Origin of the sequence: Aeromicrobium erythreum (assembly GCF_001509405.1) — a bacterium.
Classification (GTDB): domain Bacteria; phylum Actinomycetota; class Actinomycetes; order Propionibacteriales; family Nocardioidaceae; genus Aeromicrobium; species Aeromicrobium erythreum.
Genome location: NZ_CP011502.1, coordinates 616329 through 671831, shown reverse-complemented (window position 1 = coordinate 671831; position 55503 = coordinate 616329). Strand labels below are relative to the sequence as shown.

Genomic DNA, 55503 nt, shown 5'->3' with positions numbered 1-55503 from the left:
ACGGCCGACTCCGGCGTCTGGCGGTCGAGAAACTCCCAGTTGACCGTGAGCACCGGCGCGTAGTCGCAGGCGGCGTTGCACTCGATCCGCTCGAGGGTGACCTGGCCGTCGGCGGTCGTCTCGTCGTTCCCGACGTCGAGGTGGTCGCTCAACCGCTCGAAGATCGCGTCGCCGCCCATCACCGCGCACAGCGTGTTGGTGCAGACGCCGACGTGGTGCGTGCCCATCGTGCGCCGCTTGTACATCGTGTAGAAGGTGGCGACGCCCGACACCTCCGCCGTGGTCAGGCCGAGGAGCTCAGCGCAGGTCTCGACGCCCTCGCTGGTGACGCTGCCCTGCACCGACTGGACGAGGTGCAGCATCGGCAGCAGCGCCGACCGCGCCTGCGGGTAGCGGCCCATCAGCTCGCGCAGCTCCGCGGTCGTGGCCTCGTCGAGCGGAGGCGTGACGCCCTGGCTCATCGGTCCACCCCGCCCATGACCGGGTCGATGCTGGCGATGGCGACGATGACGTCGGACAACATGCCGCCCTCGCTCATGATCGACGTGCCCTGCAGGTTGACGAAGCTGGGGTCGCGGAAGTGCACCCGGTAGGGACGGGTGCCGCCGTCGGAGACGGCGTGGCAGCCGATCTCGCCGCGCGGGGCCTCGATCGCGGCGTAGGCCTGGCCGGGCGGGACCCGGAAGCCTTCGGTGACCAGCTTGAAGTGGTGGATGAGCGCCTCCATCGACTCGCCCATGATGTGGCGGATGTGCTCGGCGGAGTTGCCCTGCCCGTCGCTGCCGACGCTGAGCCGGGCCGGCCACGCGATCTTCGGGTCGTCGACCATGACGGGCGCACCGGCGGTGTCCTCGAGCCGGTCGATCGCCTGCTCGACGATGCGCAGCGACTGCCGCATCTCCTCCAGCCGCACGCGGAAGCGGCCGTAGGCGTCGGGCTCGTCCCAGGTGACGACGTCGAAGTCGTAGGTGTCGTAGCCCCAGTACGGCTGCGTGCGTCGCAGGTCCCAGTCGTAGCCGGTGGCGCGAAGCACGGGCCCGGTGAGGCCGAGGGCGAGGCAGCCGTCGAGCTCGAGGTGCCCGACGCCCTTGAGCCGGCCCTTGAAGATCGGGTTCGCGTTGCACAGCGCGGCGTACTCCGGCAGCCGCTTGCGCAGCAGGGCGACCGTGCCGCGCAGCTGCTCGACGACGCCGTCGGGCAGGTCCTGCGCGACGCCGCCCGGCCGGAGGTAGGCGTGGTTCATGCGCAGCCCCGAGATCGCCTCGAAGAGGTCGAGGATGAGCTCGCGGTCGCGGAAGCCGCAGGTCATGACGGTGAGGGCGCCGAGCTCCATGCCGCCGGTCGCGATGCAGACGAGGTGCGAGCTGATCCGGTTGAGCTCGAGCATGAGCACGCGGATGGTCCGGGCCCGCTCGGGCACGTCGTCCTCGACGCCGAGCAGCCGCTCGACGGCGGCGACGTAGGCGGCCTCGTTGCTGAACGGGGCCACGTAGTCCATGCGGGTGCAGAACGTCACGCCCTGCGTCCAGGTGCGGTACTCCATGTTCTTCTCGATGCCGGTGTGCAGGTAGCCGATCCCGGGTCGGGCGTCCTTCACCGTCTCGCCGTCGATCTCGAGGATGAGTCGCAGCACGCCGTGCGTCGACGGGTGCTGGGGCCCCATGTTGACGACGATCCGGTCGCCGTCGACGGCGGCCGCGTCGACGGTGTCCCAGTCCTGCCCGGTGACGGTGAAGACGGGCCCGGACGTGGTCTCGCTCGTGCCGGCGTAGGCGTCGTGGGTGGTGTCGGTCATCGCGTCCTCCCGAGCGCTGAGCCGTTGCCGAGTGGTCTCGGTACGGCCAGCCGAGCTCCTCCGTCGCCGACTGGCCTGCTCGACCAGCAGTCGTGCCGCTGGTCGAGTAGTCGGGACCGCGAGGTACGAGCAGGTCCCGACGTATCGAGACCACCTTGCAGCCGACTACGCATGCCACTCACGAGTAGCTCCTGCGCTGGTCGGGGCTCGGGACCGTGCCGCCCTTGTACTCCACGGGGATGCCGCCGAGGGGATAGTCCTTGCGCTGGGGGTGGCCCTGCCAGTCGTCGGGCATGAGGATGCGGGTGAGGGCCGGGTGGCCGTCGAAGACGATGCCGAACATGTCGTAGGCCTCCCGCTCCTGCCAGTCGGCGGTGGGATAGACGGCGACGACGCTCGGCACGTGCGGGTCGGCGTCGGGGCACGTGGTCTCGACGCGGATGCGGCGCCGGTGCGTCATGGAGAGCAGGTGGAGCACGACGTGCAGCTCGCGGCCGGTCTCGTGCGGGAAGTGCACGGCGGAAAGGCTGCTGCACAGCTCGTAGCGCAGCGCCGCGTCGTCGCGCAGGTGCCGGACGACGTCGAGCAGCGTCTCACGGCGGACGACGAAGGTGATCTCGCCGCGGTCCACCACGACGCGCTCGATGGCGTCGGTGCCGTCGGCGAGCTCGGCGAGGCGGTCGTGCACGTCGTCGAACCACCCGGGTCCGTCGCCGGGGCCGAAGGGCGGCTGGGAGGCGGGCGGCATCGCGACGGGGCGGGTGATGCCGCCGTAGCCGCTCGTGTCGCCGGTGCCGCGCACGCCGAACATGCCTTGGCGCACGTCGACGACCTCGAAGGTCTCGGTGCCTGCGGGGACGACGGGCGCGCCGCCGTCGGGGACGGGGTCGTGCGAGCGGTCCTGCGTGGTGGTGTGGTCGTCGACGGTGCGGGTCTTGTCGTCTGCCATCAGCGCATCAGGCCCTTCAGGGCCGACGTCGGCGCGGCGTCGAGGGCGGCGGCCTCGTCGGCGCGGATCTCCTCGAGTCGGTGCGCGCCGAGCTTGGTGTGCTGGATCTTGTCGTGCAGCTTGAGGATGGCGTCGATGAGCATCTCGGGGCGGGGCGGGCAGCCGGGGAGGTACATGTCGACGGGGACGACGTGGTCGACGCCCTGCACGATCGCGTAGTTGTTGAACATGCCGCCGGAGCTGGCGCAGACGCCCATGGCGAGCACGTACTTGGGCTCGGCCATCTGGTCGTAGATCTGGCGCAGGACGGGTGCCATCTTGTTGCTCACGCGGCCGGCGACGATCATCAGGTCGGCCTGGCGGGGGCTGGGGCGGAAGACCTCCATGCCGAACCGCGAGGAGTCGAACCGGGGGGCGCCGAACGTCATCATCTCGATGGCGCAGCAGGCCAGCCCGAACGTGGCGGGCCAGAACGACGCCTTGCGCATGTAGCCGGCGAGGCCCTCGACCGTCGAGAGCAGGACGCCGCTGGGCAGCTTCTCCTCGAGACCCATCAGGTCCACTCCATTCCACCGCGGCGCCACTCGTAGGCGTACGCGATCGTGACGTTGACGAGGAAGAGCAGGATCGCGAAGACGGCGAACCAGCTCATCTGGTCGAAGGCGACGGCGAAGGGGTAGAGGAAGACGATCTCGATGTCGAAGACGATGAACATCATCGCGGTGAAGAAGTACTTGACGCTGACCTTGCCGCCGCCGTCGGGGAGCGGGCTGGGCTCGATGCCGGACTCGTAGCGGTCGAGCTTGGCGCGGTTGTACCGCTTCGGCCCGGTGAGCGGCGCGATCGCGATGCTGAACACGGCGAACCCGGCCGCGAGGGCGCCCAGGACGAGGACCGGTGTGTACTCGTTCACCGTCACCTCCAGCATGTGTGGGCGTGGGGTCTTCCCGAGGTCGTGACCTTGTGAACTACTTCACAACGTGACCTGCGCCTCACTCTACGCCCGCCGAGGGGCGTGTGTAACTGAGGTCACACTAAGTCGAGGTGCGGAGTCCGGTGAGGTGGTGTTTGCGCAGGTCAGACGTGGTGTGGCTCGCCCGTGACGACGTGGTCGGCGTGTCCGAGAGCCTCGAGGAGGAGGCGACGCAGGTGTCCGCCGACGAGCGTGTACCGCACGCGGCGGCCCTCGCGGTGCGCCTCGACGAGTCCGGCCAGTCGCAGCTTCGCCAGGTGCTGGCTCACCGACGTCCGGCTCGCGCCGACCGTGTCGGCGAGCGTGGTGACGTCGGCGTCCTGACGGGCCAGCACCCACAGCAGGTGCAGGCGGGTGCGGTCGGAGAGCAGGCCGAACACCTCCGACGCCTCGGCCAGGCGCTCGGGCGTCGGCTCGACGTCGTGCCGCAGGCTGGGCGCAGGCTCGATCGCCCGCCCGCCCCTGCCGCCGTCGCTCACGTCGTCATTGTGTCGCAGCCAGGGTCGCGCAGGGGTCGGCGCGCCGGTCGCCCCGGTCAGGCGTGTCCCCCGTGCGCGTTTGCGTGGGGCCCCACGCAAACGTGCACTCACGCCGCATGTCTGCGGTGGGCGGAGCCTGTTTGCGTGGGGCCCCACGCAAACAGGCGGGAGCGGGAGGGGTGGGGGCGCAGCGCCCCGACGAGGGCGACGGCGGCGAGCCCACCCAGGACGGCGAGGGCCAGCCGTGGCGACGTCTGCACGGCCACGAGCCCGGCGAGCGGGTAGGTGAGCAGGTAGCAGGCGTGCGACCAGGCGAAGTGTCCGGCGAACAGGAGCGTCAGGCGTCGACCCTCGCCCTGCGCGCGCAGCACCTGCCCCGACGGCGTGAGGACGAGCGACGACCCCAGGCCAAGGACGGCCCACGTCGCGACGAGCCCAGCACCCCCGTCGCCCACTGCCGCGGCGACGAGCAGCGCGAGGGCCACGACGCCCCCACCCCAGCACATCGGGGTCCACGGCTCCCCCGTCCAACGCGAGACGAGCACCGCACCGACCACCGAGCCGGCCCCGAACACGGCGAGCACGACACCGACCTCGGACTCGCCCCAGCCGACGTCGGCCACCAGCGTCGCCGTGAGGACGAGGGCCGACGCGTAGGCGCAGGCCGCGACGAGGTCGAGCAGGAGCAGCCGGCGCAGGTCGGCCACCCGCACGAACGTCACGAACCCGCCGCTGCGCTCCTCCCGACCTCCGGCCGGCGTCGCGGCGGCGGGCGGTCGTGCGGCCAGCACCCAGACCAGCGAGCCGACGAAGCCGACGGCGGACAGCAGGAACAGCGAGCGGGCGTCGACCAGCACGAGCGCCAGCGCCGCGACGGCGGGACTCACCACCGCCTCGGCGTCGTAGGCGACCCGCGACAGCGACAGCGCCTGCCGGTAGTCGTCCTCCTCCGACAGCACCCGCGGCAGGAGGGCCTGGTAGGCAGGCGTGAACCCGGCCGACGCCGCCTGCAGCACCAGGACGAGCACGTAGACCTGCCAGGTGGCGTCCACGAGCGGCAGCGACGCCGCGACCGCGACGCGCACGACGTCGGCCCCGACGAGCACGCGCACCGGCGCCCACCCGGCGGTCAGCCGCGCGATCCAGGGCGACAGCGCGACGTAGGCGACGATCTTGACCGTCATCGCCGTCGCCAGCACCCCGGCCGCCTGCGGTCCCGCGAGGTCGGCGGCGAGCAGGGCGAGCGCGACGGTCAGCACGCCCGTGCCGAGCAGCCCGCTCAGCTGGGCGGCGAAGAGCCGGGCGTAGCGCGGGTGGCGGCGCAGCGTCGTGAGCACAGTTCATTGTGTGCACATCCGCGCACATGTGCAAGCGATAGGCGCCGTGCGTCGTGGACGGGGCGTCGCCGGCTGCGGTCGGTCTCGGCCTGCTGGTGCGCTGCCTCGGCTCGCGCTGGGGGTGGCCTCCGAGAAGGCCTCGACCGGCTGGCTGGGAGCGGCGTCTGGTCGGGTTCTCGGGGTGCGGGCTGGGTGGGCGGTAGGTGACGCGCGTGTCCCTGGGCTCGGAGGTAGGTGACGCGTGGAATGAGAGGCTCTTACCGCGCGTCACCTACCTCCGCCTCCGCAGGAAGCGCGCGCCACCTACCGCCCCCACGCCGCACCCGGCCGCAGCCCGGGGCCCCCGAGCATCGCGCCATCGGCCCGGTCGAGGCCTCTCGAAGACCACACCCAGCGCGGGCCGAGGCAGCGCACCGGCGGGTCGAGGACCGTCACAGGCGGCGCACCAACAGGCCGGGACGGACCGCGACCGGCGCATCGCCCGACGGGACCACCGCAGGCGACGCACCAGCAGGTCCGGACGGACGAACGTCAGGGGCGGAAGGAGTGGTGCAGCGCCACGATGCCGCCCGAGAGGTTGTGCCACTCCACGCGACCCCAGCCCGCCTCGACCATGCGCAGGGCAAGGCCCTTCTGGTCGGGCCAGGCGCGGATCGACTCCGCCAGGTAGACGTACGACTCCGGGTTCGACGACGTCCGACGCGCGATCGACGGCAGCGCCCGCATCAGGTAGTTCGAGTAGACCGCCGCGAACGGCTCCCACGTGGGCGTGGAGAACTCGCACACGACGATCCGACCGCCCGGCCGGGTCACGCGTCGCAGCTCGCGCAGACCCTGCAGCGGGTCGTGGATGTTGCGCAGGCCGAAGGAGATCGTCACCGCGTCGAAGGAGGCGTCGGCGAACGGCAGGCGCATGCCGTCACCGGCGACGAACGGCAGGTGCGCGAACCGGCGGCGGCCCTCCTGCAGCATGCCGAGGGAGAAGTCGCAGGGCACGACCGTGGCGCCCGCCTCGCGGAACGGTTCGCTGGAGGTCCCGGTGCCGGCGGCGAGGTCGAGGATGCGCTCGCCCGGCTTCGGGGCCACGAGGTCGACGACCTTGCGACGCCACCGGCGGTCCTGACCGAGGGACAGCACGTCGTTCGTCACGTCGTAGCGCTGGGCGACGGTGTCGAACATGCGCGCGACGTCGCGGGGCTCCTTGTCCAGTCCGGCTCGGCTCACCCCGCAAGCGTCCCACGAGTAGGCTCGATCGGGTGACGAGCCCTCCCCCCGTGGCCGCTGCGGCGAGCCCCCTGCCGTCGCCGCTCGTCGCCCGCACCGTCGAGGTCGACGACCCCGGACCGCTGCTCGCGCTGCTGCACCGCGACACCGACGCGGTCGCCTGGGTGCACCACGGCGACGGTCTGGTCGGCTGGGGTCGCGCGGCGTCGCTGTCCGTCGACGGACCCGACCGGTTCGACCGCGCGCACCGCTGGTGGCGCGAGGTCACGCGGCACAGCGTCACGCGCGACGAGGTGCACGTGCCCGGCAGCGGACTCGTGGCATTCGGCAGCTTCGCGTTCGCCGACGACGGCCGCGGCAGCAGCCTCGTCGTGCCCGAGGTGGTCGTGGGCCGCCGCGACGGACGCAGCTGGGTCACGGTCGTCGGCACGTCGATCTCCTCCCCGCCGTCGCTCACGCCCACCGACCCGCCGCAGCACCCGCACGGCGTGGAGCTCGTCGACGGGTCGGTCGACAGCGACGCCTGGCAGGACGTGGTGGCCGAGGCGGTGCGCCGCATCTCCGCCGGCCAGCTCGACAAGGTCGTGCTCGCCCGCGACCTGGTCGCCGAGCTCGACACGCCGCTCGACGTCCGCTCGCCGCTGCGCCGGCTGGCCCGCGACTACCCCGGATGCTGGACGTTCCACGTCGACGGCTTCTTCGGGTCCACGCCGGAGATGCTGGTGCGTCTCGAGCGCGGGCTGGTGACGTCGCGCGTCCTGGCCGGCACGATCCGCCGCACGGGCGACGACACCCGCGACCTCGCGCTCGCCGCGTCACTGGCCCGCTCGAGCAAGGACCTCGAGGAGCACGAGTACGCCGTCCGGTCGGTCGCCGAGGCGCTGGCACCGCACTGCTCGAGCACGAACGTGCCCGACGCGCCGTTCGTGCTGCACCTGCCCAACGTGATGCACCTGGCCACCGACGTGACGGCCGTGCTGCGGGGCGACGCGAGCGCGCTGAACCTCGTGGCCGCCCTGCACCCGTCGGCGGCGGTCGGCGGGACGCCCACCGACGCGGCCGTCGCGCTCATCGCCGAGATCGAGGGTCTCGACCGCGGACGCTACGCGGGTCCGGTCGGCTGGATCGGGGCCGAGGGCGACGGCGAGTGGGGCATCGGCCTGCGGTCGGCGCAGCTGGAGGACGAGGGCCGCCGCGTGCGCCTGTTCGCGGGCTGCGGCATCGTCGCCGACTCGGTGCCGGCCGACGAGCTGGCCGAGAGCCAGGCCAAGCTCGTCCCCGTGCGCGACGCCCTGGCCTGAACCTCTCCCGTTTCGGACACCTCCGGGGCGCTCTCGTGCCGAGAACGCCCCGGAAGCGTCCACCACTCAGGGCTTGAGCGTCTTCTTGCCGCCGTGCAGCAGCGTGACGATGAGGTTCAGACCCTTCTCGTCCTTCACGGTCCGCTTGAACGACGTGAGGTTCAGCGGCGGTGCGTAGCGCTGCCGGGTGATGGCCTTGGCGTACGTGAACTCCTTCAGGCCGTCGGGACCGTGGATGCGGCCGAAGCCCGACTCCCCGACACCGCCGAACGGCAGGCCGGGCACGCCGGCGAAGGTGATGATGCCGTTGACCGACGTCATGCCCGAGCGGATGCGTCGGGCGATCTCCACGCCATGGCGCTTGGAGAACACGGCGCCGGCGAGCCCGTACTTGCCGGCGTTCGTGAGTCGGACGGCCTCGTCCATGTCGCGCACCGGGTTGATCGCGAGCGTCGGGCCGAAGGTCTCCTCGGTGATCGCCGTCGACGTCTCGGGCACGTGGGTGAGGATCGTCGGCTGCACGAACCGCTCCCCGACCGCGTCGGCACCACCGACGACGGCCGTGGCGCCCCGGTCGAGCGCGTCCTGGACGTGACCGCGGATGACGTCGACCTGCGACGGCATGGTGATCGGCCCGATCTTGGCGCCCGCGTCGGTCCCGGCGCGCAGCCCCTTGGCCTGCTCGGTGATCTCGGCGACGAACGCGTCGAAGACCTTCTCGTGCACGTAGACGCGCTCGGTGCCGATGCACGTCTGGCCCGCGTTGGACATGCCGCCCCACAGCGCGGCCTCGGCGGCCTTGGCGATGTTGGCGTCCTCGTCGACGATGAGCGAGTCCTTGCCGCCCGCCTCGATGACGACGGGGGTGAGCCGCTCGGCGCACGCCGCCATGACCTTCTTGCCGGTGGCCGTGGAGCCGGTGAACGCCAGCTTGTCGACACCGGAGGTGCACAGCGCGGCACCCGTGGCACCCAGGCCCGTGATCGCCTGCAGCACCGGGATGCCGCCGACGACCTCGGCGAACGTCTCGGCGAGCCACACGCCGACACCCGGCGTGTACTCGCTCGGCTTGAACACCACGGTGTTGCCGGCCGCCAGCGCGTAGGCGATCGAGCCCATCGGGGTGAAGACCGGGTAGTTCCACGGGCCGATGACGCCCACGACGCCGAGCGGCTTGTACTCCACCGTCGACTTCTGGTTGGCCATGACGAGGCCGGAGGCCACGCGCTGCGGGCCGAGCACCTTCTTGGCGTGCTTGGCGGCCCACGCGACGTGGTCGATGGCGAGCGCGATCTCGAGCTGGGCGTCGGGGATCGGCTTGCCGGTCTCGCGGTGCGACAGCTCCGACAGCTGCGCGATCCGGCGCGTGATGACGCTGCGCCACGTGAGCAGGTGCTCCGCGCGCTCGTCGAACGTGAGGTTGCCCCACCAGGCGGCGGCGTCGCGGGCCCGCTCGACCGCGAGGGCGACGTCCTCCGGACCCGCGACGGGGTGCACGCCGACGAGGTCCCCGGTGGCCGGGTCGAGCGACTCGAAGGTCTCGACGCCGTCGGCCGGGACCGAGGCGGAGGTGGGCGGCGGGGACGGGTGGCGGTCGAACGTCGAGGTCATCGGGACTCCTTCAGCAGGTCGGCGGCCTTCTCGCCGACCATGATCGTGGGGGCGTTGGTGTTGCCACGCGGGACCGCGGGCATGACGGACGCGTCGGCGACGCGCAAACCCTCGACGCCGCGCACGCGCAGCTGCGGGTCGACGACGCTCTCGTCGCCGGTGCCCATCGCACAGGTGGCCACGGGGTGGTAGAGCGTCTGGCAGAGCCGGTTGATCGAGGCGTACACCTGGTCGTCGGTCGGGTCGAGCGACGCGGGCTCCCACGGCGCCTTCACGTACCGGGCCAGGGGACCGTCCTTGAGGATCTCGCAGGCGCGGCGGATGCCGGCGGCGAGCGCCTCGAGGTCGGCGCGGTCGTCGAGGTAGCCGGCCTCGATCTCCGGCTTCCAGCTCGGGTCGGCCGACCGCAGCCGCACGTGGCCGCGGCTCTGCACGCGCACCAGGGTCGCGGCGAGGGTGAGGGCCGGCTGCGTGGGCTCGTGCAGTCCGTTGTCCCAGAAGCCGGTGGGCGCGAAGTGGAACTGCAGGTCGGGCAGGTCGAGGTCGTCGCGCGAGGTGAAGAACGCGCCGGCCTCGGCGACGTTCGACGTGAGCGGTCCCCGACCCAGCTTCTGGGCCTTCAGCAGCTGCGGCAGGTTGAGCGACGCGGCGATGTCGGTCGTGCCCTGGGTGTGCGCGAGGACGCCGGAGACCGGGTGGTCCTGCAGGTTCTGCCCGACGCCGGGCAGGTCGACCTGCACGTCGATGCCGTGGTCCTTCAGGTGGGCGGTGGGGCCGATGCCCGACACCATGAGGAGCTGGGGGCTGTTGATGGCGCCGCCCGCGAGGACGACCTCGGCGTTCACGCGCACCGTCTCGGTGAACGCGCCCCGCCGGTAGGTGACGCCGACGGCGCGCTTGGCGCCCTTCGCGCCCTCGAGGTCGATCGACGTCACGAACGCCTCGGTGCGCAGCACCAGGTTCGGGCGCGACAGGGCCGGACGGATGTACGCGTCGGCGACCGACCAGCGTCGACCCTTGCGGCAGGTGACCTGGTAGAGCCCAGCGCCCTCCTGCTCCGCGCCGTTGAAGTCGTCGGTGCGCTTCATGCCGTTCGCGACGGCCGACTCGACGAACGCGTGGCTCAGCTCGTGGTCGTGGCGGCGGTCCTCGACGTGCAGGGGGCCGTCGTTGCCGTGGAAGGAGTTGCGCAGGCGCTGGTTGCCCTCCGACCGCACGAAGTAGGGCAGCACGTCGTCGTAGCCCCAGCCGTCCGCGCCGTAGGCGTCGCGCCACTCGTCGTAGTCGGCGTGGTTGCCGCGGATGTAGATCATCGCGTTCATCGAGGTGCAGCCGCCGAGCGCCTTCATGCGCGGCCAGTCGGCGCGACGGTTGCCGAGGTGCTTCTGCGGCGTGGTCTGGTAGCCCCAGTCCCACGACGTCTTGAACAGCGTCGAGAACCCGGCCGGCAGGTGGATCATGTCGTCGTCGTCCATCGGCCCGGCCTCGAGGAGCAGGACGCGGACGTCGGGGTCCTCCGTGAGTCGCGCGGCGACCACGCCGCCGCCGCTGCCCGACCCGATCACCACGTAGTCGAAGGTCTCGATCCCCATGCCCGTCCTCTCGTCGGCGCGCACGTGACGCACACCACTCACCGTACCGCCGGCATGGTTGCTGCCACCAGGACTGTCACGGTTTCTCGACTGCTGGACGGGATCAATCGACGCAACGCCGTCGGCGCTCAGTCGTCGGCGAGCGCAGCCGCCGTCGCGGAGCGCAGGGCGGCGTCGAGGGCGCGCCGGTCGTCACGTCGCAGGACCACCTCGACCACCTCCAGCCCACCGGTCGGCAAGGCGAGCGCGGCCGCCAGCCCGGCGGGCTCCACGCGTCGGTGCGCCACGCGGTAGCCGGCGCAGAGGGCCCCCAGGTCGGCGCCGGTGGGTGTCGCGAACACGCGCTCGAACGCGTCGGCGTGCTCGGGCCCGCCCTGCTCGAGCGTGGAGAAGATGGCACCGCCGTCGTCGTTGACCACGACGACCGTGAGGTCGGGCCGCGGCTCGTCGGGCCCGATCAACATGCCGTTGCTGCCGTGCAGGAAGGTCAGGTCGCCCATCAGCGCCAGGGCCCAGCTGGAGTCGCGGGCAAGGGCCGCGCCGACCGCCGTCGACACCGTGCCGTCGATGCCGGCGAGGCCGCGGTTGGCCACGACGTAGCGACGCTCGCCCACCGTCCAGGGCCGCGCGACGACGTCGAGGTCGCGGATCGGCTGAGACGCGCCCACGACGAGCAGGCCGTCGGGCGGGAGCGCCTCGGCGACGGTGCGCGCGACGGCCAGGCCGCTGTCGGGGTGGTCCGCGAGCAGGGCGTCGACGGCGCGCTGCACGCGGGCGTCGGCGTCCGTCCACTCCTGCAGCCAGGCGGGGTCGTCGACGCTGCCGGCCGCGACGTCGTCGACGAACGTGACGCGGGGGCCGGCCGGCACGGGGAAGGTCGCCTGCGTGCCCACGTGCACGACGTCGACGTCGGCGCGCGCCAGCAGCCGCGTGACCGGACGGCTCAGCGTCGGGTGGCCGAACGACACCACCCGCTCGACCCGTCCGGCCAGGGGCTCGTGACCGAGGAGCAGGCGGTAGGTCGACAGCGCGCCGCCCGTGCGGGAGCCCGACGTCGGCTCGGCGAGCAGCGGCCAGCCCGCCTCGCGGGCGAGCACCCGGGCGCGGGCGCCGGAGTCGTCGCCGGCGAGGACGACGGTGCGGGGGCCCAGGTCGAGGGTCGTCAGGACACCGGGCTCGCGCCAGGAGCCGACCCGGCCGAGCATCAGGGCGTCGGGGTCGCGGTCGAGCGACCAGTCGACCGACTCGACCAACGGCTCGTCGAGCTCGAGGTTCAGGTGGCCTGGCGCGTCGGGCCGGGCGACGCCGAGCAGACCCTTCACGCGGTCCGTGTACGCGACCCCCGGAAAGATGCCCGGCTGCACCGTGGTCTGGTTGGCGCCCGTGCCCCGCAGCCTCGCCGGACGGTCGGCGGTCACGGCCAGCACCCCGACGCCGGCGTGCAGCGCCTCGAGCATCGCCGGATGCAGGTTCGCCACCGCAGTGCCGGAGGTGGTCACCACGGGCACCACGCGGTGCGACGTCCTCGCGAGGCCGAGGGCGAGGAAGCCTGCCTCGCGCTCGTCTACCCGCACGTGCAGGCGGATGCGTCCCGCCTGCTCGGCTGCGTGGAACGCGAGTGCCAGGGGCGCCGACCTCGAGCCGGGCGCCAGGACGACGTCGGTGACGTGGTGGCCGAGCAGGGCGTGCAACAACCTGCGCGCCACGCCGATCGACCGTTGCTCGCTCATCGCGCGACCGCCGCGCGGCGCAGGGCGTCGACACGCTCGAACCTGGCACGCCAGGCGGCGTCGGTCGCGGCGTCGGCGGCGACGTCGGCCAGCGCCGCCTCCTCGACGTCGACCGTGCGCACGGGGAGCCAGCCGTCGACAGGATCCAGCGGGCTGCTCGTGACGTCGCCGCCGAGCAGCGACGTGGTGCCGAGGCCGCACGCGTACGGCAGCTCAGGCAGCGCCGCCGCGAGCGCGACGCCCGCGGCCAGGCCCACCGACGACTCGACGGCGCTCGAGACGACGACGGGCAGGCCGATCTCCTCGGCCACGCGCAGGCACGCGCGCACCCCGCCCAGCGGCTGCACCTTGAGCACGGCGACGTCGGCGGCCTCCAGGTCGCGGACACGGTAGGGGTCGGCGGCGCGGCGGATCGACTCGTCGGCGGCCACGGGCACGTCGACCCTGCGGCGGACCAGCGCGAGCTCCTCCACCGAGGCGCACGGCTGCTCGACGTACTCGAGCGTGCCGACGGCATCCAGGGCCTTCACGGCCGCGACCGCGTCGTCGACGGACCACCCGCCGTTGGCGTCGACCCGCACCCGACCCCCGCTGCCCAGGACGTCGCGGACCGCCTCGACGCGTGCGACGTCGTCGGCGAGCGTCTGGCCCCGCTCGGCCACCTTGACCTTGGCGGTCGAGGCACCCGACGTCCGCACGATCTGCGCGGCCTGCTCGGGTCCCACGGCGGGCACGGTCGCGTTCACGGGCACGCGGTCGCGGACGGGCTCGGGCCAGCCGTCGTGGGCGGCCTCGAGCGCGGCCCGCAGCCACGGCACGCACTCCTCGTCGTCGTAGTCGAGGAACGGGCTGAACTCGCCCCAGCCGGCGGCGCCGCGCATCAGCAGGCCCTCGCGTCGGTGGATGCCACGGAACCGGACGGGCATCCCGATCGCGAACGTGTGCACCTGCCGAGGGTAGCGGCGCGGCAGCGTCGGGGCCCGCGGGTGAGGTCGCGCACAACCACCCCGAGCCGCACTGCGACGTCAGGTGCGCCGTGCAACGGTGGACACATGTCGACCATCGCCATCGTCGGGGGCCACGGCCAGATCGCCCTCCACCTCATCGAGCAGCTCCGCGCACGCGACCACGACGTCGTCGCGCTCATCCGCAACGACGCGCACACGAGCGACGTCGAGCAGCGGGGGGCCACGGCGCGCCGGCTCGACATCGAGCAGCAGGACGCCGACGCGTTCGCGTCCGTGTTCGACGGCTGCGACGCGGTCGTCTTCGCCGCCGGCGGCGGACCCGACGGCAACATCGGCCGCAAGCGCGCCGTCGACCTCGAGGGCTCGCTGAAGTCGATCGAGGGCGCAAGGATCGCGGGCGTCCGACGCTTCGTGCAGGTCTCCGCGATCGGCGTCGACCTGCCGCTGCCCGAGGACACCGACGACGTGTGGCGCGCCTACGTCGAGGCCAAGCGCGACGCCGACGTCGCGCTGCGCGAGAGCGGCCTGGACTGGACGATCATCCGCCCGGGCCGGCTGACCGACGACCCCGCGCGGGGCAGCGTGACGCTCGGCGACTCCGTGGCTCGCGGCGAGGTCCCGCGCGCCGACGTCGCCGCCGTGATCGCCGAGGTCCTCCACACCGGCGCCGGCATCGGCCGCCAGTGGGACCTCGTGACCGGCGAGACGCCCCTCGACGAGGCCGTCGCCTCCGCCTGACCCCCTCCCCGGACGCCGCGCGGTGCGCGTTTACGTGGGGCCCCACCTAAACCAGCTCCCCCCACCGCAACCATCCGGGCAATCTGCGCGTTTACGTGGGGGCCCCACCTAAACCAGCTCCCCCCACCGCAACCATCCGGGCAATCTGCGCGTTTACGTGGGGCCCCACCTAAACCAGCTCCCCCCACCGCAACCATGCGCCGGATCCGCGCGTTTGCGTGGGGCCCCACGTAATCGGGTCAGAAGAGGCGGCGGACGGCGAGGCGGTCGACCTTGCCGTTCGGGAGGAGGGGGACGGTGTCGACGAGGGTGACGTCGCGCGGCGCCCAGCGGCGCGGCAGTCCCTGCTCCTCGAGCGCGTCGCGCAGACGGTCGGCGGCCACCGCGTCGAGGCAGGTGGCGTCGGCCGGGACCACCACGGCCACCACCCGCGTGCCCCACTCGTCGTCGGGCACGCCCGCGACGGCCGCGTCGTTCACCTCCGGCAGCGCGCGCAGCGCCCGCTCGACCGCGGGCAGCGGCACGTTCACGCCGCCGCTCACGACGACGTCGTCGGCCCGACCGACGACGCTGAGCACGCCCGCGGCGTCGACGCTGCCGAGGTCGGCGGTGTCGAACCACTCGTCGGTGCGCGCGACGTCGCCGTAGCCGTCGAACAGCACCGGTCCCGCCAGCTGCACCCGACCCACGCCGTCACGTGCGTCGGCCACCCGCACGCGGACGCCGTCGAGCGGGACGCCGTCGTACACGCACCCTCCGCTCGTCTCGCTCATCCCGTAGGTGCGCACGACCCGCACACCCGCCGACGTCGCCTGCTCGCGCAGCGTCGGGTCGAGCGCGGCACCGCCCACCAGCACCGCGTCGAGCGCCGCGAGCACGTCGAGCCGGCCCGCCGACGCCAGGCGGTGCAGCTGGGTGGGCACGAGGGACGCGTAGGTGCGGGGCGCGTCGAGCTCGCGCAGCGCGTCGACGAGGTCGTCGTGGTCGTCGAGGAGCACCGGCTCCTGCTCCGCGAGGAGGGAGCGCACCAGCACCTGCAGGCCACCCACGCCGGTCACGGGCAGCGCCAGCAGCCACTGGCCGGGCCCGCCGAGACGTGCGTGCGTGGCGTGCGCCGACGCCAGCACCGCGTCCCGCGACAGGCGCACGTCCTTCGGCTCGCCCGTGCTGCCCGACGTCCGCACGACGAGCGGCTCGACGTCGTCGCCGGCCACCCACGGACGCAGCAGGTCGAGCACGTCGCGCGCCGAGCCCGACACCGGGCGCAGCGACGCCGCCGCGGTCAGGAGCCCGGCTCCCACTCCTCGGACTCCGGCTCCTCCTCAAGCGGGTCGCGCACCGGACGCGACTGGTAGAGCGCCGCGGCACCCGTCACGAGGGCCCCGAACCCGGCGGCGAGCGGCAGCCAGCCGCCGTCGGACGTCACCGCGAGCCACACGAAGATGCCCGTCAGCAGCACGAGGACGAACGGGAACGGCGGCTGCGTCATCCCCCCACCCTAGGCGCTGGCACACTGTCCGCTGAACCCTAGGAGCATCGTGAACGACCGCAGCAGCGCGACCCTCTCGCAGTGGGTCGAGGGGGCCCGTCCCCGCACCCTTCCCGCCGCCGTCGCCCCCGTGCTGGCCGGCACCGGCGTGGCGGCGTACGTGGCCGACGTGGTCTGGGGCAAGGCGCTGCTCGCCCTCGGCGTGTCCCTCGCGCTGCAGATCGGCGTGAACTACGCCAACGACTACTCCGACGGCATCCGCGGCACCGACGACGACCGCGTCGGTCCGCTGCGGCTGGTCGGGTCGGGGCTGGCCCGGCCCTCGGCGGTCAAGGCCGCCGCGCTCGGCTTCCTCGGCCTCGGCGCGCTGCTGGGCCTGGCCCTCGCGGCCACGACGACGTGGTGGCTGCTGCTCGTCGGCGTCGCCGCCCTCGGCGCGGCCTGGACCTACACGGGCGGCCCGAACCCCTACGGCTACCGTGCGCTCGGCGAGGTGAGCGTCTTCCTGTTCTTCGGGCTGGTCGCCGTCCTCGGCACGGTCTACGTGCAGGTCGAGGGGCTGCCGTGGGAGGCCTGGGCGGCAGCCGTCGGCGTCGGCGCGCTCGCCTGCGCGATCCTCGTCGCCAACAACCTGCGCGACATCCCCACCGACGTCGAGGCGGGCAAGCGGACGCTCGCCGTCGTGCTCGGCGACGCCCGCTCGCGCCAGTTCTACGCGGCACTCGTCGGGCTCAGCGCCGCGCTCGCCGTCGCGCTGGCCGTCGGCGCCACTCCCTGGGCCCTGCTCGCCCTGCCCGGCCTGCTGCCCGCCGTCCCCGCACTGCGGGCCGTGCTCTCCGGCGCCGGCGGACCGGCGCTCGTCCCCGTCCTCAAGGCCACCGGCGTCGCCGAGCTGCTCTGGTCGGCCGGCCTCGCCCTCGGGCTCGTCCTCGGCCGATGACCTCCGACCGGGGCAGGCTCGTGGTGGGCGTCGTCTCCGACACCCACGCCCCCAGGTTCTGGAAGGGCATGCCCGAGCGGGTGGCCGAGGAGCTGCGCGACGTCGACCTCGTCCTGCACGCGGGCGACGTCTGCCGGCCGTCCGTGCTCGACGAGCTCGCGACCCTCGCGCCGGTGCACGTCGTGCTGGGCAACAACGACGGGCCCGACGTCGCCGCGTGGGGCGCGCCGGAGACCCTCGAGCTCGACCTCGCCGGCGTGCGGGTCGCGATGATCCACGACGCCGGCCAGAAGCAGGGTCGCGTCCGGCGGATGCGGCGACGCTTCCCCGAGGCCGACGTCGTCGTGTTCGGGCACTCGCACATCCCGTGGGACGAGACCGACGAGGCCGGGCCCCGCATCCTCAACCCCGGCTCGCCGACCGACAAGCGACGTCAGCCGCACGGCACCGTCGGCCGACTGGTGCTCGCCGACGGGGCCGTCGAGTCGTGGACGCTGGTCGAGGTCAGCTGACCGTGCTCACACGACGTCCGGCAGCAGCCCGGTCGCGTCGTACTCGGCCAGCCGCTGCGTCCACGGCGCGAGGTCGATGCCGCGCTGGGCCAGCCACGCGTCGTCGTAGTAGCTGCTGAGGTAGCGCTCCCCCGCGTCGCACAGCAGGGTGACGATGCTCCCGCTCTCCCCCGCGGCCCGCATGCGTGTCGCGACGGTCAGTGACGCCCACACGTTCGTGCCGGTCGAGCCACCCACCAGACGGCCCAGCCGGTCGCTCGTCCAGCGCATGGTCGCGATCGACGCGGCGTCGGGCACGCGCAGCATGTCGTCGATGACACCGCCGACGAACGACGGCTCGACCCGCGGCCGACCGATGCCCTCGATCCGCGACGACACCCCGGTGACGACGTCGGACGTGTCCTGCTCCCAGCCGTCGAGGAACGCCGAGTTCTCGGGGTCGGCGACGAGCAGCGACGTGGGGTGGCGGCGGTAGCGCAGGTAGCGGCCGATGGTCGCGGACGTGCCGCCCGTGCCGGCGCTGACGACCACCCAGGCGGGCACCGGGTGCCGCTCGGCCGACATCTGCTCGAAGATCGACTCCGCGATGTTGTTGTTGCCACGCCAGTCGGTCGCCCGCTCGGCGTACGTGAACTGGTCCATGTAGTGGCCGTCGCACTCCTCGGCCACCCGGCGCGCCTCGTCGTACACGTCGGCCGCGTTCTCGACGAAGTGGCAGCGTCCGCCGTACCACTCGATGAGCGCGACCTTCTCCGCGCTGGTCGCGGCCGGCATGACGGCGACGAACGGGAGACCGACGAGGCGGGCGAAGTAGGCCTCGCTGACGGCCGTCGACCCGCTCGAGGCCTCCACCACCGTGGAGCCCGGGCCGATCCACCCGTTGCACAGGGCGTGCAGGAACAGCGACCGCGCGAGCCGGTGCTTGAGGCTGCCGGTGGGGTGCACCGACTCGTCCTTCAGGTAGAGGTCGACGTCGGGGGTGGCGACGGGCAGCGCGTGCAGGTGGGTGTCGGCGCTGCGGTTGGCGTCGGCCTCGACGCGGCGGATCGCCTCGTCGATCCAGGCGCGGACCTCAGTCGACGTCTTCGGCACTGCGGGACTCCTCGATGCGCGACGTCATGCGCTCGGCGCGTTCCTGCAGCTGGAGCGCGACCTGCTCGCGCATGCCGGCGAGCAGGAAGATCGAGATGACGGAGGAGATGATCATGGCGGCGAGCAGCACGAGCAGGTTGGTGAGCTCGTCGAACTCCAGGAAGGTGCGCCCGATGCCCCACAGCAGCAGGTAGGTGACGGCCAGGACGCTGAGCCGCGCGAGCGTGTACCTCCAGAACGCCTTCATGCGTCGAGCCTAGTCGGAGCCGAGAAGCCCCTCGTCGGCACCCGTTGCAGGCCTGCGACGGTCGTCGCCGCGGCGGCGACGGTCGGGCGGCGCGGGTTGAGGGCCGCAGGTACGGTGGCGCCATGGGGAAGGCACTGATCGCGATCGTCGCCGTCGTGCTGCTCGTGTACGCCTTCTTCGACCTCCTGGCCACACCGCGCCAGCAGGTCCGCGGGCTGCCGAAGCCCGCGTGGTTCGTCGTCATCCTGCTGCCGTTCGTCGGCCCCCTCGCGTGGATGTTCCTCGGCACGCAGTCGCGCAAGGGTCGCCCCCCGCGCGACTCCGGCTACGGCTGGCCCGGCGGCCGTCCCCCCACCCGCGGCCCCGACGACGACCCCGACTACCTCCGCGGCCTCTAGCGCCAGCCAGCAACTTTTGGACAGTTGCGGGGCGCTCAGGCGGCGCTCCGACCCCCTGAAGTGTCCAGAACGGCGGGGCGGGTGAACCACCTGAGCCACTGGACGCTCGTGACCGGACGAGGGCCCGTGTACCCGCGAGCGACGAGGGCGGCGTGGACGCGCCACGGCACCTGCCTCGGCTCGGCGAGGTCCGCCGCAGCCACGACGATGATGCGGTAGCCCAGCGCCTCGAGCGCCTCACGACGTCGCCGGTCGCGTGCCCACTGCGCGCGGTCGGTCTCGTGGTGGCGCCCGTCGTACTCGACCACGACCTTCCACCGCGGGTACAGCAGGTCGACGCGAGCGACGAACCGACCGCGCTCGTCGAGGACGTCGATGTTCACCTGCGGCTCCGGCAGACGTGCGAACACCAGCATGAGCCGTAGCAGCGTCTCCATCGGCGACTCCGACCCCTCTCGCACCATGGTCATGGCCCGGCGCGTCCGCGTCACGCCGTGCAGGTGCTGCGCGTGGCAGAACGACTCGAGCCCCTCGCGCGTGCACGACGTCGCACGCAGGAGGTGCTCGGCCACCTGGACGAGCGTCACCAACCCGAGACGGGTGCCGCAGTCGACGAAGGTGCGCTCCGGCCGGGTGACGGGGATCCCCGCCACGGTCGTGCTGGGGATCGCGTGCAGACGACGGTGGAGCACGACCCCCGGCAGCCTCGACCGGAGCGCGGTCCGAGTGGAGAGCTCCACGTCGTCACCGCCGGTGTCGTAGCCCCACACCCTCAGGGCGGTCAGGTGACTGACGACGCAGTCGGCCGGCAGCACGAGCAGCGCCGCGACGATCCTGACCCGCCAGGTGAGCAGGACGTCGGACCGCACGTAGACGCCGCGGTGCAGGCGTCGGAACCGTGACCCTCTCAGGACGTCGCGGCTGACACCACGGGCCTGCGCCTCGCGCAGCGTGAACGGTCGATCGCGTGGAAGATCCATGCCCCGACGCTGGCCCCGCCCGCCCGTCCGAGCAACCTACCCCTGTGGACGGCCGACGCGACTCCTCGTCGTGGACACTTGCGGGGCATTCCAACCTCACAGACCGCCCCGCAAGTGTCCACAACGCGGGGAGGGCAGGAGGGGCGGCGGGCTACTTCGCGTAGGAGTGGAGGCCGGAGCCGAAGAGGTTGACGATGTAGTAGCTGGTGACGAAGGTGGCGAAGCCGACGATCGCGATCATCGCGGCGCGCTTGCCCTTCCAACCGGCGGTGGCGCGGGCGTGGAGGTAGCCGGCGTAGACGACCCAGGTGATGAAGGCCCAGACCTCCTTCGGGTCCCAGCCCCAGTAGCGGCCCCACGCGTAGTGCGCCCAGATCGGGCCGGCGATGAGGGCGCCGAAGGTCCACAGCGGGAAGCCGACGGCGATCACGCGGTAGGCCAGCCGGTCCATGACCGCCGCCGACGGGAAGCGCGACAGACGCGGTCCGACCGTGCCGTTGTCCTCCGCCCGCTGACGCACCAGGTACATGACCGACGCCGCCGTGCCGAGCAGGAAGAACGCACCCGCGATCATCACCGCCGCCACGTGGATGACGAGCCAGTAGGAGTGCAGCGCCGGCACGAGCGGACCCGGCTCGACGTACGTCGAGACCGCCAGGCCCAGCACCGCCAGCGCGAACCCGGTGACGATGCCACCGACCCACTCGATCGGCGACACGCGCGCGACGACGACGTACACGAGCAGCGCGATGAACGCGCCGCCCACGCCGAACTCGTACATGTTGCCCCACGGCACACGCTGCGACGCGAGACCACGGGTGACCATCGCGAGCCCGAGCACGACGGTGCCCAGCACGGTCAGCGAGTACGCGACGGAGCGCAGGACGTCGGAGCGGCTCGCCGACTCCTGCTCGACCGGCTCCGCGGGGACGCCGCCGGCGCCGACCGCGACCGGCTGCTCCTCCTTGACGACCTGACGGGCGAAGCCCCACTCGGCCACGTACGCGAGGAACGCCAGCGCCACGACGATCATGCCGGAGGTGACGGCAAAGTTCGACACCTGCGTGTAGTCGGCGAGGTTCATCGGGGCTCCTTCTCCGGGTCGTCCGGTGGGTCGCCGAGGCCGCTGCGCAGCTGCGCCAGCAGGTCCTCGAGGCTCGTGCCGAGATCGTCGCGCGGCACGCGGTCGAGGGCGGCGACCTCCACCACGGTACGCGAACCCACCCGACGTGCACGGACCCAGGTGCGCCGCGGCCGCACGGCCAACGACAGCACGAGCCCGACGATGCCGATGCTGATGCCGCCGAGCGGCAGCCAGACGAGCGGCGTCGACGCGATCTGGAACCGAGCGAACAGCGTCAGGTCGGTGAACTCGATCGTGCCGCCGTCCGGGAGGTCGGCCTCCTGCCCCGGACTCAGGCTCACCCGGAAGTTCGAGCCGTCGGCGTTCTTGTACTGCTCGAGCTTGTCCTGGTCGAGGACGTACACCGACTGCGGCAGCCCGTCGTCGACACCGAGGTCGCCATGGAAGACGAACAGGCCGAGCAGCGGGTTGACGGCACCCGGGAACGCCGACACCGACGCCTCCTCGGTGCCGTTCGAGACCGCCGTGGGCAGGAAGAACCCCTGGAAGCCGAGCTGCTCGGGACGCGCGTCGGGCACCTTGATGACGCCGTTCGACGTGTACGTGCCGTCGGCCGGCAGGAACGGCACCGCACCGTCGAACACGACGTCGCCCTTCGCGTCGGTGATCTTCACGACCGGCGCGTAGCCCTGCCCGACGAGGAAGACCGACGTGCCCCCCACGTTCAACGGATGGTTCACGCGGATCTCGTACGGCTTCTCGCGGCCGTCGACGCCCTCGCGGTACGTGCCCGACGCCTCGAACAGGCGCGGCGCCCCCCGCTGCGGACCCGTCGTCCAGAAGCGGGCCACCATCTTGTCGAGCTGCAGCGAGAAGGGCGGCAGGTCGTTCGTGTCGAACAGCGCACCCGACGCGAACTCGTCGTACTGCGTGAGGACGTTGGCGAAGCCCTCGCCCTGCGTGACGATCGCGGCACCGCGGTAGCCCCACAGCGCACCGGCGGCCACCCCCACCAGCACCGCCACGATGCTCGTGTGGAAGACCAGGTTGCCGAGCTCGCGCAGGTAGCCGCGCTCGGCCCGCACCTCGCCGGTGCTTGTTGCCGCCCCCGGCCCGGCACCCCCGCCGGCGCTCTCTGCCGCCCCCGGCCCGGCACCCCCGCCGGTGCTTGATGCCGCCTCGTCGCGGACCACGTCGACACGGCTCGGCAGGAGCCGCGGACCGCGCAGCGCACCGCGCGCGACGGCCAGCACCTCCTCGACGTCGGCGTCGGTCTCGAAGGTGGCCGACGCCGGCAGCCGGTCGAAGTTGCGGGGGGCCCGCGGCGGACGCGCGCGCACCGACCTCAGGTAGACCTTCGTGCGCGGCAGGATGCAGCCGATGAGCGAGACCATCAGCAGCACGTACACCGCGCTGAACCACGGCGACGTGTACGTGTGGAAGACGCCGAGCCGCTCCAGCCACGGCGAGAGGTCGGGGTGACGGGCCTGGAACGCCTCGACCGCGCGGGCGTCGACACCACGCTGCGGCACGACCGAGCCGGGGACCGCCGCGATGGCGAGCAGCAGCAGGAGCAGGAGCGCCGTGCGCATCGACGTCAGCTGGCGCCACGCCCACCGCAGCGTCTCGACCGGTCCGAGCGCCGGGGCGAGCTCCGCGGGCGCGCGGTCCTTGCGGGAGCGGGCCATCAGATCGCCGCCCCGTAGCCGCCGGCCCACGTCTGGAGCTGCACGACGACCGCGTCCCACACGCCCGTGACGAGCAGGACGCCGACGACGACGAGCAGGCCGCCACCGACCCGCTGGAGGGTCTGCTGGTGCCGGCGGGCCCAGCGGACGGCGTGCATGAACCGGCCGAAGCCGAGCGCCGCGAGCACGAACGGGACGCCGAGCCCGAGGCAGTACACGAAGGTCAGGAACGCACCCCGCTCGAGCGTGCCGGAGTTGTTCGCGAGGGTGAGCACCGCGCCCAGCGTCGGGCCGATGCAGGGCAGCCAGCCGAGGCCGAAGAACAGCCCGAGCAGTGGCGCGACCGCGACCCCCACCGCGGGCACCGCGTGCACGCGCACGTCGCGCTGCAGGATGGGCAGCACGCCGCTGAAGACGAGTCCGAGCACGATCACCACGATGCCCAGCACCACCGACATGGCACGGCGGTAGTCGTAGAGCTCCTGCCCGAGCGCCCCGAACAGGGCCCCGCCGGTCACGAAGACCACCGTGAAGCCGAGGACGAAGAGCACCGACCCGAGCAGCAGCCTCGACCGACCCTTCGTCTCGAGGTCCTGCACGCCGACGCCGCTGACGTAGGAGAGGTAGCCGGGCAGCAGGGGCAGCACGCACGGGGAGAAGAACGACACGAGCCCCGCCAGCACGGCGATCGGCACGGCCAGCAGCAGCGACCCCGACAGGACGGTGTCGGCGAACCAGTCGGTCACGAGGTGCTCGCCAGGACGTCGTCGAGGACGCCGGACAGCGTCGAGGCGCGCAGCTCGGGGTCGATGACGCGGGCGGCCACCCGGCCCTTCGCGTCGATCACCCACGTGGTGGGGATGGCCTGCGACGGGAGGCTGTCGGCGAAGCCGAGCTGCTGGCGGCCGTCGGAGTCGACGATGCTCGGGTAGGTCGTGCCGATCCGCTCCTCGAAGGCCCGCGCGGCAGCGGTCTGGTCGCGCACGTTCAGGCCCAGGAACTGCACGCCGCGGTCGGCGTACTGCTGGGCCACCTCCTCCAGCACCGGCGCCTCCTTGCGGCACGGCGGGCACCAGGAGCCCCACACGTTGACGACGAGGGTCTTGCCGGCGAAGTCGGCCGAGCTGATGCGCTTGCCCTCGAGGTCCTCGCCCTCCAGCACCGGCGCGTCGGTGCGGTCCTCGACGGGGACCGACGTGACGAAGCGGCTGGCGCTCACGTAGCCGCCGGTGGAGCCCTCGGTGCCGCGACCGGAGCACGCCGCGAGCACGACGAGGGCCAGGGCGAGGACGACGGCGGCGCCGCGGCGGCGCGAGGAACGGCTCACGGCTCAGGCGCCCCCGACGAACTTCTTGCCGGCCTTCAGGGCGTCGGGCAGGAGGTCGCCGGCCGGCTCGGCGTACGTGAAGCCGACGTAGCGGTCGCCGTCGAAGGTCAGGCTGGTCAGGCTGGCGAGCGAGCACTGGCGGGTGCGCGGGTCGTGCACGAACGACTTCTTCTCGTAGGCCTGGCGCGCGATCCACACGGGGAGCTGGTGGGACACGATGACGGCCTCGTGCCCGCGGGCGGCGTCGCGGGCGTCGGCGACGGCAGCCTGCATGCGCGCGGCGATCTCGCGGTACGGCTCGCCCCACGACGGGCGGAACGGGTTGCGCAGCAGCCACCAGTTCTTGGGGTGCAGGAGCGCCTTCGGCTCGGCACCGACCGTGCGACCCTCGAAGAGGTTGTCGGCCTCGATGACGCGGTCGTCGGTCGTGACCGGCGCCTCGAGCAGCTTGGCCAGCGGGGCCACGGTCTGCTGGGCGCGCTCGAGCGGGGAGGAGACGAGGTGCACGATCTCGTTCGTCGACAGGTGGTCGGCGGCGCGCTCGGCCATCTGGTGCCCGAGGTCGGACAGGTAGAACTCCGGGAGCCGTCCGTAGAGGACGCCCTGCGGGTTGTGCACCTCGCCGTGGCGCATCAGGTGGACGATGGTGCGTTCGCTCATGGGGGTTTCCTCGCGGTGGACGGTGTGCCGTCGGGCTCGGTCAGGCCGGGGTGGCCGCTGCAGCGGCACGCGCCGCGGCGGGCAGGGCCTCGGCCATCCTAGTGAGTGCCTCGTCGTCGTGAGCCGCCGAGACGAACCAGGACTCGTAGGCGCTCGGCGGCAGGTACACGCCGGCGTCGAGCATGGCGTGGAAGAAGGCGGTGTAGCGGTGCGTCTCCTGGCGCTGCACGCCGGCGAAGTCGTGCACGGGCTCGGTCAGGCCCCACACGACGCTGAACATGCTGCCGACGTTCTGCACGACGTGCGGCACGCCCGCGTCGTCGAGCGCCGACGACACGAGCGCCCGGGCCTGGGCCGACCAGTCGTCGAGGCGGGCGTAGGCCGCGTCGTCGGCGAGGCGCAGCGTGGTGAGCCCCGCGGTGGACGCGACGGGGTTCCCGGCGAGGGTGCCCGCCTGGTACACCGGGCCGCTCGGCGCGAGGAGGGCCATGACGTCGGCGCGCCCGCCGAACGCGGCCGCGGGGAACCCGCCGCCCATGACCTTGCCGAACGTGAGGAGGTCGGGACGCCAGCCCTCCTGGGCGCCGTCGAGGCCCCAGTGGCCGGAGCGGGTCACGCGGAAGCCGGTCATGACCTCGTCGCTGACGAGCAGCGCCCCGTGCGCGGCGCACGTCTCGGACAAGAACTGGTTGAAGCCGGGCAGCGGGGAGACGACGCCCATGTTGCCGGCGGCGGCCTCGGTGATGACGCAGGCGATCTCGTCGCCGTGCTCGGCGAACGCCGCGGTGACGGCGTCGCGGTCGTTGTAGGGCAGGACGATCGTGTCGGCGGTGACGTGCGCCGGGATGCCCGGTGAGCCCGGCAGGCCGAGGGTGACGACACCCGACCCCGCCTCGGCGAGCAGGGAGTCGACGTGACCGTGGTAGCAGCCGGCGAACTTCACCACCCGCGTGCGACCGGTGAACCCGCGGGCGAGGCGGATCGCCGACATCGTGGCCTCGGTGCCCGACGTGACCATGCGGACGAGGTCGACGGGCGTCCGGGCGACGATCTCCTCGGCGAGCTCCACCTCCGGCGGGCTCGGGGTGCCGAACGACGTGCCACGGCTGGCTGCCTCGGTGACCGCGGCGATGACCTCCGGGTGCGCGTGGCCGAGCAGCATCGGTCCCCAAGAGCCGACGAGGTCGAGGTAGCGCGTGCCGTCCGCGTCGTGCAGCCAGGCACCCTGGGCCGACGTCATGAAGCGCGGGGTCCCGCCGACGGCTCGGAAGGCGCGCACCGGGGAGTTCACGCCACCCGGCGACACCTGGACGGCGCGGTCGAACCACTGCTGGGACTGCGGGGTGGAGGACATGGTCTCCATTGTTCCGGGTCGGGCCCAGCGCCGGGACGGCGGCAGAGGGCTCACGCCGTCGCTCAGGCGTGCCGGACGAGCCACTCGGACGTAACCTGAGGGACACATCCGTCGTTGATGAGATGCAGGCCACATCCACGAGGGAGTGGTGGCCGGTAACATCTGGTTACTGTGACCGCCGCCACGGCGGTCGCGGGAGGGACACGAGACGTATGGGAGCACGCAAGCTCAGCCGCTGGCAGAAGGCCAGCGCCCTGGTGCCGATGAGTCTGCTGGTGGTCGCCTGGGGAGCGGCGATCAGCAACACGGGTCTGGCCACGGCCAGCGACCGGGTGAGCGCCGACGACATCCCCGACGTCCCCGCCACGGCGTTCGAGCAGCCGGCGAGCGTGCAGGCAGCGCCCCCAGGCGTCGACTCGCGCGCCGGTGCGAGCGGCACCCTGGCGACGCTGTCGACCAACGGCATCCCGACGGCCGCGCTGTCGGCGTACCGCCGTGCGGAGGAGCTGCTGGGCAAGGCCGACCCGTCCTGCAACCTCCCGTGGCACCTCGTCGCCGCGATCGGCCGGGTCGAGTCCAACCACGGTCGTACCGGTGGCAACGCGCTCGACGCGAAGGGCGTGGCGAAGCCGGGCATCTACGGCATCCCGCTCGACGGCCGCGACGGCATCGCCGAGATCCGCGACACCGACAACGGCGGGCTCGACGACGACGCGGTCTACGACCGCGCGGTCGGTCCGATGCAGTTCATCCCCGGCACGTGGCGCTCGGTGGGCGTCGACGCCGACGGCGACGGCAAGAAGGATCCCCAGAACATCAACGATGCCGCCACGGCGGCCGCCATCTACCTGTGCTCCGGCAGCGGCGACCTGTCGACGCAGGACGGCGCCGCCGCAGCGGTCCGCCGGTACAACAACTCCTCGGAGTACGTCGACCTGGTGCTCGGCATCAGCAAGGCGTACGCGAGCGGCGACTTCACCGCCACCCCGAACGGCACGTCGACCGGCTCGGTCCTGACCAGCCGCTCGTTCGACCAGACCCTGACCCCCGCCCAGCGTCGCGACGCGGCCAAGCAGGAGCAGAAGGTCCAGGAGTCGACGAAGAAGCCGCGCGGCACCAGCTCCTCCTCCGGCGGGTCCTCGAGCGGTTCGTCCGGCGGCTCCACCGGCGGGTCCGGCGGCTCCACGGGCGGTTCGTCCGGCGGCGGCTCCACCGGCGGCTCGGGCGGCTCCGGCGGCACGGGCGGCGGCTCCACCGGCGGGTCCGGTGGCGGCTCCACCGTCGGCGGTGCCGTGCAGGGTGCCGTGAAGGACACCCCCCTCGCGCCCATCACGAAGCCGGTGACCGACCTGCTCAGCGCCACCGAGGCGAACCTGCGCTGCGCCGTCGAGGTCTCCCTGCTCCCCGTCGACACCCACGCGGCCCGCTTCAAGGCCTGCATGGACAAGTACACGAAGGGCTGACCCGCCCCGACGACGAACCCCCGGCCGGCGGTCGGGGGTTCGTTGCGTCGGGGGGCTCTTGGGGTCTCGCGTCGGCGGCGTTTCTCGTCGACCTGCGGGTGCGCTGGCGCAGCTTCTCGTGGGAGTGGGGCTGCGCTGGCGCGGCTTGTCGTGGAGGTGGTCTCCGCAAGGGCCTCGACCGGGCGGCTGGCGGGCGCGCTGGGTTGGGTTCTCGGGCTGTGACTCGCGTGGGACGCAAGAATCTGCGTTCGTGCGCTGAGATCGAAGGATTCTGCGTTTGCTACGGGATCCCGTCGTCAACGCAGGGTGGTCTCAACCGGTAGTTGCAAGACGATGTGACTACTGGAGGTGGGTATGCCTGGTTCTCGTCTGGTCGAGGGTGAGCGGTGGGTGATCGAGCGTGGTTTGGAGGCTGGTCTGACGCAGGGCCAGATCGCTGCGGTGCTGGGTCGTTCGCCGGCGACGATCTCGCGTGAGGTGCGTCGTGGTGGTGGTCCGCGTTCGTCGCGTGCCGGTGTGGTGCTGATCGGTCGGCCTGCCCGTTATCGGGCGTCCAAGGCGCAGCGGTTGGCGCGGCGGCGGGCTTGTCGACCCAAGCCGTGCAAGGTGGTGGGCGAGCTTGCTGCGGTGGTCGCTGGCTTGTTGGAGGCTGACTGGTCACCACAGCAGATCGCCGCCATGTTGCCGAGCCTGTATCCGGACGATGAGGCTATGCGCGTGAGTCACGAGACGATCTACCAGTCGCTGTTCGTGCAGACCCGTGGCGAGCTGCGCAGGGAGCTGACGGCGCATCTACGCACCGGTCGGGTCGCGCGCGGCACGAAGACCCGTAGCGAGAAGATCGGCAAGCTCAAGGGCATGGTCTCGATCTCCGCGCGGCCGGCTGAGGCAGATGATCGGGCCGTGCCCGGCCATTGGGAGGGCGACCTGCTGCTGGGCGGGATCGGCAAGGGCCAGATCATCACGCTGGTCGAACGCCGATCCCGGTTCGTACTCCTGGCGCCGTTGAACACCTCGCGCACCGCGGCCGATACCCGCGAGCAGCTGACCGCGATCATCGCCCGGCTCCCGTTGGAGCTGCGCAAGTCCCTGACCTGGGACCAGGGCCGCGAGATGGCCCAACACGCCCAGTTCACCATCGCCACCGGCATGCCCGTCTACTTCTGCGACCCCCACTCGCCCTGGCAGCGCGGCAGCAACGAGAACACCAACGGACTCCTGCGCCAGTACTGGCCCAAGGGTGCGGACCTGCGCCACGTCACCCAGGACGAATGCGACGCCATCGCCCTACGCCTGAACACCCGCCCACGCCAGACCCTCGGATGGAAGACTCCAGCCCAGACCCTCAACGAAGGGCTACTTGCAACAACCGGTTGAGCCCAACCAGAAGCGTTCGGCCTTCTACGCGCGAATGAAGAATCTTGGGTGCACTTGGCGTTGGGGTGACGAACGCTTCTCCCTTCTCGTGGCACGGTCCACGCGAAGGAAGCATCGCTGCCACGGCTAGCCCGCTCGGCGGTGGATCTGCCACCTGTAGAGCGCTCAGAAGGTGGCGGATCCACCGATGAGGGCGTCTCGGTGGCGAATCCACCGCTCAGGGGGCGCGAACGCAGATTCTTGCGTCCACCCCGAGCGCAACCCGCAGCCCGAGACCCCAGACCAGTGCGGCACCCAGCCGCCCGGTCGAGGCCCTTTCGGAGCGCAGGACGAGTCGAAGCCGCACCGACGCAGCCGCAGGTCGAGCAAGAACCCGCACCGACGCAGCCGCAGGTCGACCCCAGCCGAGCCGAGCCGAGCCCTCAGGCGCGGCGGGCGATCTCCGCGGCCCAGTAGGTGAGGACGATGTCGGCGCCTGCGCGGCGGATGGAGGTGATCGTCTCCGAGACGGTGCGCTCGCGGTCGATCCACCCCTTCTCGGCCGCGGCCTCGACCATCGCGTACTCGCCCGACACCGTGTAGGCGGCGACGGGGAGGTCGACGGCGGCGCGGATGGACGCGACGAGGTCGAGGTAGGCGAGCGCCGGCTTCACCATGACGATGTCGGCGCCCTCGGCGACGTCGAGCAGGGTCTCGCGCAGCGCCTCGCGGGCGTTGCCGGGGTCCTGCTGGTAGGTCTTGCGGTCGCCCTGCAGGGAGGAGTCAACGGCCTCGCGGAACGGTCCGTAGAACGCCGACGCGTACTTCGCGGCGTAGGCGAGGATCGCGACGTCGGTGTGCCCCGCGTCGTCGAGCGCCTCGCGCACCACCGCGACCTGGCCGTCCATCATGCCGCTCGGGCCGACGAGGTGGGCCCCCGACTCGGCCTGCACGACACCCATCCGACCGTAGATCTCCAGCGTCGCGTCGTTGTCGACGCGACCCTGGTCGTCGAGCACGCCGCAGTGGCCGTGGTCGGTGAACTCGTCGAGGCACAGGTCGGCCATGACGAGCAGGTCGTCGCCGACCTCGTCGCGGGCGTCGGCCAGGGCGACGTTGAGGATGCCGTCGGGGTCGAGCGCCCCGGAGCCGACCGCGTCCTTGTGCTCGGGCACGCCGAACAGCATGACGCCGCCCAGGCCGAGACCGGCCGCCTCACGCACCGCCTCACGGGCCGACGCGCGCGTGTGCTGCACGACGCCCGGCATGCTCGCGATGGGCTTGGGCTCGGTGAGCCCCTCCGCCACGAACATCGGCAGGACCAGCTGCGACGGCTCCGTGCGCGTCTCGCGCACGAGCGCCCGCATGGCGGGCGTCGTGCGGAGACGGCGCGGTCGGTGGACGGGCGGTCCGCCCAGCGGCCGGCGACCCAACGACGGTCGGTCCTGGGACGTCACGTCAGGCCTTGCGCCGCGACGACGGCTTCTTCTGCGACGGCTTCAGCACCGGCTCCCCCGCCTCCAGGAAAGCAAGGCGACGGGCGGCACCGAACTCGGCGAGCGCGTCCGCGAGGACGTCCGCCGACGGCTGCTCGGCGAGGACGTCGACCCGCAGGCCGTGCTCCTCCGCCGTCTGCGCCGTGGCCGGGCCGATGCACGCGATGATCGTCGACGCGTGCGGCTTGCCCGCGATCCCGACCAGGTTGCGCACCGTCGAGCTCGACGTGAACAGCACCGCGTCGAACTTGCCGGTCTTGATCGCCTCACGCGTCGGCGCCGGCGGCGGCGCCGCCCGCACCGTGCGGTAGGCGGTCACGTCGTCGACCTCCCAGCCGAGCTCCTGCAGACCGGCCACGAGCGTCTCGGTGGCGATGTCGGCGCGCGGCAGGAACACCCGGTTGATCGGGTCGAGCAGCTCATCGAACGGCGGCCACTCCTCGACCAGGCCGCGAGCCGACTGCTCGCCGCTTGGCACGAGGTCGGCGCGGATGCCCCACGTGCTGATCGCCTCGGCGGTCTTCTCGCCGACGGCAGCGATCTTCAGGCCCGAGAACGCGCGCGCGTCGAGGCCGTACTCCTCGAACTTCTCGCGCACGGCCTTCACGGCGTTCGCGCTGGTGAACGCGACCCACTCGTAGCGGCCCTCGACGAGGCCGCGGACGGCCTTGTCCATCTGCTGGGGGTTGCGGGGCGGCTCGACGGAGATCGTCGGCACCTCCTCCGACACCGCGCCGTAGGAGCGCAGGCGCGCGGCCAGGCCGGCCGACTGCTCCTTCGTGCGCGGCACGAGCACGCGCCAGCCGTACAGCGGCTTCGTCTCGAACCACGACAGCGCCTCACGCATCGCGACGACCTCGCCGACGACGGTGATCGCCGGCGACGTCATGGCCGCGGCCTTCGCGTCGACGGCGATGTCGGCGAGCGTCGACACGACGGTCGTCTGCTCGGTCGTGGTGCCGACGCGGGTCATGGCGACGGGCGTCTCCGGGGAGCGTCCCGCCTCGATCAGGCCGGCGGCGGCCTCACCGATGCGCGCGACCGCCGACAGCAGCACGAGCGTGTCGGTGCCGGCGTGGTCGGCCCAGGTGATGGTCGCGTCGCCGACGCTGACCACGCGGTACTGGCGGTGCGCCTTGTTGGTCAGCGGCACGCCCGCGTAGGCGGGGACGCCGGTGACGGACGAGACGCCGGGCACGATCTCGAAGGCGATGCCGGCCTTCGCGCACGCGGCGGCCTCTTCGGGCGCCGTGGCGTACGTGAACGGGTCGCCGCTGACGAGACGCACGACGTGGGCGCCGGTCTTGGCGTGCCGGACGACGAGGCGGGCGCGCGCGGCGTGGGTGAGGGCGGTGCCGTCCTCACCGACGCCGCCGTCCACGACCTCGACGCCTTCGGGCACGAGGGCAGCCTGCTCGGGCTGCTCGATGATGGCGACGTCGGCCTCGGCGATGAGCTCGGCCGCGCGGACGGTCAGCAGGCTGGCGTCGCCCGGACCGGTGCCGACGAAGCTGACGTGCCCCAGCGGCTTCGGGCTCCGCTTGGGCGCGGGGTCCTGCTTCACGGGTGCCTCGACGGTGGCGGTGGTGGGTGGTGTCACGGTGTCGGTCTTCTTCCTGGACTGCCGGGTGGTCATGAGGTGGGTCCGATCGATGTGCCGGACGGGGTGTCGGCCATCAGCTCGGACGCACCTTCGGCGAGCATCTCGGCAGCGAGACGTTCGCCGACCGCTGCCGGCTCGCTGAGCGGGCCGGAGGCGGACAGGCGGATGGTGGGTGAGCCGGAGGGGTCTCCGACCACGGCGCGCAGCCACAGCTCGTCGCCGTCGTCTCCCCAGACGACGTCGGCGAGCGCACCGACGGGTGCGCTGCACCCTGCCTCCAGCGCGGAGAGCAGGGAACGTTCGGCGGTGACGGCGGCCCGGGTGTCCGGGTCGTCGAGCACGGCGAGGATCGTAGCGGTCTCGGCGTCGTCGGCGCGACACTCGCAGGCCAGGGCGCCCTGGCCGGGCGCGGGGAGCACCTGGATCGGGTCGAGCACCTCGGTGGCCTCGTCCTCCCGGCCCAGGCGCAGGAGCCCGGCGCGGGCGAGGACGACGCCGTCGAGCTCGCCCGACGTGACCTTGCCGATGCGGGTGTCGACGTTGCCGCGCACGGGCACGATCTCGACGCCGAGCCCCAGCGCGTTGAGCTGTGCGGCGCGACGCGGCGAGCCGGTGCCCACCCGGGAGCCGGGCGGCAGCTCGCCCAGGGTGAGCCCGTCGCGCGCGACGAGCACGTCGCGGGGGTCCTCCCGCGACGTGACGGCCGCGAGGGTCAGGGCCGGGTCGGGCGTCGTCGGCAGGTCCTTCAGCGAGTGCACGGCGAGGTCGACCCGACCCTCCAGCACCGCCTCGCGCAGGGCCGCGACGAACACGCCCGTGCCGCCGATCTGCGTGAGGGGGGCCTGGTTCCGGTCGCCCTCGGTGCTGACCGTCACGAGCTGGACCTCGACACCGGTCAGCTCGGTGATGCGGGCGGCCACCTGCCCCGACTGAGTGGTGGCGAGGGCGCTGGCACGGGTGCCGAGACGCAGGGGGGCGCGGTCGCTCATCCCTTGCCTCCCTTCACCTGCGTGACGGCGTCGACCGTGGCGGGGTCGAGCGCGAACAGGTCCGACAGTGCGTCGGCGTACGTGAGACCCGCCGGACCGTCGACCAGCTGCTGCACGCGCACCGTCGGCGCGTGGATCAGCTTGTCCGCGACCCGCTTCAGCGCGATCCTGACCTGCTCGACCTGCTCCGGCGCGAGACCGTCGAGGCGGCCCAGCAGACGCGCCGTCTCGGCCTCCACGACCTCGGTGGCCATGCTGCGCAGCGCCTTCACGGTCGGCGTCACGCGCGACTGGGCCTTGGCGGCCAGGAAGCTGCGCACCTCGTCGGCGACGATCGCCCGCACCTGCTCCACGTCGCCGGCCAGCTCGGCGTTCTCCGAGCGCGCGGCGAGCGTGACCAGGTCGATGACGGTCACCCCGTCGAGCTCGCCCACGCCAGGGGCGACGTCGCGCGGCAGCGCCAGGTCGACGAACACCATCTCCTCGGACCGGCGACCGCCGCGGGCGAGGGCAGCGGCCACCCGGTCGGTCTCGAAGACCGACCCGGCCGCGCCGGTACAGCTGATGACGACGTCGGCGGCCGCCAGCTCGACGTCGAGCGCCTCCCAACGGACGGCGCTCACCCCGAACGTGGCGACCAGCTCGTAGGCGCGCTGGAACGTGCGGTTCGCGACCATGATCCGACGCGGCTCGACACCACGCTCCACGAGCGTGCGGACGGCGAGGCTGGCCATCGTGCCCGCACCCGCCACCAGGAACCGGGTGTCGGGCTCGAGCACCACGTCGCCCACGGCGTCGAGGCCGGCCGTCACCGTCGACGGCGCCAGCCGGTCGATCCCGGTCTCCGCGTGCCCCCGCTTGCCGATCCGCAACGCCTGCTGGAACAGCGCGTTCAGCGCCGAGCCGACCGTCGACTCCGCCTGGCCCGTGTGCAGCGCCTGACGTACCTGGCCCAAGATCTGGCTCTCGCCGAGGATCATCGAGTCCATGCCCGCCGCCACCGAGAACAGGTGCGCGACCGCGGAGTCGTCGTAGTGCACGTACGCGTGCGACACGAGGTCCTCGCGCCCGAGGCCCGCGTGCTCAGCCAGCAGGTGCGAGACGTCCTCCAGGGCGTTGTGGAACCGGTCGGCCTCCACGTACACCTCGACCCGGTTGCACGTGGAGATGACGGCGGCCTCCGTGACCGACGCGGTCTCCAGCGCCCGGTGCGCGAGCTTGACCGCCGCGTCGGTGTCGAGCGACGCGCGCTCCAGCACGTCGATCGGGGCCGACCGGTGGGACATGCCCACCACCAACACGCTCATGCCGACACCTCCGTGGGAAGAGCACGGTACGGACGTGCCGGCACGAGGTGCCCATCGTTCGCGCCCCCGCAAGCGGGAGGTGCCCCCAGCTGGCGCTCGCTCATGCCGTCTCCGCCTTCCGCTGCTCGTGGTACGCGAGGATCTGCAGCTCGACCGAGAGGTCGACCTTGCGCACCTGCACGTGGGGCGGCACCTGCAGCACGGCAGGTGCGAAGTTGAGGATGCTCGTGACACCGGCGGCGACGAGCCGGTCGGCGACCTCCTGCGCGGCCTCGCCGGGCACCGCGACCACGGCGATCGCGATGGCGTGCTCCGCGACGACGGCGTCGAGCACGTCGAGCGGACGCACCTCGACGTCGCCGACCGTGCTGCCCACGCGGGACGGGTCGGTGTCGAGGACGGCCGCCACGCGGATGCCGCGCGGCGCGAAGCCGCCGTAGGTCGAGAGGGCCGAGCCGAGGTTGCCGGCGCCGACGATGACGACGTCCCACGTCTGCGTCTGCCCGAGGCCCCGCGCGATCTGGTACTGCAGGTACTCGACGTCGTAGCCGACTCCGCGGGTGCCGTAGGAGCCGAGGTGGGAGAGGTCCTTGCGCACCTTCGCGGGGTTCACGCCCGCGGCCTCGGCCAGCTCGACCGACGAGCAGGTCGCGGCACCCGCGTCGGCGAACGTCTGCAGCACCCGCAGGTACAGCGGCAGGCGGGCGAGCGTCGCGTCAGGGACGTCGCGGGTCGCCGATGCCGCCGCGGGATCGGGGGTCCCGGTCGGGGTCTCGCGCAGAAGGGTCACGGTGCTCCATCGCGCCGCAAAGGATTCACCCGACGTGGGCGGGCAGCGCACGGATCAGTTTACGAGCTTGTGAACGACGGAACAAAATCGACGACGGGGGTGGGTGGGATTCCTCACACGGGCCGTGGTAGGGCGACGCCGCTCCTCACCGTCGCCCCACTCGCTCGTGCTCAGCGTGCAGGGCGGTCGAGTGCCGCGACCAGCCGGCCCGGCGTCACGCGGAAGAAGTCGTGCTGACGGCCGTCGACGAACACCACCGGCACCATCGCGTGGAAGAGGCGCACGAGCTCGGGGTCGGTGTCGACGTCGACCCGTGCCCAGTCGCTGCCCTGCTCGGCGCAGACCCGCTCGACCTCCGCCTCGGCCGCCTCGCACAGGTGGCAGCCGGCGCGGCTGTACACGACCACCCGGGCGTCGTGAGCGTGCGGCACGGCAGGGGCGTGCCCGGCGGAACCGGGGGCCGACGGCACGTCGTCGGACGCCCCGGCGCGGCGACGGAACAGGCTCATCGGGCCTGGAGGCCGAGGTCCTGGCTGCGCGCCAGCGCCCGCAGCCGACCCTTGGCGACCTTGCCGGTGGCGGAGTGCGGCAGCCCCTCGACCACGACGACCTGGCGCGGCTGCTTGAACCGGGCCAGTCGCGTGGAGCAGTGCTCCAGCACCCGGGCCTCGAGACCGTCCGTGGCTGCACCGTCCCCGGCGACGACGAACGCCACGACCGCCTCGCCGGTCTGCTCGTCCGGGAGACCGACGACCGCCACCTCGGCGACGTCGTCGAGCTCGGCGACCACGAGCTCGACCTCGGCCGGGTAGACGTTGAAACCCGACACGATCACGAGCTCACGGACCCGGTCGACCAGCGTGAGGTCGCCGGTGTCGTCGAGGTAGCCGATGTCGCCCGTCGGGTACCAGCCGTCGTCGCGCGGACCGTCGGACCCGTCGGGCCAGTAGCCGGAGAAGAGGTTGCGTCCGCGCACCCACACCTCGGCCGGGTCACCGGGCTCGGCGTCCTGCCCGCTGGTGTCGACGAGGCGCAGCTCGACGCCCGGCAGCGGACGTCCGACGGAGCCGGGCCGCGGGGGCACGCCGTCCGGGCGGCCCGACGCGAGCGTCGCGGTGATGACGGGGGCGGTCTCGGTGAGCCCGTAGCCCTGCTCGACGACGTGCCCCGACGACGCCGCGAACTCCGCGGCGAGCTCGGGGTCGAGCGTGGAGGCACCGCTCAGCACGTGCTTGACGCCGGCGAGGTGCTCGCGCAGGTCGGCGCGGCCCGCCCACGCGGCGACCACCGGCGGGGCGAGGGCCACGTTCGTGACCCCCTCGTCGCGGATCGTGCGCAACAGGCCGGCCGGGTCGAAGCCGTCGACCATGACGACCCGCGCGCCCTGCCGCACAGCTTGGCCGAGCACGGCGTTCAGCCCGTAGATGTGGAACATGGGCAGCAGCCCGAGCACGACGTCGTCGGGCGTGACGATCGGCGGCTCGACCGCTGCGGTCTGCTCGATGTTGGCGAGCAGGGCACGGTGCGTCAGGATCGCGCCCCGCGGCTTGCCGCTCGTGCCCGACGTGTAGAGCACGACCGCCGGCGCCTCCTCGTCGCGGGGCGCGGCCGGCTCCACGTCGGGGGCGTCGCGCAGGAGACGGTCGAACGCGACCTCGCCCTCGCGTGGCGAGGTGCCGTCGACGACGACGAGGACGTCGAGGTCGGCCACCGCGGCACGCACCTGCTCCACGGCGCTCTCGTCGCACAGCACGACCCGCGCGCCGGAGTCGGCCAGCATGCGGCCGATCTCGCGCTCGGTCGAGCGCGGGTTGACCGGGACGGCGACCATCCCGCCGCGCAGGATCCCGAAGTAGGCGACGGCGAGGTCGATCCGGTTGGCCATCACGAGCGCGACGCGGTGCCCGGCGCGCAGGCCGACGCCGCTCAGCGCGCGGGACGCGGCGTCGACGTCGGCGTCGAGCTGTGCCCACGTCCGCTCCTGCCGTCCGCCGCGGTGCTCGACGAGGGCCACGGCCTCGGGCGAGCGTCGCGCGGCGGCGCTGACCAGCGCGGACACGTTCGAGGAGGTCACGACGCGAGTCAACCACAGAGGGCCAGCCCGCCGCGCCCCTCTCCCACCCCCTTCCGGTCCCCCCGTTTCGTGGACCTTGCGCCGGTTTCGGCGCCGGATTCCGTCATCAGGTCCGCAAAACGCGGGGAAGGGACGGGGAACCCGATAGGTTCGGGTCATGTCCAGCCAGCGGGTCCCCCGGCCGGGGCCGAACCTGCGGTCGCGGTCGGTGCTCGCCGGCCAGGCTGCGGCGGCCGCGAGCGAGGTCGAGCACTGGCTCGCCCCCGATCCCGACCCCGACGCCGCGGCGTTCTTCGACGTCGACAACACGATCATGCAGGGCGCGTCGATCTACCACTTCGCGCGCGGGCTGCACCAGCGCGACTTCTTCACCACGGGCGACATCGTCAAGGCCGCGTGGCAGCAGGTCTACTTCCGCCTGGCCGGCGTCGAGGACCCGGAGCACATCGCGAAGGCCCGCTCCTCGGCGCTCGCGTTCATCGCGGGCCACGACGTGTCCGAGCTGGAGGAGATCGGCGAGCAGATCTTCGACGAGCACATGGCACACAAGATCTGGCCCGGCACCCGCGCGCTGGCCCAGCAGCACCTCGACGCCGGGCAGCGGGTCTGGCTCGTGACCGCCGCGCCCATCGAGATCGCGGCGGTCATCGCCCGACGCCTCGGCCTCACGGGCGCCCTCGGCACCGTGGCCGAGCACGTCGACGGCACCTACACCGGCGAGCTGGTCGGTGAGCTGCTGCACGGCGAGGGCAAGGCCGTCGCCGTGCGCGCGATCGCCGAGCGCGAGGGCCTCGACCTCGAGCGCTGCTACGCCTACTCCGACTCCAGCAACGACCTGCCGATGCTCTCGCTGGTGGGCCACCCCTGTGCGATCAACCCCGACCCCCGGCTGCGCGCGCACGCGAAGGCGCAGGGCTGGGACGTGCGCGACTACCGCACCGGGCGCAAGGTCGCGCTCGCCGGCACGCGCGCCGCCGGCGTGGCCGTCGCGGGAGCCGCCGCCTGGCAGGCGGTCCGGACGCTGCGTCGGTCGCGCTGACCTGCACCGGCGTCGTGTTGGCCGGCTCGTTACCTGAGAACTCCTGACAGGAACCTCGTCAGGTGCTTAAGATCGTCCAGATCTTCGGGAGGGATCATGGAGGGTTGGACGGGAGCACTGCGCGCCGCGCTGCGGCTCGCCCTGCTGACGCCTGACGACCTGCGCCTGGCCATGGCGCTGGCCGAGCCGGCACCCGCGTCGCACGCGGCGTTCTCCAGCGGCCCCGTGGATCCCGACGGCGACCCTGAGGCCCTGCGGCTGCGCGCCCTCGTCGACCTCGCCCGCGAGGGCGACGTCGACGCCTTCGGCCACCTCTACGACCACTACGTCACCGGCATCTACCGGTTCATCTACTACCGCGTCGGCTCCCAGACCCTGGCCGAGGACCTCACCAGCGAGACGTTCGTGCGCGGGCTGCGGGCCATCCAGCGGTTCAGCTGGCAGGGCAAGGACTTCGGCGCCTGGCTCACGACGATCGCCCGCAACCTGGTGGTCGACCACTTCAAGTCCGGTCGTGCGCGGCTGGAGATCGTCTCCGACGACGTGCCGGAGGGCCCGCAGAGCGCTCCGAGCACCGAGGACGACGTGATGGCGCTGCTCTCCAACGAGATGCTGTTCGCCGCCGTGGCCGAGCTGCCGACGGAGCAGCGCGAGTGCGTCCTCATGCGCTTCATCCAGGGCCTGAGCATCGCCCAGACCGCCGCCGCGCTCGGGCGCACCGAGGGTGCGATCAAGCAGCTGCAGCTGCGCGCCGTGCGCAACCTCGCGAAGAAGATGCCCGAGGACGCACGATGAGTCCGAGATTCCTCGCGCGCACCGCGTCACGTTCCCGTAACCCGCACGTCTTCATGGTCGTTGGACCTCGTACCACCACGACCACAGACAGGACGACGCGATGATCCGCCGACCGGGCCGCGACGACGCCCAGGACTTCCACGACGCGTGGGAGTCCGGTGCGCACGGCACGGGCCAGGTCGCCGAGCTCGTCCGCACCGCGCAGACCCTGCGCGCGTCGGCCACCGTCGCACCCCGCCCCGAGTTCGCCTCGGCGCTGCGCGAGCGTCTGATGACCGAGGGCCAGACCGTCCTCGTCCCTGCTCCTGGCGCCTCCCGTCGCACCGCCGACGCGGCTGCCGGCGCACCGGCCGCCGCCCCGTCGCGTGCACGGCGCCGGCTCGCCACCGCAGCGGTCGCAGCCGTGTCGTCCCTCGGCGTCGTCGGCCTCGTGGCCGGCAGCGCCTCGGCCCTCCCGGGCGACGTGCTCTACCCGGTCAAGCGGACGGTCGAGGACGTCGAGCTCGCCCTGCACCGCTCCGACGAGGCGCGCGGCACCCAGCGCCTCGAGCTCGCGACCGAGCGGCTGCGCGAGGTCCGCGCCGTGATCGCCGACGGCTCGCCCGCTGCGCGCGGGCAGGTGCCCGCCCTGCTCGACGAGTTCAGCACGCAGGCCGAGCAGGGCTCGGCCTCGCTGTTCGACGCCTACGACACCGACGGCTCGACGGCCTCCATCGAGACCGTCAACGACTTCGCCGCCGCGTCCGCGGTCGACCTCACGACCATCGCCGCCGACGTGCCCGCCGACGCGTCGGAGTCGTTCTCCGCTGCGGCCGCTGCGGTCACCGACCTCGCCGGACAGGCCGGCCGGCTCTGCGCCAGCTGCGGCACCGCCGACCTCGGCTCGCTGGTCGGCGTCGTCCGCTCGGTGCTCGCCCCGGCCGACTCCGGCTCGGGGTCGCGACGCGAGGCCTCGGCCGGCCGCTCCTCCGCCGCGCCGTCGCCGTCGACGACTGGTGGCTCCGCCGCTCCGTCGACGATCACCCCGTCCACCACTCCGCCGCTCGTGCAGGTGCCGACCGTGCCCGCGCCGTCGCCCACCGCGACGCCGCGCAAGGGCCTCGGCACCGTCACCGACCCGCTGCTGGGCGGTCTGCTGGGCGACGACGACCAGGAGGGCCTCGTGCCCGGCCTGCTCGGCGGTCTGCTCGGCCCCAAGAAGTAGCACGCGCCACGTCGTCGTCGGCCCGGCGCGGCACGGGTGTGCCGTGACCGCCCGAGCATCACGGGCTCTGCTCAGAAGAAGGCGTTGCCTCGCTCGACGAGCAGCTGGTAGAGCGTCTGCTGGATCGTCTCGCGCACCTGGTCGGTGACGTTGAACAGCAGCATCGGGTCGTCGGCCGCGTCGGGCTCGTAGGCGTCGGTGCGGATCGGCTCGCCGAACTCGATGATCCACTTGCTGGGCAGCGGGATCATGCCGAGCGGTCCGAGCAGCGGGAAGAACGGCGTGATGGGCAGGTACGGCAGCCCCAGGAGCCGCGCCAACGACGGCACGTTGCCGACCAGCGGGTAGATCTCCTCGGCGCCGACGATCGAGACGGGCACGATCGGGACCTGGGCCCGCAACGCCGACGACACGAACCCGCCGCGGCCGAAGCGCTGCAGCTTGTACCGCTCGGCGAAGGGCTTGCCGATGCCCTTGAAGCCCTCGGGCCACACGCCGGCGATCTCGCCGGAGCCCAGCAGACGCTCGGCGTCCTGCGTGCAGGCGAGCGTGGCGCCGGCACGTCGCGCGACCTGGCCGACGAACGGCAGGGCGAACACGAGGTCGGCACCCAGCGGACGCAGGTCGCGACCCCCGTGGCGCTTGACCGCGTAGCCCGTCATCAGTCCGTCGATCGGCACGGTGCCGGAGTGGTTGGCCACGAGCAGCGCGCCGCCCTCGCTCGGGATGTTCTCCGCACCGCGGACCTCGAGCCGGAACCACTTCTCCGCGATGGGCTCGAACGCGGCCGTGAGGACCTCGGCGAGCTGCGGGTCGAAGCCGAAGTCGTCGACCTCGAAGTCGCCCGAGAGCCGCTTGCGCAGCGCCGCGACCGCGACGGCCAGCCGGTGCTCCCAGTCGCTGCCGAGGATCCGCTGCGCCGCCTGGACGACCGCCACGAGCACCTCCTCGACGGGCAGGCCCGGCAGGGTGGCTCGACCCGACGCCGTGCGCGTCTCGCGGGCGGCCTCCTCGGCCGCGGCCGCCGCAGCAGCGGCGGCGTCCTCCTCCGTGACGGCTCGCAGGTGCGGTGTCGCGTCGGGCCCCGAGGCGCTCGTCGACCGCCGAGGCCGCGACGGCGAGCCGCTCGCGGTCGACGTCGAGGCCTTGGGGCGACCCGCGCCGCTCTTCTTCGCCCCCGTCGTGTTCGCCGCAGTCTTGCGGGGCTTCTCGCGCGCCGGTGTGGTCGGCTCGACCGTGGGCGTGGTGGGGGTCTCGGGCTTGGCCGTGCGGGCGGGCTTGGTGGTGCTGCTCTCGGTCGTCGCCGACGCCGCAGCCTTTCGGACAGGCTTGCGCGGCGCGGCCTTGCCGCCGGCGAGTGACCGCGCGCCGGACGACGGTGAACCCCCGCGGGTGCCCCGGCCCGCGGCGCCGTCGGTGCCGATGGTGCGACGTTCGTCGTTCATCCGTGACCTCCCAGACGTGCCAGGACCCCGGGTCGCTGCGCGGCCCGGAACTCCTCGAACACCTCCTCGGTGGTGGCCGTCGGCTCGTACCCGAAGATGTCGCGCAGGGCGGAGATGTCGACGGCCCGACCGTGCATGAGCAGACGGTGCAGGTCGGGCGAGATCTCCCCGCCCATGCTGCGCACGACCCGTGCGGCGGCGGCACCGAAGCCGATGGCCGGCAGCGGGACGGTGGGCTTGCCGAGGCGTCGGGCGATCTGCGACAGCAGCAGGACACCGGGCCCGGCCGCGTTGAAGGTGCCCGGACGATCCTTCGTCACCGCCTCGGCGATGATCTCCAGGGTGTCGTGCAGCGACAGGAACTGCAGGCGCGGGTCGAACCCGAGCACCGACGGCAGCAGCGGGTTGCGCAGGTAGCTGTGCAACGGGCTCTCGATCTGCGGGTGCAGGGTCTGCGCGGCGCGCAGCGTCGTGATGAGGATCTCGGGGCGACGTCGGCTGAAGCCACGCACGTACGACTCGGCCTCGACGACGTCCTTCGGGAACCCGGTGCGGACGCCGCCGCGGGCGGAGTCGGACTCGCGGAACAGCGCGGGGTCGCGCGAGGAGGAGCCGTAGACGGCCGCGGACGAGCCGACGACCAGCTTGGAGACGGTCGCGGACCGCTGGCACGCGGCGAGCAGCTGCATCGTCCCGATGACGTTGCGCTCCTTGACGCCGCCACCACCGCCGAAGCGGTGGCTCGCGGGGGCGAGGTCGAGGTGGACGACGGTGTCGACGTCCTCGACGGCGATGACCTTGGCCACCACCGGGGTGCGGATGTCGGCGCGGACGAACTTGACGCCGCCGAGGTCACCGACGGGGGGACGCAGGTCGATCCCGACCACCCGGTCGATGCCGGCGGACGCGCCGAGCTCGGCCAGGTGTCGCGAGACGCGCGACGCGAGGGTCCCGGAGACCCCCGTGACGAGGACGACCCGCCCCATGGGGCCTACTTGCCGAGCTTGCGGCGCTGGACGCGGGTGCGCTTGAGCATCTTGCGGTGCTTCTTCTTCGACATCCGCTTACGACGCTTCTTGATGACTGAACCCACGAAACAAACCTCTACTCGGTGCGGTACTGGCGGAGGACCAGCCTACGCGACGGTGGACGGACCGACTCAGCCGGCCTCGTAGAACGACTTCTGGAGGTACTCGCGCACCGCCTGCTCGGGCACGCGGAAGCTCCGGCCTACGCGCAGGGCCTCCAGCTCGCCGTTGTGGACGAGCCGGTACACGGTCATCTTGGAGACGCGCATCTGCGCAGCAACCTCCGCGACGGTCAGGAAGGTCGTTCCTGCAGTCATGGTCCTCACCTCTTCCAGGGCACCGCGCACCCCCGGCTTCCCCTCCGGGAGTCGGCGCGGCTCGTGCTCGCAGCGTAGTGCCTCCTGGGGCTCCAGGGATAGCCGAGACGGAACGAGTTCCACGAGACCCGTGTGATCGGGACGTCCGGCCCGGGTCCAGGACCGGGTGGACGTGCGCCCGATGGTCAGAGGTGCGGGTCGAGACCGAGCAGCGGGAAGGTGTCGGTGCGTGCCGCGAGGATGTTGCGGTCGAGCCAGCTGGCCGGGTCGTAGCCCATCTCCCAGGCGCGGAACGAGGCCGAGCGTCCGTCGGTCATCCGCTGCGGCGCGCGCACGCCCCGCAGCCGCTCGACGTGGTCGCGCCAGCCCTGCGAGGTGGCGGCCTCCGGGTCGACGTCGTGGTCGGCGACGATGCCCAGCAGGTGCGTCCACGCCCGCGGCACGACCTCGGTCACGGCGTAGCCTCCGCCACCGGTGGCGACCCACCGGCCGCCGCACACCTCGCGCGCGAGGTCGCGGATGGCGAGGTACGACGCGCGCTGGCCGTCGACGCTGAGCATGAGGTTGGTGAGCGGGTCGTCCATGTGGGAGTCGCAGCCGTGCTGGCTGATGATGATCTCCGGGCCGAACTCGCGGATCACGTCGGGCACGACGGCGTGGAACGCGCGCAGCCAGCCGGCGTCGGACGTGCCGGGCGGCAGCGGGACGTTGACCGCCGTGCCCTCGGCCCCCTCCGCGCCCGTCTCCGTCGACCAGCCGGTGCCGGGGAACAGCGACTGCGGGCCCTCGTGGATCGAGATCGTGAGCACTCGCGGGTCGTCGTAGAACATCGCCTGCACGCCGTCGCCGTGGTGCGCGTCGACGTCGAGGTAGACGACCTTCTGCGCACCCTGCGCCAGCAGCCAGGCGATGCCGACGCCGAGGTCGTTGTAGATGCAGAAGCCGCTCGCCGAGCCGGGCATCGCGTGGTGCAGGCCGCCCGAGACGTTGACGGCGTGCGTGTTCTGCCCGGTCCACACGCGCCGCACGGCCTCGAGCGTGGCGCCGGCGATCAGCGCGCTGGCGTCGTGCATGCCGCCGAAGACCGGGTTGTCCTCGGTGCCCAGCCCGACGCTGGGGTCGGCGTGGGTGGGGTGCACCGACAGCTTGCGCACCTTCTCGACGTAGACGGGCGTGTGCACGGTGCAGAGCTGCTCGTCGGTGGCCGGCTCGGCACCGACGACCTCGAGGTGGTCGAGCACGCCGAGCTCGCCCGCGAGCACCATCGTCAGGTCGACGCGCACCGGCGCCATCGGGTGCGCGGCACCGAAGTCGTAGCCGGTGAGACGGTCGTCGAAGACGAGGCAGGGCCCCCCTGTGGCCTGGCCAGGGGTCTGCTCCGCCTCGTCGGCGGGTCCGTGCGGGGCGCGGTCCGGCATGGTCGAAGCCTACGACCCCGACAGCTCGGCCGAGCGTCGCGCCGCCGCCCGCACGCCCGCGCGCAGGCCCTCGTCGACCCCGTGCTCGTCGAAGGTGGTGATCGCGGCGTGCGTCGTCCCGTTCGGCGACGTGACCCGACGCCGCAGCTCCGCGGGCTCGTCGTCGGAGTCGGCGAGCAGCGCCGCAGCGCCGCGCAGCGTCTGCTCCGTCAGCGTGCGCGCCGTCTCGCGGTCGAGCCCGGCGTCGACGCCGGCGTCGATCATCGCCTCCGCCAGGTAGAACACGTAGGCCGGGCCCGAGCCGGAGACGGCCGTGACGGCGTCCTGCTGCTCCTCGGGCACGACCGCCACGCGGCCACCGGTCTCCAGCAACGCCACGACCGCGGCCAGGCGCTCCTCGTCGCACGCGCGTCCGGGCGAGACGCCGAACATCCCCTCCCCGACCACCGCAGGAGTGTTCGGCATCGCGCGGACCACGGCGACGCCGTCGGCCAGGGCGTCCTCGTAGGCGGCGATGCGCACGCCCGCCGCGAGGGAGAGCACGGTGGCCGCAGGGTCGACGTGGGGGGCGACGTCCTGCACGATCGCCGCGACGTCCTGCGGCTTGACGACCACGAGCACGACGGCGGCGCGCTGGACGGCCGTGGCGGGGTCGGTGGTCTGCACGCCGTAGCGGGCGCGCAGGTCGGCGGCGCGCTCCTCGACCTTCTCGCTCACGACGAGGTCGCCGGGACGTCGGCCTGACGCGACGAACGCCGACAGCAGCGTCTCGCCCATCACCCCGCCGCCCAGGATGGCGATGCGGTCGGGGTCGGTACCGCCGGAGTGGGGGCCGCCGGTCTGGAGGTCCGTCGTCGTGCCGCTCATGGCGCCACCCTAGGCCGCGCGGCGGTCGCCGCCGGGCGCGGGCGTACCGTCGGGCCGTGCGCCGCATCGACCCGTTCCTCGTGCTGCTGCTCGGTGCCGCGGCCCTCGGCTCGTTCCTGCCGGCCACCGGCACGACGTTCGAGGTCGTGCGCACGGTCTCGACCGTCGGCATCGGACTGCTCTTCTTCCTCTACGGCGCACGCCTCTCGACGGCCGAGACGGTACGCAACCTGAAGCACTGGCGGCTGCAGCTGAGCATCCTCAGCATCACCTTCGTGGTGTTCCCGGTGCTCGGTCTCGGCACGCGGCTGCTCCCGGACTCCTGGCTCGCACCGCAGCTCGCCGCGGGGCTGCTGCTGCTCACCCTGGTGCCGTCGACCGTGCAGGGCTGCGTGGTCTACACGCGGCTCGCGGGCGGCAACGTCGCGGCGGCGGTCGTCAGCGCGTCGACGTCGAACCTGCTGGGCGTGCTCCTGACGCCGCTGCTCGTCGCGCTCCTGATGGGCGGCGAGGCACGTGTCGACGCCGGGTCGGTGCTGCGCATCGTGCTGCAGCTGCTGGCCCCCTTCGCGCTCGGGCAGCTGCTGCGTCCGCTCGTGGGGGCGTGGGTCGAGCGCCACGACAAGGGCCTGAAGCGCTTCGACCGCTCGACCATCCTGCTGATCGTCTACGTCGCTTTCAGCGAGGGCACCGAGGCCGGGATCTGGTCGGCCGTCCCCCTGCACGACTTCGCGGTCGTGGCCGTGCTGGCGGCTGCCCTCCTCGCCCTGGGGCTCGCGTGGTGCACCGCGTGGGGCCGGCTGGTCGGGTTCGACCGCGGCGACCGGGTGGCGCTCCTGTTCTGCGGGAGCAACAAGAGCCTCGCGAGCGGGCTGCCGATGGCCACGGTGCTCTTCCCGAGCGACGTCGTGGCCTTCGTGGTGCTGCCGCTGATGATCTACCACCAGATGCAGCTCGTGGTCGGCTCGGTGCTGGCCGGACGGCTCGGGAGGTCGGCGCCGGCGGCCTAGGTCGAGCGGGTCCCTACTTCCGGTGACCCGTCACGGCGAGGGCGACGCCGAGCCCGACCATCGATGCTCCACCCAGCGCGCCGACGGCCTCGCCGCGGCGGGGCGAGCGGGCGAACCAGCCGCGCAGCGCACTGGCCACGACCGCCCACACACCGTCGCTGACCAGGCCGATCGCGAAGGCGACGAGTCCGAGCAGCAGCATCTGCACCGGCACGTGGCCCGCGCCGCGGTCGACGAACTGCGGCAGCACGGCGGCGAAGATCATGAACGCCTTCGGGTTGGTGAGCCCCACCACGAACCCCTGGCGCAGGGCCGTCGGCAGCGACAGCGGGGCGCGGGTCGCGGTGCCGTCGACGTCGGTCATCGAGAGCTGCTTGCGGTGGCGGACGGCCTGCACGCCGAGCCACACCAGGTAGGCCGCACCGGCCAGCTTGACGACGGTGAACGCCAGGATCGACCGTTCCAGCAGCACCGACAGGCCCGCGGTCACGAGCAGCACGATGACGAGCAGGCCGAGCGAGTTCCCGAGGACGGTCACGAGCGCGACCGCGCGACCGTAGGCGAGGGCGCGACCGATGACGAACACGACGCTCGGGCCCGGGATCGCGATGAGGACGAGCGCGGCGACGCCGAAGGCGAGCAGCTGGTCGACGGTGATCATGCCCGCATCCTGCCCGACGGGCCGCCCACCCCACACCCCTTTTTCCGCCCCCTCCCGCTGAGCGTGACGTTTCGGGGGTGGGATCGACCGATCCACCCCGCAGACGTCACACCCAGCGGCGGTGAGGGCGGGGGTCGTGGGTCAGCGGGCGGCGTGCTCGCGGGCGAACGCGAGCGCCTCGAGCAGGTCGGCCTCGCGCTCCTGCAGGTCGACCGCCTTGCGGGTGCTGACCTCGACCACGACCTCGCCCGAGAACGACGAGGCCGCCACCTCGTGCAGGAACTCCGCGCACGGCTGCGTGCCCCGGCCGGGCACCAGGTGCTCGTCCTTCGGCGATCCCGTGCTGTCGGCGAGGTGCACGTGCGCGAGCCGCTCCCCCAGCTCGCGGGCCATCGCGACGGGGTCGTCGGCCGCGGTGGCGCTGTGGGACAGGTCGAGCGTGACGTGCGCGTACTCCTCGCCGACGGGGTTCCAGTCGGGCAGGTAGGCGTGGAACTCCCGCTTGCCGGTGCGCCAGGGGTACATGTTCTCGACGGCGAACACCAGCCCGTGCTCGTCCTCGAGCTCCGCGATGCCCTCGACGAAGCCCTTCGCGTACTCGCGCTGCCACCGGAACGGCGGGTGCACGACGACGACCGACGCGCCGACCGTGTGCGCCATCTCGGCGCTGCGCTGCAGCTTGCCCCAGGGGTCGGTGCCCCAGACCCGCTGCGTGAGCAGGAGCGTCGGCGCGTGGACCGAGACGACCGGCACCTCGTGGAACTGCGACAGCGCCAGGCACGCCTCGGCGTCGGTGCTGACCTCGTCGATGCCGACCATCACCTCGACGCCGTCGTAGCCGAGCCGCGAGGCCGCCTCGAAGCCGCTCGCCGTCGTGCCCGGGTAGACCGAGGACGTCGAGAGGGAGACGCGGAGGGGGGCGGCCATGCTCAGAGGTGCGCCAGGTGCTCGAGGAGCACGCCCTCGCGCAGCGCCCACGGGCAGATCTCGAGCTCGTCGACGCCGAACAGGTCCATGGCCGCCTCCGCCACCACGGCCCCGGCGACCATCTGGTGGGCGCGGTCGTGGGAGACGCCCGGCAGCTGCGCGATCTCCTCGACGTCGAGGTGCACGATCTCCGAGATCAGCGGACGCAGGTCGGAGCGGCGCAGCACGCGGCGCACGTACTGGCCCTCGCTCGACGACGCCGCGCCGCACATGCGCGCGAGCGAGCGGAACGTCTTGCTCGTGGCGACCGCTCGGTCGAAGTGGCCGCCGCGCAGTAGCGGGCCCGCGACGTCGGCGATGACCGAGCGTGCGTGCAGCCGCAGCTCCTCGTGCGTGCGGCCGGTGTCGAGCCAGTCGCGGGTGAGCCGTCCGGCGCCGAGGGGCACCGATCGCGCGACCGTGGGCTCCTCGTCGGCGCCCACGGCGAGCTCGAGCGAGCCGCCGCCGATGTCGAACACGCCGAGCCTGCCGGCGGACCAGCCGAACCAGCGACGCACCGCGAGGAACGTCAGGCGGGCCTCGTCCTCGCCGGGCAGCACCCGCAGGTCGACGCCCGTGGCGGCGTGGACGGCGGCCAGGACGGCGTCGGCGTTGTCGGCGTCGCGCACGGCGGACGTCGCGAAGGCGACGATGCTGGAGCAGCCGCGCTCGAGCGCCTCCGCCTTCGCCTCGCCCACGTACTTGACGAGGCGGGCGACGCCGTCGTCGGTGACGCAGTTGTCGTCACCGAGCTGCTCGGCCAGACGCAGCGGCTCCTTGAAGGAGTAGGCCGGCAGCGGGGGTCCGCCGCGGTACGCGTCGACGATGAGCAGGTGCCCGGTGTTCGACCCGATGTCGAGGACGCCCATGCGCATGCGTCCATCCTCCCACGCCGCCCGTCGGGCCGGGCTCCCCCGGCGGTTCGTAGAGTGGAGGCATGCCTGAGGTCGACCTGGGACTCCCGCGGACGTGGGTCGAGTTCGCGAACCCGGACGACGTCGACGAGGTGTTCCGCTGCGACCTGACGTGGTTGACGTCGCGCTGGACGTGCATCTTCGGCGCCGGCTGCGCGGGCATCTACGCGAGCAGCCCCGACGCCGGCTGCTGCACCCTCGGCGCGCACTTCGCCGACGCCGACGACGAGACGCGGGTGGCCGACGCCGTCGAGCGCCTGACGCCCGAGCGCTGGTACCGCCACCCCGACGGCCCGCAGCCCCTGCAGGGGGCCTGGACCGAGGTCGACGACGACGGCGACCGCAAGACGCGGGCCCTCGACGGCGCGTGCGTCTTCCACAACCCCCGCGGCTTCGCGGGCGGATACGGCTGCGCGCTGCACGGCCTGGCGCTCGAGGAGGGCGTCGAGCCGCTCACCCTCAAGCCCGACGTGTGCTGGCAGCTGCCGCTGCGCCGCCAGTTCCGCGACGTCGAGCGCGGCGACGGCACCAGCTACTCGGAGGTGCAGATCGGTGAGTACGTCCGCGCGGGCTGGGGCCCGGGCGGACACGACCTCGACTGGTACTGCTCGTCGAACACCGAGGCGCACGTGGGCCAGGAGCCGGTCTACGTCAGCAACCGCGCCGAGCTCGTCGCGCTCATGGGCGAGGCCGGCTACGCCGAGCTCGAGCGCCAGTGCGAGGACCACCTCGCATCGGGCGCCCCGAACGTCCACCCCGCGACCGCGGCGGCCCGCAGGTGAGACCACGATGACGGCCCCGCACCTCGCCCTGGTGGACCCCGGTCGTCGGGAGACGTGGGCCGTCTGGCAAGAATGGCCCATGCACCTCGACCACCTCTCGTACGCCGCCGGCCCCGCCGGCCTCGACGCCACCGTGGCCGAGCTCTCCGCGGCTCTCGGCGCGACGTTCCTCGACGGCGGCGCGCACCCGCGCTTCGGCACCCGCAACATGGTGCTCCCGCTCCGCAACCGCCAGTACGTGGAGGTCGTGGAGGTCCTCGACCACCCCGCCGCCGACAAGGCCGCGTTCGGACAGGTCGTCCGGCAGCGCTCGGAGGCCGGTGGCGGCTGGATGGCCTGGTGCGTGTCGGTCGACGACATGACCGAGGTGGAGCGGCGCATCGGCCGCCACGCGGTGCCCGGCAACCGACGTCGCCCCGACGGCTTCAACCTGGAGTGGCGCCAGATCGGCACGAGCGGCATGAAGGCCGACCCGCAGCTGCCGTACGTCACGTGCTGGGACGTGCCGACGGAGGAGCACCCGTCGCAGATGGCACCCTCGGAGATCGCGCTCACCGCCATCGAGATGGCCGGCTCGCCCCACCGCCTGTCCGACTGGCTCGGCGAGCCCGCCGTGGACGCGCTCGAGGAGATCGCGGTCGAGTGGGTCGCGCCGCACGGCCTGCCCGGCATCATGAGCGTCTCCTTCGAGACGCCCGGCGGCGTCGTCCGCGTCTGAGCCCCGCCCCCCGGCGGTAGGTCACGCGCGTCTCCCCCCCCCCGGGCGGTAGGTCACGCGCGTCGAGCCGCCCCGATGACGCGCGTAGGCGACCGCCGGACGGCATTCAGCGCCTCACCTACCGCCTGGGGAGGGAACGGCTCCGCTGTCGGACGTCGCACCTAGGGTGGGACGCATGCCCACCGCGAAGGCGCCGAAGGTCGCCAAGCCCGTCTACGCCTGCGCCGAGTGCGGCTGGACCACCAGCAAGTGGGTGGGCCGGTGCGGGGAGTGCCAGGCCTGGGGCACCGTCGACGTCGCGTCGCCGGCGGCACGCGCCGGCCGCACCGCGCCGGCCGCCACCGTCACCCCGGCGCGACCCATCACGCAGGTCGAGGTCGAGTCGTCGCGGGCCGTCTCCTCGGGCATCGGCGAGCTCGACCGCGTCCTCGGCGGCGGCGTCACGCCCGGCGGCGTGCTGCTCCTGGCCGGCGAGCCGGGGGTCGGAAAGTCCACGCTGCTGCTCGAGCTCGCCGCCCGTTGGGCGCGGCAGGGCCGGCGCACCCTCTACGTCTCGGGCGAGGAGTCGGCCGGCCAGGTGCGGCTGCGTGCCGAGCGCACCGGCGCGGTCCACGACGAGCTGTACCTCGCCGCCGAGACCGACCTCGGCGCGCTGCTCACCCACGTCGAGCAGGTGCGACCGAGCCTGCTGGTGGTCGACTCCGTGCAGACCATCGGCTCGGCCGACGTCGACGGCGTCCCCGGCGGCGTCACCCAGGTGCGCGAGGTCGCGTCCGCGGTCATCCAGCGCGCGAAGAGCGAGGGCATCGCGACCCTGCTCGTCGGCCACGTCACGAAGGACGGCGCCGTCGCCGGGCCCCGCGTCCTGGAGCACCTCGTCGACGTCGTCCTGCAGTTCGAGGGCGACCGCGCGTCGCGCCTGAGGCTCCTGCGGGCGGTGAAGAACCGCTTCGGTCCCGTCGACGAGATCGGCTGCTTCGACCTCGCCGACTCGGGTCTGGTCGAGGTGCCCGACCCGACGGGCCTGTTCGTCAGCCGGCACGAGCAGCCCGTGCCCGGCACCTGCGTCACCGTCACGATGGAGGGCCGGCGGCCGCTGCTCGCGGAGGTGCAGGCGCTGGCCGTCGAGACCAACGCGCCGTCGCCGCGGCGCACCTCCAGCGGCCTCGACTCCTCGCGCGTGGCGATGATCCTCGCCGTGCTCACCCGGCACTGCGGCGTCAACCTCTCGCGCCACGACGTCTACACCGCTTCCGTCGGCGGTGCGCGTCTCGTCGAGCCGTCCGTCGACCTCGCGGTCCTGGTCGCGGCAGCCTCCGCCCAGGCCGACCGGGTCGCACCCGCGGGCCTCGTCGTGCTGGGCGAGGTCGGGCTCGCCGGCGAGGTACGGCCCGTGCGGCACACCGCCGAGCGGCTGCGGGAGGCCGCGCGGCTCGGGTTCACGGCCGCCATCGTCCCGGCCCGCTCCGAGGGGCTCGACGACGTTCCCGCGTCGCTGCGCATCACGCAGGTGGCCGACGTCGTGGCGGCCGTGCTGGCCCTGCCGAGCGCCCGCGGACGCGTCGAGCCGTCCTGAACCTGGACCCTCCCCCTACACTGTCGCCCGTGGCCCCTCGACCAGACCTGCGCACCGTCCTCGCGGCGATCGCGCCCGGCACCTCGCTGCGCGAGGGCCTCGAGCGCATCCTGCGCGGCCGTACCGGCGCGCTCATCGTGCTCGGCCAGGACAAGGTCGTCGAGGCGGTCAGCACAGGCGGGTTCGCGCTCGACGTGCCCTTCACGGCCACGGGTCTGCGCGAGCTGGCCAAGATGGACGGCGCGATCATCCTCGACTCCGGCGCGCAGCGGATCCTGCAGGCCGCCGTGCACCTCATGCCCGACCCGTCGATCCCGACCGACGAGTCCGGCACCCGGCACCGCACCGCCGACCGGGTCGCCCGGCAGACCAGCCTGCCGGTCATCTCCGTGTCGGCGTCGATGCACATCATCGCCCTCTACCTCGACGGCACCCGCCACGTGCTCGAGGACGCCGGCGCCATCATCGGTCGCGCCAACCAGGCCATCGCCACCCTCGAGCGGTACCGCAGCCGCCTCGACGAGGTGTCCGACGCGCTGTCGGCGCTGGAGATCGAGGACCTCGTCACGGTCCGCGACGTCGCGGCCGTCGCGCAGCGCCTGGAGATGGTCAGCCGGATCGCCGCGGAGATCGACCAGTACGTGCTCGAGCTCGGCACCGACGGTCGTCTGCTCGCGCTGCAGCTGGAGGAGCTGATCAGCGGGGTCGACGCCGAGCGCGAGCTCGTCATCCGCGACTACATGCCGTCGGGGCGTCGGGGCCGGGCGGTCAGCACCGTCCTGCAGGACCTCGCCGAGATCGACTCCACCGAGCTCGTCGACCTCACGAGCGTGGCGACGGCGCTGCGCATCGGCGCCGGCGACTCCCTCGACCACCCGCTCGCACCGCGCGGCTACCGGCTGCTCGCCCGCGTGCCCCGACTGCCGCAGACGGTCATCGACCGCCTCATCGACCACTTCGGCACGCTGCAGAAGCTGCTGGCGGCCAGCATCGACGACCTGCAGACCGTCGAGGGCGTCGGCGACCTGCGCGCCCGCGGGGTCCGCGACGGCCTGTCGCGTCTGGCCGAGTCGAGCATCCTCGAGCGCTACGTGTGACGTTCGACGTCTGACGCTGACGTCGGACCGGCTTGCGCTCGGGGCGCGGGCCGGGTCCCGCGGCTGCCGTCGTCGCGACTCGCCCGTGCGCTGCCGCAGGGGGTCTGGGCTCTCTGGTGCGCTGCCTCGGCCTTCGCTGGGGGTGGCCTCCGAAAGGGCCTCGACCGGGCAGCTGGCGGCGGCGCTGGTCCGGGGTCTCGGGCTGCGGGTTCGTGCTGGGGATGGACGTTAGATTCTGCGTTCGTGCACCGGGATCCGACGCTTCTGCGTTTGCTACGTGATCCCGTCGCGAACGCAGAAGCGTTCGACCTCGCGCACGATCCACCGCCCGGACGCGCCACCGCAGAACTCCGGCCCGAGACAGCAGAAGCGAAGAATCGTGCAACACACGGGAGCCCCGACCAGGCCCCGAGAGCCGGAGCCACCTCCAGGCCCACTGCCGGTCGAGGCCCTTTCGGAGACCGGACACCGCGCCAGCTGCAGCGGCCCAGGCACGCGGAGGGGCCGACTCAGTCCCGGCTCGGCGACGCGCTCGGGGTGGGGCTGGCCGAGGCGGACGGCTTCACCGACGGCTTCACCGACGCGCTGGCGCTGGGCGTCGGGCTGGGGCTCGGCTTGGGCTTGGGCTTCGGCTGGATGAGCTTGAAGGTCGTCGCGCCCGGCTCGCCACCGAGCGTGCCGATGCGCAACGTGTAGGTGCCCGGCGACGCCCAGCCCTCGCGCGGGGAGCAGGCGGGCCCGGAACCGCGGCCCGACCACCGCGCCGACGCCGCCGTCGCCCACCCGGGGCTGAGCGCCACCGGCTCGTCGAGCAGAGCGGTCTTGCAGACCGTGGAGTCCCACACGGCGGTGTCGCCGCTCTTGATCACCGCGATGAGGTCGGTGTCGCCCGGGTCGAGCGTGCAGCCCTTCTTGGCGGTAGTCGAGATGAGCAGCTCGACGCGCACCGCCTGCCGCGCCGACTGGTCCTCCGGCACCGTGGGCGTCATCCGCACCGACTCCGGCGTGCAGGCGGTGCTGGTGTCCGTCAGGGTCACCTGGGCGTCGCTCTGCGCCGACCGCGACGGTGTCGGGCTGGGCGTCGGCGAGGCCGTGGCCGACCCGCTGGCCGAGGCGCTCGGGGAGGGCGCCGCGGCGGGACGGGCGTCGTCCGAGCCGCCGGGCCACAGCCTCACCACGAGCCAGACCACGAGCAGCACGACGGCGAGGAGGAGGAAGCGACGACGCCAGTAGATCGCCCGCGGCAACGGACGGCGGGTCGGTCGCGTGCTCACGCTCCGAGAGTAGTTCGCGTGGACGCGCGTGCGAGGATCGACGCGCCATGCCGACCCCGTCCGCTCCCCTCCCCGACGACCTCGCCGGACTGCACGACGCCGTCGTCGGCTGGTTCGACGACCACGCCCGCGACCTGCCCTGGCGCGGGACGGCCGAGGTGCTCCCCGAGCCGTGGCCGGTGCTCGTGTCGGAGCTGATGCTGCAGCAGACCCCGGTCGTGCGGGTGCTGCCGGTCTTCGAGGCATGGATGGAGCGCTGGCCGACGCCCGCCGACCTCGCCGCGGAGCCGTCGAGCGAGGCCGTGCGGGCGTGGGGCCGGCTCGGCTACCCACGACGCGCGCTGCGCCTCCACGCGGCCGCGGTCGCGATCACGACCGAGCACGACGGACGGGTGCCCGACGACCACGCCGCGCTGCTGTCGCTGCCCGGTGTCGGCGAGTACACGGCCGCCGCTGTCGCGTCGTTCGCGTTCGGCCAGCGGCACGCCGTGATGGACACGAACGTCCGACGCGTGCTGGCGCGGGTCGTCCTGGGTCAGGCGTACCCGTCGACATCGGTCACGGCCGCAGAGCGGCGACTGGCCCAGGCGCTGCTGCCCGCGGACGACGCGCACCGGTGGGCGGCCGCGACGATGGAGCTCGGTGCCCTCGTGTGCACCGCCCGAGCGCCCCGCTGCGACGTCTGCCCCGTCGCCGACCGTTGCCGCTGGCTCGCGCTCGGCCGCCCCGACCACGACGGTCCCCCGCGACGCGGCCAGGCGTGGGCCGGCACCGACCGTCAGTGCCGCGGCCGCCTCCTCGCGGTGCTGCGCGACGCGACCGACCCGGTGCCGAAGGCTGCGCTCG

Annotated in this window: 56 protein-coding genes (2 of these 56 running past the window's edge); 16 read left to right on the top strand and 40 right to left on the bottom strand. The window is 73.0% G+C overall.

Features of this window, described 5'->3' with window-relative positions; all coding sequences use genetic code 11:
• The 8 genes from nuoE to Aeryth_RS03245 all read right to left on the bottom strand — a co-directional run.
• Window positions 1–461 carry the 5' portion of an NADH-quinone oxidoreductase subunit NuoE gene (gene nuoE / locus Aeryth_RS03280; RefSeq protein WP_067854609.1) on the bottom strand. Its footprint begins 403 nt before the window's first position, so the window shows 461 of its 864 coding nt (coding positions 1–461); it begins with the start codon at window positions 459–461; its stop codon lies beyond the left edge, outside the window.
• Window positions 458–1795 carry an NADH-quinone oxidoreductase subunit D gene (locus Aeryth_RS03275; RefSeq protein WP_067854606.1) on the bottom strand — a complete coding sequence of 446 codons (1338 nt, stop codon included), beginning with the start codon at window positions 1793–1795 and terminating at the stop codon, window positions 458–460. Before Aeryth_RS03275 ends, nuoE begins: the two co-directional genes overlap by 4 nt.
• Window positions 1796–1973: 178 nt before the next feature.
• Window positions 1974–2744, bottom strand: a complete 771-nt coding sequence (locus Aeryth_RS03270; RefSeq protein WP_067854603.1) for an NADH-quinone oxidoreductase subunit C — start codon at window positions 2742–2744, stop codon at window positions 1974–1976.
• Complete coding sequence (locus tag Aeryth_RS03265; RefSeq protein WP_067854600.1) at window positions 2744–3298, bottom strand: NuoB/complex I 20 kDa subunit family protein; 555 nt, start codon at window positions 3296–3298, stop codon at window positions 2744–2746. Before Aeryth_RS03265 ends, Aeryth_RS03270 begins: the two co-directional genes overlap by 1 nt.
• Entirely contained in the window at window positions 3298–3657 is a 360-nt protein-coding gene (locus Aeryth_RS03260) for an NADH-quinone oxidoreductase subunit A (RefSeq protein ID WP_067861288.1), read from the bottom strand. Before Aeryth_RS03260 ends, Aeryth_RS03265 begins: the two co-directional genes overlap by 1 nt.
• Window positions 3658–3821: 164 nt before the next feature.
• Window positions 3822–4196: an ArsR/SmtB family transcription factor gene (locus tag Aeryth_RS17585; RefSeq protein ID WP_236749807.1), complete on the bottom strand. Its 375-nt coding sequence runs from the start codon at window positions 4194–4196 to the stop codon at window positions 3822–3824.
• Window positions 4197–4303: 107 nt separating this feature from the next.
• The gene (locus tag Aeryth_RS03250) at window positions 4304–5533 is read right to left on the bottom strand and encodes an MFS transporter (RefSeq protein ID WP_067854598.1); all 1230 of its coding nucleotides are present in this window, start codon (window positions 5531–5533) and stop codon (window positions 4304–4306) included.
• 531 nt (window positions 5534–6064) lie between these two features.
• Window positions 6065–6757 carry a demethylmenaquinone methyltransferase gene (locus Aeryth_RS03245; protein ID WP_067854595.1) on the bottom strand — a complete coding sequence of 231 codons (693 nt, stop codon included), beginning with the start codon at window positions 6755–6757 and terminating at the stop codon, window positions 6065–6067.
• Window positions 6758–6789: 32 nt separating this feature from the next.
• Between Aeryth_RS03245 and Aeryth_RS03240 the strand changes: the two genes are divergently transcribed.
• The gene (locus Aeryth_RS03240) at window positions 6790–8058 is read left to right on the top strand and encodes an isochorismate synthase (RefSeq protein ID WP_067854592.1); all 1269 of its coding nucleotides are present in this window, start codon (window positions 6790–6792) and stop codon (window positions 8056–8058) included.
• Between the two features lie 66 nt (window positions 8059–8124).
• On the opposite strand, the gene Aeryth_RS03235 is transcribed toward Aeryth_RS03240, so the two are convergent.
• The 4 genes from Aeryth_RS03235 to Aeryth_RS03220 form a co-directional block, all read right to left on the bottom strand.
• Window positions 8125–9669, bottom strand: coding sequence for an aldehyde dehydrogenase family protein (locus Aeryth_RS03235; RefSeq protein WP_067854590.1), 1545 nt, complete (start codon window positions 9667–9669; stop codon window positions 8125–8127).
• Complete coding sequence (locus Aeryth_RS03230; RefSeq protein ID WP_236749806.1) at window positions 9666–11294, bottom strand: GMC family oxidoreductase; 1629 nt, start codon at window positions 11292–11294, stop codon at window positions 9666–9668. The genes Aeryth_RS03235 and Aeryth_RS03230 overlap by 4 nt, the downstream gene beginning before the upstream one ends.
• A 95-nt stretch (window positions 11295–11389) precedes the next feature.
• The gene (gene menD / locus Aeryth_RS03225; protein WP_067854584.1) at window positions 11390–12991 is read right to left on the bottom strand and encodes a 2-succinyl-5-enolpyruvyl-6-hydroxy-3-cyclohexene-1-carboxylate synthase; all 1602 of its coding nucleotides are present in this window, start codon (window positions 12989–12991) and stop codon (window positions 11390–11392) included.
• A complete protein-coding gene (locus Aeryth_RS03220) occupies window positions 12988–13917 on the bottom strand; it encodes an o-succinylbenzoate synthase (RefSeq protein WP_067861284.1) in 930 nt (309 codons plus the stop codon). Before Aeryth_RS03220 ends, menD begins: the two co-directional genes overlap by 4 nt.
• A 126-nt stretch (window positions 13918–14043) precedes the next feature.
• Between Aeryth_RS03220 and Aeryth_RS03215 the strand changes: the two genes are divergently transcribed.
• Window positions 14044–14697, top strand: a complete 654-nt coding sequence (locus Aeryth_RS03215) for an SDR family oxidoreductase (RefSeq protein WP_067854582.1) — start codon at window positions 14044–14046, stop codon at window positions 14695–14697.
• Between the two features lie 239 nt (window positions 14698–14936).
• On the opposite strand, the gene Aeryth_RS03210 is transcribed toward Aeryth_RS03215, so the two are convergent.
• Window positions 14937–15998 (bottom strand): AMP-binding protein, encoded by a 1062-nt coding sequence (locus tag Aeryth_RS03210; RefSeq protein WP_236749805.1) that lies wholly within the window; start codon window positions 15996–15998, stop codon window positions 14937–14939.
• Window positions 15980–16186 carry a hypothetical protein gene (locus Aeryth_RS03205; RefSeq protein WP_067854579.1) on the bottom strand — a complete coding sequence of 69 codons (207 nt, stop codon included), beginning with the start codon at window positions 16184–16186 and terminating at the stop codon, window positions 15980–15982. The genes Aeryth_RS03210 and Aeryth_RS03205 overlap by 19 nt, the downstream gene beginning before the upstream one ends.
• Before the next feature lie 49 nt (window positions 16187–16235).
• On the opposite strand from Aeryth_RS03205, the gene Aeryth_RS03200 reads away from it, so the two are divergent.
• Window positions 16236–17126: a 1,4-dihydroxy-2-naphthoate polyprenyltransferase gene (locus tag Aeryth_RS03200; protein ID WP_067854576.1), complete on the top strand. Its 891-nt coding sequence runs from the start codon at window positions 16236–16238 to the stop codon at window positions 17124–17126.
• Window positions 17123–17638 (top strand): metallophosphoesterase family protein, encoded by a 516-nt coding sequence (locus Aeryth_RS03195; RefSeq protein ID WP_067854574.1) that lies wholly within the window; start codon window positions 17123–17125, stop codon window positions 17636–17638. Before Aeryth_RS03200 ends, Aeryth_RS03195 begins: the two co-directional genes overlap by 4 nt.
• A gap of 6 nt (window positions 17639–17644) precedes the next feature.
• On the opposite strand, the gene cds1 is transcribed toward Aeryth_RS03195, so the two are convergent.
• Both cds1 and Aeryth_RS03185 read right to left on the bottom strand, forming a co-directional pair.
• Entirely contained in the window at window positions 17645–18730 is a 1086-nt protein-coding gene (gene cds1, locus Aeryth_RS03190; protein ID WP_067854571.1) for an L-cysteine desulfhydrase Cds1, read from the bottom strand.
• Complete coding sequence (locus tag Aeryth_RS03185) at window positions 18711–18977, bottom strand: DUF4229 domain-containing protein (protein ID WP_067854568.1); 267 nt, start codon at window positions 18975–18977, stop codon at window positions 18711–18713. Before Aeryth_RS03185 ends, cds1 begins: the two co-directional genes overlap by 20 nt.
• Window positions 18978–19099: 122 nt before the next feature.
• On the opposite strand from Aeryth_RS03185, the gene Aeryth_RS03180 reads away from it, so the two are divergent.
• Complete coding sequence (locus Aeryth_RS03180) at window positions 19100–19375, top strand: PLD nuclease N-terminal domain-containing protein (protein WP_067854565.1); 276 nt, start codon at window positions 19100–19102, stop codon at window positions 19373–19375.
• Between the two features lie 35 nt (window positions 19376–19410).
• Here the strand turns inward: Aeryth_RS03180 and Aeryth_RS03175 are convergent, their stop codons facing one another.
• The 7 genes from Aeryth_RS03175 to hemL form a co-directional block, all read right to left on the bottom strand.
• Window positions 19411–20355, bottom strand: coding sequence for a DUF559 domain-containing protein (locus Aeryth_RS03175; protein WP_067854562.1), 945 nt, complete (start codon window positions 20353–20355; stop codon window positions 19411–19413).
• 151 nt (window positions 20356–20506) lie between these two features.
• Complete coding sequence (gene ccsB / locus Aeryth_RS03170; RefSeq protein WP_067854559.1) at window positions 20507–21439, bottom strand: c-type cytochrome biogenesis protein CcsB; 933 nt, start codon at window positions 21437–21439, stop codon at window positions 20507–20509.
• Window positions 21436–23127, bottom strand: a complete 1692-nt coding sequence (gene resB, locus Aeryth_RS03165) for a cytochrome c biogenesis protein ResB (RefSeq protein WP_067854556.1) — start codon at window positions 23125–23127, stop codon at window positions 21436–21438. Before resB ends, ccsB begins: the two co-directional genes overlap by 4 nt.
• Window positions 23127–23873, bottom strand: coding sequence for a cytochrome c biogenesis CcdA family protein (locus tag Aeryth_RS03160; RefSeq protein WP_067854553.1), 747 nt, complete (start codon window positions 23871–23873; stop codon window positions 23127–23129). The genes resB and Aeryth_RS03160 overlap by 1 nt, the downstream gene beginning before the upstream one ends.
• Window positions 23870–24454: a TlpA family protein disulfide reductase gene (locus tag Aeryth_RS03155; RefSeq protein WP_067854550.1), complete on the bottom strand. Its 585-nt coding sequence runs from the start codon at window positions 24452–24454 to the stop codon at window positions 23870–23872. Before Aeryth_RS03155 ends, Aeryth_RS03160 begins: the two co-directional genes overlap by 4 nt.
• 3 nt (window positions 24455–24457) lie before the next feature.
• Window positions 24458–25114 carry a histidine phosphatase family protein gene (locus Aeryth_RS03150; protein ID WP_067854547.1) on the bottom strand — a complete coding sequence of 219 codons (657 nt, stop codon included), beginning with the start codon at window positions 25112–25114 and terminating at the stop codon, window positions 24458–24460.
• A 40-nt stretch (window positions 25115–25154) separates the two neighbouring features.
• Window positions 25155–26468, bottom strand: a complete 1314-nt coding sequence (hemL, locus tag Aeryth_RS03145) for a glutamate-1-semialdehyde 2,1-aminomutase (protein WP_202967702.1) — start codon at window positions 26466–26468, stop codon at window positions 25155–25157.
• Between the two features lie 212 nt (window positions 26469–26680).
• Here hemL and Aeryth_RS18095 point away from each other — a divergent pair, with 212 nt between their 5' ends.
• Complete coding sequence (locus Aeryth_RS18095) at window positions 26681–27931, top strand: lytic transglycosylase domain-containing protein (RefSeq protein ID WP_067854542.1); 1251 nt, start codon at window positions 26681–26683, stop codon at window positions 27929–27931.
• A gap of 354 nt (window positions 27932–28285) precedes the next feature.
• Window positions 28286–29308 carry an IS30 family transposase gene (locus Aeryth_RS03135; RefSeq protein ID WP_067854539.1) on the top strand — a complete coding sequence of 341 codons (1023 nt, stop codon included), beginning with the start codon at window positions 28286–28288 and terminating at the stop codon, window positions 29306–29308.
• 422 nt (window positions 29309–29730) lie between these two features.
• Here Aeryth_RS03135 and hemB read toward each other — a convergent pair whose 3' ends face one another.
• The 7 genes from hemB to Aeryth_RS03100 form a co-directional block, all read right to left on the bottom strand.
• Window positions 29731–30744: a porphobilinogen synthase gene (gene hemB, locus Aeryth_RS03130; protein WP_257721384.1), complete on the bottom strand. Its 1014-nt coding sequence runs from the start codon at window positions 30742–30744 to the stop codon at window positions 29731–29733.
• 1 nt (window position 30745) lies between these two features.
• Entirely contained in the window at window positions 30746–32419 is a 1674-nt protein-coding gene (locus Aeryth_RS03125; protein WP_083516219.1) for a bifunctional uroporphyrinogen-III C-methyltransferase/uroporphyrinogen-III synthase, read from the bottom strand.
• The gene (gene hemC / locus Aeryth_RS03120; RefSeq protein WP_067854531.1) at window positions 32416–33375 is read right to left on the bottom strand and encodes a hydroxymethylbilane synthase; all 960 of its coding nucleotides are present in this window, start codon (window positions 33373–33375) and stop codon (window positions 32416–32418) included. The genes Aeryth_RS03125 and hemC overlap by 4 nt, the downstream gene beginning before the upstream one ends.
• Window positions 33372–34682, bottom strand: coding sequence for a glutamyl-tRNA reductase (locus tag Aeryth_RS03115; RefSeq protein WP_067854528.1), 1311 nt, complete (start codon window positions 34680–34682; stop codon window positions 33372–33374). Before Aeryth_RS03115 ends, hemC begins: the two co-directional genes overlap by 4 nt.
• Window positions 34683–34782: 100 nt before the next feature.
• A complete protein-coding gene (locus tag Aeryth_RS03110; RefSeq protein ID WP_083516218.1) occupies window positions 34783–35472 on the bottom strand; it encodes a redox-sensing transcriptional repressor Rex in 690 nt (229 codons plus the stop codon).
• 170 nt (window positions 35473–35642) lie between these two features.
• Entirely contained in the window at window positions 35643–35981 is a 339-nt protein-coding gene (locus Aeryth_RS03105) for a glutaredoxin family protein (protein ID WP_083516217.1), read from the bottom strand.
• Window positions 35978–37546 carry an AMP-binding protein gene (locus Aeryth_RS03100; RefSeq protein WP_067854525.1) on the bottom strand — a complete coding sequence of 523 codons (1569 nt, stop codon included), beginning with the start codon at window positions 37544–37546 and terminating at the stop codon, window positions 35978–35980. The genes Aeryth_RS03105 and Aeryth_RS03100 overlap by 4 nt, the downstream gene beginning before the upstream one ends.
• 157 nt (window positions 37547–37703) lie before the next feature.
• Between Aeryth_RS03100 and Aeryth_RS03095 the strand changes: the two genes are divergently transcribed.
• The 3 genes from Aeryth_RS03095 to Aeryth_RS03085 all read left to right on the top strand — a co-directional run bounded on the left by Aeryth_RS03095 (window position 37704) and on the right by Aeryth_RS03085 (window position 40584).
• Window positions 37704–38585: an HAD family hydrolase gene (locus tag Aeryth_RS03095; protein WP_067854522.1), complete on the top strand. Its 882-nt coding sequence runs from the start codon at window positions 37704–37706 to the stop codon at window positions 38583–38585.
• A gap of 96 nt (window positions 38586–38681) precedes the next feature.
• Window positions 38682–39380 carry a sigma-70 family RNA polymerase sigma factor gene (locus Aeryth_RS03090; RefSeq protein WP_067854519.1) on the top strand — a complete coding sequence of 233 codons (699 nt, stop codon included), beginning with the start codon at window positions 38682–38684 and terminating at the stop codon, window positions 39378–39380.
• A gap of 100 nt (window positions 39381–39480) precedes the next feature.
• Window positions 39481–40584: a DUF5667 domain-containing protein gene (locus tag Aeryth_RS03085; protein ID WP_067854516.1), complete on the top strand. Its 1104-nt coding sequence runs from the start codon at window positions 39481–39483 to the stop codon at window positions 40582–40584.
• 71 nt (window positions 40585–40655) lie between these two features.
• Here Aeryth_RS03085 and Aeryth_RS18090 read toward each other — a convergent pair whose 3' ends face one another.
• From Aeryth_RS18090 to proC, 6 genes are all read right to left on the bottom strand, one after another.
• The gene (locus Aeryth_RS18090; RefSeq protein WP_193786276.1) at window positions 40656–42029 is read right to left on the bottom strand and encodes a lysophospholipid acyltransferase family protein; all 1374 of its coding nucleotides are present in this window, start codon (window positions 42027–42029) and stop codon (window positions 40656–40658) included.
• Window positions 42026–43015 carry an NAD-dependent epimerase/dehydratase family protein gene (locus Aeryth_RS03075; protein WP_067854513.1) on the bottom strand — a complete coding sequence of 330 codons (990 nt, stop codon included), beginning with the start codon at window positions 43013–43015 and terminating at the stop codon, window positions 42026–42028. The genes Aeryth_RS18090 and Aeryth_RS03075 overlap by 4 nt, the downstream gene beginning before the upstream one ends.
• A 5-nt stretch (window positions 43016–43020) precedes the next feature.
• Window positions 43021–43122: a 30S ribosomal protein bS22 gene (locus tag Aeryth_RS17265; RefSeq protein ID WP_012359487.1), complete on the bottom strand. Its 102-nt coding sequence runs from the start codon at window positions 43120–43122 to the stop codon at window positions 43021–43023.
• A gap of 66 nt (window positions 43123–43188) precedes the next feature.
• Window positions 43189–43374 (bottom strand): helix-turn-helix domain-containing protein, encoded by a 186-nt coding sequence (locus tag Aeryth_RS03070; protein ID WP_067861267.1) that lies wholly within the window; start codon window positions 43372–43374, stop codon window positions 43189–43191.
• A gap of 185 nt (window positions 43375–43559) precedes the next feature.
• The gene (locus tag Aeryth_RS03065) at window positions 43560–44792 is read right to left on the bottom strand and encodes an acetoin utilization protein AcuC (protein WP_083516215.1); all 1233 of its coding nucleotides are present in this window, start codon (window positions 44790–44792) and stop codon (window positions 43560–43562) included.
• A 9-nt stretch (window positions 44793–44801) separates the two neighbouring features.
• The gene (gene proC / locus Aeryth_RS03060) at window positions 44802–45659 is read right to left on the bottom strand and encodes a pyrroline-5-carboxylate reductase (RefSeq protein ID WP_083516214.1); all 858 of its coding nucleotides are present in this window, start codon (window positions 45657–45659) and stop codon (window positions 44802–44804) included.
• 56 nt (window positions 45660–45715) lie between these two features.
• On the opposite strand from proC, the gene Aeryth_RS03055 reads away from it, so the two are divergent.
• Window positions 45716–46669 carry a bile acid:sodium symporter family protein gene (locus Aeryth_RS03055; protein WP_067854510.1) on the top strand — a complete coding sequence of 318 codons (954 nt, stop codon included), beginning with the start codon at window positions 45716–45718 and terminating at the stop codon, window positions 46667–46669.
• A 13-nt stretch (window positions 46670–46682) separates the two neighbouring features.
• Here the strand turns inward: Aeryth_RS03055 and Aeryth_RS03050 are convergent, their stop codons facing one another.
• The 3 genes from Aeryth_RS03050 to Aeryth_RS03040 all read right to left on the bottom strand — a co-directional run bounded on the left by Aeryth_RS03050 (window position 46683) and on the right by Aeryth_RS03040 (window position 49171).
• Window positions 46683–47330: a LysE family translocator gene (locus tag Aeryth_RS03050; protein ID WP_067854507.1), complete on the bottom strand. Its 648-nt coding sequence runs from the start codon at window positions 47328–47330 to the stop codon at window positions 46683–46685.
• Between the two features lie 141 nt (window positions 47331–47471).
• On the bottom strand, window positions 47472–48257 hold the full coding sequence (locus Aeryth_RS03045; protein ID WP_067854505.1) for a sugar phosphate isomerase/epimerase family protein: 786 nt from the start codon (window positions 48255–48257) through the stop codon (window positions 47472–47474).
• A 2-nt stretch (window positions 48258–48259) separates the two neighbouring features.
• Window positions 48260–49171: a Ppx/GppA family phosphatase gene (locus tag Aeryth_RS03040; RefSeq protein ID WP_067854501.1), complete on the bottom strand. Its 912-nt coding sequence runs from the start codon at window positions 49169–49171 to the stop codon at window positions 48260–48262.
• A gap of 62 nt (window positions 49172–49233) precedes the next feature.
• Here Aeryth_RS03040 and Aeryth_RS03035 point away from each other — a divergent pair, with 62 nt between their 5' ends.
• The 4 genes from Aeryth_RS03035 (at window position 49234) to disA (ending at window position 53383) form a co-directional block, all read left to right on the top strand.
• Window positions 49234–49992 carry a DUF3109 family protein gene (locus Aeryth_RS03035; RefSeq protein ID WP_067854498.1) on the top strand — a complete coding sequence of 253 codons (759 nt, stop codon included), beginning with the start codon at window positions 49234–49236 and terminating at the stop codon, window positions 49990–49992.
• A 79-nt stretch (window positions 49993–50071) separates the two neighbouring features.
• Window positions 50072–50710 carry a VOC family protein gene (locus Aeryth_RS03030; RefSeq protein WP_067854495.1) on the top strand — a complete coding sequence of 213 codons (639 nt, stop codon included), beginning with the start codon at window positions 50072–50074 and terminating at the stop codon, window positions 50708–50710.
• A 175-nt stretch (window positions 50711–50885) separates the two neighbouring features.
• Window positions 50886–52286, top strand: a complete 1401-nt coding sequence (radA, locus tag Aeryth_RS03025; RefSeq protein ID WP_067861261.1) for a DNA repair protein RadA — start codon at window positions 50886–50888, stop codon at window positions 52284–52286.
• A 29-nt stretch (window positions 52287–52315) separates the two neighbouring features.
• Window positions 52316–53383 (top strand): DNA integrity scanning diadenylate cyclase DisA, encoded by a 1068-nt coding sequence (disA, locus tag Aeryth_RS03020; protein ID WP_236749804.1) that lies wholly within the window; start codon window positions 52316–52318, stop codon window positions 53381–53383.
• 509 nt (window positions 53384–53892) lie between these two features.
• Here the strand turns inward: disA and Aeryth_RS17570 are convergent.
• On the bottom strand, window positions 53893–54657 hold the full coding sequence (locus Aeryth_RS17570; RefSeq protein ID WP_144433647.1) for a hypothetical protein: 765 nt from the start codon (window positions 54655–54657) through the stop codon (window positions 53893–53895).
• Window positions 54658–54704: 47 nt separating this feature from the next.
• On the opposite strand from Aeryth_RS17570, the gene Aeryth_RS03005 reads away from it, so the two are divergent.
• On the top strand, window positions 54705–55503 hold the 5' portion of the coding sequence (locus Aeryth_RS03005) for an HhH-GPD family protein (protein WP_067854486.1). 101 nt of this gene lie beyond the right edge of the window; only the first 799 of its 900 coding nucleotides appear in the window; its start codon is at window positions 54705–54707; its stop codon lies beyond the right edge, outside the window.

Bases quoted from the DNA above. Each gene is read 5' to 3' on its own strand.
- Aeryth_RS03275 (WP_067854606.1), bottom strand. From the start codon at position 1,795: ATGACCGACACCACCCACGACGCCTACGCCGGCACGAGCGAGACCACG.
- Aeryth_RS03270 (WP_067854603.1), bottom strand. From the start codon at position 2,744: ATGGCAGACGACAAGACCCGCACCGTCGACGACCACACCACCACGCAG.
- Aeryth_RS03265 (WP_067854600.1), bottom strand. From the start codon at position 3,298: ATGGGTCTCGAGGAGAAGCTGCCCAGCGGCGTCCTGCTCTCGACGGTC.
- Aeryth_RS03235 (WP_067854590.1), bottom strand. From the start codon at position 9,669: ATGACCTCGACGTTCGACCGCCACCCGTCCCCGCCGCCCACCTCCGCC.
- menD (WP_067854584.1), bottom strand. From the start codon at position 12,991: ATGAGCGAGCAACGGTCGATCGGCGTGGCGCGCAGGTTGTTGCACGCC.
- Aeryth_RS03220 (WP_067861284.1), bottom strand. From the start codon at position 13,917: ATGCCCGTCCGGTTCCGTGGCATCCACCGACGCGAGGGCCTGCTGATG.
- Aeryth_RS03215 (WP_067854582.1), top strand. From the start codon at position 14,044: ATGTCGACCATCGCCATCGTCGGGGGCCACGGCCAGATCGCCCTCCAC.
- Aeryth_RS03205 (WP_067854579.1), bottom strand. From the start codon at position 16,186: ATGACGCAGCCGCCGTTCCCGTTCGTCCTCGTGCTGCTGACGGGCATC.
- Aeryth_RS03195 (WP_067854574.1), top strand. From the start codon at position 17,123: ATGACCTCCGACCGGGGCAGGCTCGTGGTGGGCGTCGTCTCCGACACC.
- Aeryth_RS03185 (WP_067854568.1), bottom strand. From the start codon at position 18,977: ATGAAGGCGTTCTGGAGGTACACGCTCGCGCGGCTCAGCGTCCTGGCC.
- Aeryth_RS03180 (WP_067854565.1), top strand. From the start codon at position 19,100: ATGGGGAAGGCACTGATCGCGATCGTCGCCGTCGTGCTGCTCGTGTAC.
- Aeryth_RS03175 (WP_067854562.1), bottom strand. From the start codon at position 20,355: ATGGATCTTCCACGCGATCGACCGTTCACGCTGCGCGAGGCGCAGGCC.
- ccsB (WP_067854559.1), bottom strand. From the start codon at position 21,439: ATGAACCTCGCCGACTACACGCAGGTGTCGAACTTTGCCGTCACCTCC.
- resB (WP_067854556.1), bottom strand. From the start codon at position 23,127: ATGGCCCGCTCCCGCAAGGACCGCGCGCCCGCGGAGCTCGCCCCGGCG.
- Aeryth_RS03150 (WP_067854547.1), bottom strand. From the start codon at position 25,114: ATGAGCGAACGCACCATCGTCCACCTGATGCGCCACGGCGAGGTGCAC.
- hemL (WP_202967702.1), bottom strand. From the start codon at position 26,468: ATGTCCTCCACCCCGCAGTCCCAGCAGTGGTTCGACCGCGCCGTCCAG.
- Aeryth_RS18095 (WP_067854542.1), top strand. From the start codon at position 26,681: ATGGGAGCACGCAAGCTCAGCCGCTGGCAGAAGGCCAGCGCCCTGGTG.
- Aeryth_RS03135 (WP_067854539.1), top strand. From the start codon at position 28,286: ATGCCTGGTTCTCGTCTGGTCGAGGGTGAGCGGTGGGTGATCGAGCGT.
- Aeryth_RS03125 (WP_083516219.1), bottom strand. From the start codon at position 32,419: ATGACCACCCGGCAGTCCAGGAAGAAGACCGACACCGTGACACCACCC.
- hemC (WP_067854531.1), bottom strand. From the start codon at position 33,375: ATGAGCGACCGCGCCCCCCTGCGTCTCGGCACCCGTGCCAGCGCCCTC.
- Aeryth_RS03115 (WP_067854528.1), bottom strand. From the start codon at position 34,682: ATGAGCGTGTTGGTGGTGGGCATGTCCCACCGGTCGGCCCCGATCGAC.
- Aeryth_RS03105 (WP_083516217.1), bottom strand. From the start codon at position 35,981: ATGAGCCTGTTCCGTCGCCGCGCCGGGGCGTCCGACGACGTGCCGTCG.
- Aeryth_RS03095 (WP_067854522.1), top strand. From the start codon at position 37,704: ATGTCCAGCCAGCGGGTCCCCCGGCCGGGGCCGAACCTGCGGTCGCGG.
- Aeryth_RS03090 (WP_067854519.1), top strand. From the start codon at position 38,682: ATGGAGGGTTGGACGGGAGCACTGCGCGCCGCGCTGCGGCTCGCCCTG.
- Aeryth_RS03085 (WP_067854516.1), top strand. From the start codon at position 39,481: ATGATCCGCCGACCGGGCCGCGACGACGCCCAGGACTTCCACGACGCG.
- Aeryth_RS18090 (WP_193786276.1), bottom strand. From the start codon at position 42,029: ATGAACGACGAACGTCGCACCATCGGCACCGACGGCGCCGCGGGCCGG.
- Aeryth_RS03075 (WP_067854513.1), bottom strand. From the start codon at position 43,015: ATGGGGCGGGTCGTCCTCGTCACGGGGGTCTCCGGGACCCTCGCGTCG.
- Aeryth_RS03070 (WP_067861267.1), bottom strand. From the start codon at position 43,374: ATGACTGCAGGAACGACCTTCCTGACCGTCGCGGAGGTTGCTGCGCAG.
- Aeryth_RS03065 (WP_083516215.1), bottom strand. From the start codon at position 44,792: ATGCCGGACCGCGCCCCGCACGGACCCGCCGACGAGGCGGAGCAGACC.
- proC (WP_083516214.1), bottom strand. From the start codon at position 45,659: ATGAGCGGCACGACGACGGACCTCCAGACCGGCGGCCCCCACTCCGGC.
- Aeryth_RS03050 (WP_067854507.1), bottom strand. From the start codon at position 47,330: ATGATCACCGTCGACCAGCTGCTCGCCTTCGGCGTCGCCGCGCTCGTC.
- Aeryth_RS03045 (WP_067854505.1), bottom strand. From the start codon at position 48,257: ATGGCCGCCCCCCTCCGCGTCTCCCTCTCGACGTCCTCGGTCTACCCG.
- Aeryth_RS03040 (WP_067854501.1), bottom strand. From the start codon at position 49,171: ATGCGCATGGGCGTCCTCGACATCGGGTCGAACACCGGGCACCTGCTC.
- Aeryth_RS03035 (WP_067854498.1), top strand. From the start codon at position 49,234: ATGCCTGAGGTCGACCTGGGACTCCCGCGGACGTGGGTCGAGTTCGCG.
- Aeryth_RS03030 (WP_067854495.1), top strand. From the start codon at position 50,072: ATGCACCTCGACCACCTCTCGTACGCCGCCGGCCCCGCCGGCCTCGAC.
- radA (WP_067861261.1), top strand. From the start codon at position 50,886: ATGCCCACCGCGAAGGCGCCGAAGGTCGCCAAGCCCGTCTACGCCTGC.